General features: G+C 72.8%; 47 protein-coding genes (1 of these 47 running past the window's edge). 21 read left to right on the top strand and 26 right to left on the bottom strand.

The window, feature by feature from the left end:
• Positions 1-323: 323 nt before the first annotated feature.
• Positions 324-1,700 carry an FAD-dependent oxidoreductase gene (locus ACTMS2_RS25160; RefSeq protein ID WP_441177607.1) on the top strand — a complete coding sequence of 459 codons (1,377 nt, stop codon included), beginning with the start codon at positions 324-326 and terminating at the stop codon, positions 1,698-1,700.
• Positions 1,701-1,882: 182 nt separating this feature from the next.
• A complete protein-coding gene (locus tag ACTMS2_RS25165; RefSeq protein ID WP_441177608.1) occupies positions 1,883-2,278 on the top strand; it encodes a hypothetical protein in 396 nt (131 codons plus the stop codon).
• A gap of 144 nt (positions 2,279-2,422) precedes the next feature.
• Here the strand turns inward: ACTMS2_RS25165 and ACTMS2_RS25170 are convergent, their stop codons facing one another.
• The 4 genes from ACTMS2_RS25170 to ACTMS2_RS25185 form a co-directional block, all read right to left on the bottom strand.
• Positions 2,423-3,883, bottom strand: coding sequence for an FG-GAP-like repeat-containing protein (locus ACTMS2_RS25170; protein WP_441177707.1), 1,461 nt, complete (start codon positions 3,881-3,883; stop codon positions 2,423-2,425).
• A 241-nt stretch (positions 3,884-4,124) separates the two neighbouring features.
• Positions 4,125-5,117, bottom strand: coding sequence for an alpha/beta hydrolase (locus ACTMS2_RS25175; RefSeq protein ID WP_441177609.1), 993 nt, complete (start codon positions 5,115-5,117; stop codon positions 4,125-4,127).
• Between the two features lie 78 nt (positions 5,118-5,195).
• A complete protein-coding gene (locus ACTMS2_RS25180) occupies positions 5,196-7,253 on the bottom strand; it encodes an N-acetylmuramoyl-L-alanine amidase (protein WP_441177610.1) in 2,058 nt (685 codons plus the stop codon).
• 20 nt (positions 7,254-7,273) lie between these two features.
• Positions 7,274-8,725, bottom strand: a complete 1,452-nt coding sequence (locus ACTMS2_RS25185; protein WP_441177611.1) for an FG-GAP repeat domain-containing protein — start codon at positions 8,723-8,725, stop codon at positions 7,274-7,276.
• Between the two features lie 269 nt (positions 8,726-8,994).
• Here ACTMS2_RS25185 and ACTMS2_RS25190 point away from each other — a divergent pair, with 269 nt between their 5' ends.
• The 7 genes from ACTMS2_RS25190 to ACTMS2_RS25220 all read left to right on the top strand — a co-directional run bounded on the left by ACTMS2_RS25190 (position 8,995) and on the right by ACTMS2_RS25220 (position 21,388).
• The gene (locus tag ACTMS2_RS25190) at positions 8,995-12,270 is read left to right on the top strand and encodes a DUF2961 domain-containing protein (RefSeq protein WP_441177612.1); all 3,276 of its coding nucleotides are present in this window, start codon (positions 8,995-8,997) and stop codon (positions 12,268-12,270) included.
• On the top strand, positions 12,270-14,393 hold the full coding sequence (locus ACTMS2_RS25195; protein WP_441177613.1) for a family 43 glycosylhydrolase: 2,124 nt from the start codon (positions 12,270-12,272) through the stop codon (positions 14,391-14,393). The genes ACTMS2_RS25190 and ACTMS2_RS25195 overlap by 1 nt, the downstream gene beginning before the upstream one ends.
• Before the next feature lie 121 nt (positions 14,394-14,514).
• Positions 14,515-16,071, top strand: coding sequence for a sugar ABC transporter ATP-binding protein (locus tag ACTMS2_RS25200; RefSeq protein ID WP_441177614.1), 1,557 nt, complete (start codon positions 14,515-14,517; stop codon positions 16,069-16,071).
• A complete protein-coding gene (locus tag ACTMS2_RS25205) occupies positions 16,068-17,135 on the top strand; it encodes an ABC transporter permease (protein ID WP_441177615.1) in 1,068 nt (355 codons plus the stop codon). The genes ACTMS2_RS25200 and ACTMS2_RS25205 overlap by 4 nt, the downstream gene beginning before the upstream one ends.
• A gap of 26 nt (positions 17,136-17,161) precedes the next feature.
• Complete coding sequence (locus ACTMS2_RS25210) at positions 17,162-18,163, top strand: substrate-binding domain-containing protein (protein WP_441177616.1); 1,002 nt, start codon at positions 17,162-17,164, stop codon at positions 18,161-18,163.
• Positions 18,164-18,215: 52 nt separating this feature from the next.
• On the top strand, positions 18,216-19,757 hold the full coding sequence (locus ACTMS2_RS25215; RefSeq protein WP_441177617.1) for an FGGY-family carbohydrate kinase: 1,542 nt from the start codon (positions 18,216-18,218) through the stop codon (positions 19,755-19,757).
• Positions 19,754-21,388 (top strand): fucose isomerase, encoded by a 1,635-nt coding sequence (locus ACTMS2_RS25220; RefSeq protein WP_441177618.1) that lies wholly within the window; start codon positions 19,754-19,756, stop codon positions 21,386-21,388. Before ACTMS2_RS25215 ends, ACTMS2_RS25220 begins: the two co-directional genes overlap by 4 nt.
• A gap of 24 nt (positions 21,389-21,412) precedes the next feature.
• On the opposite strand, the gene ACTMS2_RS25225 is transcribed toward ACTMS2_RS25220, so the two are convergent.
• On the bottom strand, positions 21,413-22,468 hold the full coding sequence (locus ACTMS2_RS25225) for a LacI family DNA-binding transcriptional regulator (protein ID WP_441177620.1): 1,056 nt from the start codon (positions 22,466-22,468) through the stop codon (positions 21,413-21,415).
• 305 nt (positions 22,469-22,773) lie between these two features.
• Between ACTMS2_RS25225 and ACTMS2_RS25230 the strand changes: the two genes are divergently transcribed.
• Entirely contained in the window at positions 22,774-23,082 is a 309-nt protein-coding gene (locus tag ACTMS2_RS25230) for a hypothetical protein (RefSeq protein WP_441177621.1), read from the top strand.
• On the opposite strand, the gene ACTMS2_RS25235 is transcribed toward ACTMS2_RS25230, so the two are convergent.
• The 8 genes from ACTMS2_RS25235 to ACTMS2_RS25270 all read right to left on the bottom strand — a co-directional run bounded on the left by ACTMS2_RS25235 (position 23,069) and on the right by ACTMS2_RS25270 (position 30,095).
• The gene (locus ACTMS2_RS25235; protein WP_441177622.1) at positions 23,069-24,340 is read right to left on the bottom strand and encodes a glycoside hydrolase domain-containing protein; all 1,272 of its coding nucleotides are present in this window, start codon (positions 24,338-24,340) and stop codon (positions 23,069-23,071) included. The genes ACTMS2_RS25230 and ACTMS2_RS25235 overlap by 14 nt on opposite strands.
• A gap of 102 nt (positions 24,341-24,442) precedes the next feature.
• The gene (locus tag ACTMS2_RS25240) at positions 24,443-25,903 is read right to left on the bottom strand and encodes an SDR family NAD(P)-dependent oxidoreductase (protein WP_441177623.1); all 1,461 of its coding nucleotides are present in this window, start codon (positions 25,901-25,903) and stop codon (positions 24,443-24,445) included.
• Between the two features lie 139 nt (positions 25,904-26,042).
• A complete protein-coding gene (locus ACTMS2_RS25245; protein WP_441177624.1) occupies positions 26,043-27,086 on the bottom strand; it encodes a fatty acid desaturase family protein in 1,044 nt (347 codons plus the stop codon).
• The gene (locus ACTMS2_RS25250; RefSeq protein ID WP_441177625.1) at positions 27,083-27,466 is read right to left on the bottom strand and encodes a DUF3618 domain-containing protein; all 384 of its coding nucleotides are present in this window, start codon (positions 27,464-27,466) and stop codon (positions 27,083-27,085) included. The genes ACTMS2_RS25245 and ACTMS2_RS25250 overlap by 4 nt, the downstream gene beginning before the upstream one ends.
• Positions 27,463-27,903, bottom strand: a complete 441-nt coding sequence (locus ACTMS2_RS25255) for a phage holin family protein (protein WP_441177626.1) — start codon at positions 27,901-27,903, stop codon at positions 27,463-27,465. Before ACTMS2_RS25255 ends, ACTMS2_RS25250 begins: the two co-directional genes overlap by 4 nt.
• A 129-nt stretch (positions 27,904-28,032) precedes the next feature.
• Complete coding sequence (locus tag ACTMS2_RS25260; RefSeq protein ID WP_441177627.1) at positions 28,033-28,248, bottom strand: hypothetical protein; 216 nt, start codon at positions 28,246-28,248, stop codon at positions 28,033-28,035.
• Positions 28,249-28,417: 169 nt separating this feature from the next.
• Positions 28,418-29,251, bottom strand: a complete 834-nt coding sequence (locus ACTMS2_RS25265) for a SigB/SigF/SigG family RNA polymerase sigma factor (protein WP_441177628.1) — start codon at positions 29,249-29,251, stop codon at positions 28,418-28,420.
• A gap of 115 nt (positions 29,252-29,366) precedes the next feature.
• Positions 29,367-30,095 carry a GAF and ANTAR domain-containing protein gene (locus ACTMS2_RS25270; RefSeq protein ID WP_441177629.1) on the bottom strand — a complete coding sequence of 243 codons (729 nt, stop codon included), beginning with the start codon at positions 30,093-30,095 and terminating at the stop codon, positions 29,367-29,369.
• A gap of 206 nt (positions 30,096-30,301) precedes the next feature.
• On the opposite strand from ACTMS2_RS25270, the gene ACTMS2_RS25275 reads away from it, so the two are divergent.
• The gene (locus tag ACTMS2_RS25275; RefSeq protein ID WP_441177630.1) at positions 30,302-30,814 is read left to right on the top strand and encodes a LapA family protein; all 513 of its coding nucleotides are present in this window, start codon (positions 30,302-30,304) and stop codon (positions 30,812-30,814) included.
• A 93-nt stretch (positions 30,815-30,907) separates the two neighbouring features.
• On the opposite strand, the gene ACTMS2_RS25280 is transcribed toward ACTMS2_RS25275, so the two are convergent.
• A complete protein-coding gene (locus ACTMS2_RS25280) occupies positions 30,908-31,324 on the bottom strand; it encodes a hypothetical protein (protein ID WP_441177631.1) in 417 nt (138 codons plus the stop codon).
• Positions 31,325-31,745: 421 nt separating this feature from the next.
• On the opposite strand from ACTMS2_RS25280, the gene ACTMS2_RS25285 reads away from it, so the two are divergent.
• Positions 31,746-32,849, top strand: a complete 1,104-nt coding sequence (locus ACTMS2_RS25285; RefSeq protein ID WP_441177632.1) for an ice-binding family protein — start codon at positions 31,746-31,748, stop codon at positions 32,847-32,849.
• A 181-nt stretch (positions 32,850-33,030) separates the two neighbouring features.
• Here the strand turns inward: ACTMS2_RS25285 and ACTMS2_RS25290 are convergent, their stop codons facing one another.
• From ACTMS2_RS25290 to ACTMS2_RS25310, 5 genes are all read right to left on the bottom strand, one after another.
• The gene (locus tag ACTMS2_RS25290; protein ID WP_441177633.1) at positions 33,031-34,509 is read right to left on the bottom strand and encodes a glycoside hydrolase family 130 protein; all 1,479 of its coding nucleotides are present in this window, start codon (positions 34,507-34,509) and stop codon (positions 33,031-33,033) included.
• Positions 34,506-35,510 (bottom strand): glycosyltransferase, encoded by a 1,005-nt coding sequence (locus tag ACTMS2_RS25295; RefSeq protein ID WP_441177635.1) that lies wholly within the window; start codon positions 35,508-35,510, stop codon positions 34,506-34,508. Before ACTMS2_RS25295 ends, ACTMS2_RS25290 begins: the two co-directional genes overlap by 4 nt.
• Positions 35,511-35,539: 29 nt before the next feature.
• Positions 35,540-36,679, bottom strand: coding sequence for a glycosyltransferase (locus tag ACTMS2_RS25300; protein ID WP_441177636.1), 1,140 nt, complete (start codon positions 36,677-36,679; stop codon positions 35,540-35,542).
• Between the two features lie 196 nt (positions 36,680-36,875).
• Entirely contained in the window at positions 36,876-37,889 is a 1,014-nt protein-coding gene (locus ACTMS2_RS25305; RefSeq protein WP_441177637.1) for a glycosyltransferase family 4 protein, read from the bottom strand.
• Complete coding sequence (locus ACTMS2_RS25310) at positions 37,886-38,677, bottom strand: DUF5994 family protein (RefSeq protein WP_441177638.1); 792 nt, start codon at positions 38,675-38,677, stop codon at positions 37,886-37,888. The genes ACTMS2_RS25305 and ACTMS2_RS25310 overlap by 4 nt, the downstream gene beginning before the upstream one ends.
• Before the next feature lie 595 nt (positions 38,678-39,272).
• Here ACTMS2_RS25310 and ACTMS2_RS25315 point away from each other — a divergent pair.
• The 3 genes from ACTMS2_RS25315 (at position 39,273) to ACTMS2_RS25325 (ending at position 42,068) form a co-directional block, all read left to right on the top strand.
• The gene (locus tag ACTMS2_RS25315; RefSeq protein ID WP_441177639.1) at positions 39,273-40,016 is read left to right on the top strand and encodes a glyoxalase; all 744 of its coding nucleotides are present in this window, start codon (positions 39,273-39,275) and stop codon (positions 40,014-40,016) included.
• Positions 40,017-40,104: 88 nt separating this feature from the next.
• Positions 40,105-41,205: a calcium:proton antiporter gene (locus tag ACTMS2_RS25320; RefSeq protein WP_441177640.1), complete on the top strand. Its 1,101-nt coding sequence runs from the start codon at positions 40,105-40,107 to the stop codon at positions 41,203-41,205.
• A gap of 113 nt (positions 41,206-41,318) precedes the next feature.
• On the top strand, positions 41,319-42,068 hold the full coding sequence (locus ACTMS2_RS25325; protein WP_441177641.1) for a neutral zinc metallopeptidase: 750 nt from the start codon (positions 41,319-41,321) through the stop codon (positions 42,066-42,068).
• A 16-nt stretch (positions 42,069-42,084) separates the two neighbouring features.
• On the opposite strand, the gene ACTMS2_RS25330 is transcribed toward ACTMS2_RS25325, so the two are convergent.
• Entirely contained in the window at positions 42,085-42,633 is a 549-nt protein-coding gene (locus ACTMS2_RS25330; RefSeq protein ID WP_441177642.1) for a hypothetical protein, read from the bottom strand.
• A gap of 183 nt (positions 42,634-42,816) precedes the next feature.
• On the opposite strand from ACTMS2_RS25330, the gene ACTMS2_RS25335 reads away from it, so the two are divergent.
• Positions 42,817-43,470, top strand: coding sequence for an HAD family hydrolase (locus ACTMS2_RS25335; RefSeq protein WP_441177643.1), 654 nt, complete (start codon positions 42,817-42,819; stop codon positions 43,468-43,470).
• Between the two features lie 48 nt (positions 43,471-43,518).
• Here ACTMS2_RS25335 and ACTMS2_RS25340 read toward each other — a convergent pair whose 3' ends face one another.
• From ACTMS2_RS25340 to ACTMS2_RS25360, 5 genes are all read right to left on the bottom strand, one after another.
• A complete protein-coding gene (locus ACTMS2_RS25340; protein ID WP_441177644.1) occupies positions 43,519-46,068 on the bottom strand; it encodes an ABC transporter permease in 2,550 nt (849 codons plus the stop codon).
• Positions 46,068-46,835, bottom strand: coding sequence for an ABC transporter ATP-binding protein (locus ACTMS2_RS25345; RefSeq protein WP_441177645.1), 768 nt, complete (start codon positions 46,833-46,835; stop codon positions 46,068-46,070). The genes ACTMS2_RS25340 and ACTMS2_RS25345 overlap by 1 nt, the downstream gene beginning before the upstream one ends.
• A 340-nt stretch (positions 46,836-47,175) precedes the next feature.
• Complete coding sequence (locus ACTMS2_RS25350; RefSeq protein ID WP_441177646.1) at positions 47,176-47,862, bottom strand: response regulator; 687 nt, start codon at positions 47,860-47,862, stop codon at positions 47,176-47,178.
• A 26-nt stretch (positions 47,863-47,888) separates the two neighbouring features.
• Positions 47,889-49,085 carry a sensor histidine kinase gene (locus ACTMS2_RS25355; protein WP_441177647.1) on the bottom strand — a complete coding sequence of 399 codons (1,197 nt, stop codon included), beginning with the start codon at positions 49,083-49,085 and terminating at the stop codon, positions 47,889-47,891.
• A 118-nt stretch (positions 49,086-49,203) separates the two neighbouring features.
• Positions 49,204-50,127, bottom strand: coding sequence for a RecB family exonuclease (locus tag ACTMS2_RS25360; protein WP_441177648.1), 924 nt, complete (start codon positions 50,125-50,127; stop codon positions 49,204-49,206).
• A gap of 191 nt (positions 50,128-50,318) precedes the next feature.
• Here ACTMS2_RS25360 and ACTMS2_RS25365 point away from each other — a divergent pair, with 191 nt between their 5' ends.
• From ACTMS2_RS25365 to ACTMS2_RS25375, 3 genes are all read left to right on the top strand, one after another.
• Positions 50,319-51,410, top strand: coding sequence for a M50 family metallopeptidase (locus ACTMS2_RS25365; RefSeq protein WP_441177708.1), 1,092 nt, complete (start codon positions 50,319-50,321; stop codon positions 51,408-51,410).
• Positions 51,407-52,402 carry a tRNA (adenine-N1)-methyltransferase gene (locus ACTMS2_RS25370; protein WP_441177649.1) on the top strand — a complete coding sequence of 332 codons (996 nt, stop codon included), beginning with the start codon at positions 51,407-51,409 and terminating at the stop codon, positions 52,400-52,402. The genes ACTMS2_RS25365 and ACTMS2_RS25370 overlap by 4 nt, the downstream gene beginning before the upstream one ends.
• Before the next feature lie 81 nt (positions 52,403-52,483).
• Positions 52,484-53,056, top strand: coding sequence for a hypothetical protein (locus ACTMS2_RS25375; RefSeq protein WP_441177650.1), 573 nt, complete (start codon positions 52,484-52,486; stop codon positions 53,054-53,056).
• A gap of 84 nt (positions 53,057-53,140) precedes the next feature.
• On the opposite strand, the gene ACTMS2_RS25380 is transcribed toward ACTMS2_RS25375, so the two are convergent.
• Positions 53,141-53,437 carry a ferredoxin gene (locus ACTMS2_RS25380; protein WP_441177651.1) on the bottom strand — a complete coding sequence of 99 codons (297 nt, stop codon included), beginning with the start codon at positions 53,435-53,437 and terminating at the stop codon, positions 53,141-53,143.
• Between the two features lie 177 nt (positions 53,438-53,614).
• On the opposite strand from ACTMS2_RS25380, the gene arc reads away from it, so the two are divergent.
• Complete coding sequence (gene arc, locus ACTMS2_RS25385; RefSeq protein ID WP_089000441.1) at positions 53,615-55,396, top strand: proteasome ATPase; 1,782 nt, start codon at positions 53,615-53,617, stop codon at positions 55,394-55,396.
• A 165-nt stretch (positions 55,397-55,561) separates the two neighbouring features.
• Positions 55,562-57,032, top strand: the 5' portion of a protein-coding gene (gene dop, locus ACTMS2_RS25390) for a depupylase/deamidase Dop (protein ID WP_121398237.1). Its footprint extends 47 nt past the window's final position; 1,471 of the gene's 1,518 nt are visible here — the first part of the coding sequence; its start codon is at positions 55,562-55,564; its stop codon lies off the right edge, out of view.

The raw sequence follows: 57,032 nt of genomic DNA on the forward strand, positions 1-57,032 counted from the left end.
AAGACCATGCGCGAGACCGGCGCGGACATGAAGGTCAAGTACAAGGAGACGGCGCGCGGCGGACTGGCCGTCAACGTCATCGAGTGCTGATCCGCCCGGTACGCACCGCCACCCCGGGGTGCGACGCCGGCAACGTCTGCGCGACGCCGGGCCGAGGTCCGCGCCCTGCCGGCGTCGGCATCCCTCGGGTCCCCGCTCTCGGCCGACGCCTGTGCGACGATCGTCGGACGTCGCGCCGACCGGTGCTCCCGCCGGTCCGCCCCCGCGCCGGTCCCGGGCAGGCAGGCGGGAAGGCACACACCTCGTACCCCTTGGAGGGCGTCATGTCCCTGTCCCCGGCCCGGGTCCTCGCCGGGCTGAACGCGGTGCGACCACCCGACCAGGCGTCCCCCGTCGTCGGCAGGGCCGTCGTGGTCGGCGGCAGTGTCGCCGGGCTGCTGGCGGCCCGCGTGCTGTCCGACTACGCGGAGAGCGTCGTGATCATCGATCGCGACGACCCGCAGGGGACCGGCGGGCGACCGGGCGTGCCACAGGGGACGCAGCTGCACGCGCTGCTGCCCGGCGGCTTCCTCCTGCTCGAGCGCCTGTTCCCCGGCTTCCGCGAGCAGGCCCTGGCCCAGGGGGCGGTCGAGGCGCCACCCGCGGCCCGGCGCAGCTACCTCGACGGCCGCCTCAAGGTCGTCGTGCCCGACGACGCCGACAGCCTGGCCGGCACCCGGCCCCTGCTGGAAGGGCTGATCCGCCAGCGGGTGCTTCGACTGCCCAACGTCAAGACGGTCACCGCCCGCGCCACGGGTCTCGTCTGCGAGGGTGGCGCGGCCACCGGGGTCCGCTGCGAGGCCGGCGGGGTGACGGGCGTCGAGTCGGGCGACCTCGTGGTCGACGCCATGGGACGATCGAGCAGGCTCTCCGACTGGCTGGAGCAGGCCGGCTGGCAGCGGCCCGCCCTGCGGCGGATGACCGTGAACCTCAACTACGCGACCGCTCTGTTCCGGCGCCGGGAGACCGACCCGCGGGCCACGGTGGTCATGGCGTTGCACACCCCGGGGACGTCGTCGGACGTGGCTGGCGCCGCGTACTTCGCCGTCGAGGACGGGCGCTGGATGGCCATGATGGCCGGCTACGGCGACAACCGCCCAGGGCGCACCGCGGACGACTTCGTACGCCGGCTGCGGGAGCAGTTCCCGCCGGAGTTCGGCGAGATGGCCGGAAACGAGATGCTCGGCGACGTCCGGACCTACCGCCACGCCGACAGCCGGCGGCGTGACTTCCACGCGCTGCGGCGGCTCCCGGCCGGGCTGGTCAGCGTCGGTGACGCCGTCGCGTCGTTCAACCCGGTGTACGGACAGGGGATCACGGCGGCTGCCCTGCACGCGGCGTGCCTGTCGACCTACCTGCGGTCTCGTCCCGGTCCGGGAGTGCCCGCGCGCCGGTTCTTCGCCCTTCAGAAGGTGGTCGTCGACGTGGCGTGGTCGATGTCGACCTCCGCTGACCTGGCGCTGCCGCACGTCGACGGGCCCTATCCGCGCGGCTACCGGCTCTCCAGTTGGGTCAGCAGGCAGATCGTCCAGGCGACCGTCACGGACGTGCCGACGGCGCGACGCTTCAATGAGGTGGTCTCCCTTCGCGCCCACCCGAGAACGCTGGCCACGCCCGGCGTGCTCCTGGGCGCGCTGCGGGCCAACCGTCGCGCCCGCTGAGCAGGCCGCCGCGCCCGCTTCCGGGAGGGCGCGTCACGCGATGGACCCCGGCGGGATGCGACATCTTGCAGCCGACACCGCCGCGTGCAAGACGCCCGCCGGGAGGCCGCGTCGGCTCCTACCGTGAAGTGCGCGGCGGCCAGCAGGTCGACGCCTCCCTCCCGGACAGGACGGTAGAACGCATGCGCGCAACCAATCCGACCACCCGGAACCGCTGGCTCGCCTCGCTCGGTGTCGCCGCCGCCACCGTGGCTGGTCTCGCCGTACCCCAGCAGGCGCAGGCCGCCGCCGGCGACGTCAGCTACGTCCTGAACCACACCAACGTCCGCGTCTGCGGATCGGTGCGGCAGATCCAGTGCCCGGACGGGCTCGGCGCCAACGGCGTCAAGGGATCGGTCGTGGGCAACCAGTGGGACCAGACCTGGTGCTGGCGCGACGGCGAGTGGGCCGGCGAGCCCTCCACCAACCGCTGGTTCAAGATCACCGCGAACACCACCGCCGGCTGGAAGACCGGCTGGGTCAGCGCCGCCCAGGTGCCCATCCAGGCGTCCGTCCCGTGGTGCTCGAGCTGGAACTGATCTTCCGTCCACCGCCGGACCTCGACTCGGCACTGCTGAGACGGCTGCGGGCCCCGCTCTCCCCGGCAAGGGAGCGGGGCCCGCAGCTTCACGCGGCGCCCTTCGCCTCACGGCGCCCCCGGCGGGACGGCCGGGGCGCCTGACTCAGAGGGTGGTTTCGCCGTTGAGGCCGAAGTAGTCGTGCCATTTGGTGGCGGGGTTGAAGGTGGTGCCGGTGGAGAGTCCTACGTAGACGTCGTTGGTGGTGTTCTTGGTGAAGACGATGATGTCGTCTTTGCCGTCGCCGTTGGCGTCGGCGAGGTAGGGGAATTCGCCGGGGAGGCAGAAGAAGTCGTTCCATTTGATGGTGGTGCCGGCGAAGGTGGTGCCGGTGGAGGTGGCGGCGTAGACGTCGGCGTTGGTGTCGCAGGTGAAGGTGACGATGTCGTCTTTGCCGTCGCCGTTGATGTCGCCGACGCGGGGTTTTTCGTTGCCGACGGCGAAGAGGTCGTGCCATTTCTGTGGTGGGCCGAATCCGGTGCCGGTGGAGAGGGCGATGATGACGTCGGCGGCGGTGTTGGGGCCTTGGGTGAAGGTGATGATGTCGTCGCGTCCGTCGCCGTTGACGTCGCCGAGGGCGGGGTGTTCGCCGGGGATGGAGAAGTAGTCGTGCCATTTGATGGCGGTGCCGGTGAAGGATGTTCCGGTGGAGAGGGCGACGTAGACGTCGGCGTTGGTGTCGTGGGTGAAGGTGATGATGTCGTCTTTGCCGTCGCCGTTGACGTCGCCGATGGCGGCGACTTCGTTGTGGGGGGCGAACCAGTCGTGCCATTTGGTGGAGGGGTTGAAGCTGGTGCCGGTGGAGGTGGAGACGTGGACGTCGGCGAGGGTGCCGTGGGTGAAGGCGACGATGTCGTCGCGTCCGTCGCCGTTGAAGTCTCCGGTGAGGAGGGTTTCGCCGTTGAGGCCGAAGAAGTCGTTCCATTTGTTGGAGGTGCCGGCGAAGGTGGTGCCGGTGGAGGTGGAGACGTAGACGTCGTTGAGGTTGCCGTGGGTGAAGGTGACGATGTCGTCCTTGCCGTCGCCGGTGAAGTCCGTGGGCGAACCCGCCAGATACCGACCACCGGACGGGGACGGGCCGCAGTTGTCGCTGACCAGGTACTTCTGGTGGTACTGGCCGGGGTACGGCGCCAGTGACGTCCCGTTGATCACGATCGTCTGCCCGACGCCGTTGTAGAGCTGCTCGTAGTGGATGTGCGCGCCGGACGAGTTGCCGGTGCTGCCCGTGGTGCCGATCTGCTGGCCCTGCTGCACGTACGCCCCGTCGGGCACGGAGTAGGAGCTGAGGTGGAAGTAGTAGGTGGTCCACCCGCCGCCGTGGTCGATGACGATGTAGTTGCCGGCGCCGCTGGGCTGCGAGTACCGGCGGGCGACACCGGCCGCGGAGGCGAGCTGCGGCGTGCCGGCGGTGGCTCCGTCGGACCGTACGAAGTCCAGGGCCAGCCGGACCTCGGCGCTGTGGTGCCCGTACGTCCACCGCTGCCCGCACGGGAACGGGGCCTTGAAGTTAGGCGCGGCGAGTGCGGGGGACGAGGTGACCACCGCCCCGGTCAGTACGCCGACCACCAGGGTGAGCAGGGAGACCAGGATGCGACGCACCCTGCTCCTCGAATGCCGTGACATGGGTGACTCCGGTCAGGGAAGAGTCGGACGGGTGGGTCGCGCACCGCCAGGGCCCGGGCGGGGCTCGTCGCGCGCGGGAAAGGACCGGCTGCCGGGCCGGAACGCACCGACCCGACAGCGGTGGGGATGGCGGAGCCGACGACGCGCCGCCCTAATACGACGGCGGCGCGTCGTCAGCCGGGAATCAGCCGGCGCGGCGCAGGCGCGCGAGCATCCCGTTGAGGTCGTCGACGAAGACGTTCTGCCGGAAGACGTGACCGCCAGGCACCTCCCGCCCCTCGTGCGGGATGCCGGCCCGTGCCAGGGCAGCCCGGAACTCCCGCTGACCGGCGAGCACCTGCTCCTCGTTGATCCGGTCCCAGAAGTTGACAGGTTCCGGCGAGGTGCCGGCGACCAGGAAGACGCGCTTGTGGCGGTAGCTCTCGATACGCTGGATCGGGTTGTCGGCGCTGACCCGCGCCTCGTCCCACAGCGGCACGCCGTACACCGTGCCGCCGCCGAGGTCCATGGCGGCGGAGGTCGCGTTGGCCCAGTGCACGACGAGCCCGAAGTCCCGGCGCAGGCTGGCCGGGCCGGAGTGGGAGCTGACCGAGCAGAAGTGCCCGTAGTACTTGGCGGTGTACTTGAGGGCGCCGAACCCGCCCATCGAGAAGCCGGCCACGGCGCGGCCGTTGTACTCGGCGAACGTGCGGAAGTTCGAGTCGATCCACGGCAGCAGCTGTGCCATGTGGAACGTCTCCCAGTTGCGGGGCCCGGTGTTGCTGCTGACCGGGTTCGAGTACCACCCGGTGGAGGCGTCCGGCATGACGACGATGAGTTCCCTGCCGGCGGTCAGGTTGATGATGTTGTGGTGCAGGTGGAACTCCCGGAAGTCCGATCCGCCGCCGTGCAGCAGGTACAGCACCGGGTAGCGCTTGCCGCTGGTGTGGTAGCCGTCGGGGAGCAGGACGTTGACCGCCGGGTCCCACTCGATGGCGTCGGTGACGAACCGGTAGTACTGCAGCCGGCCGTAGTTCTCGTGCCGGAGGATGCGCAGGCCGTGGCCGTCGCGGGCGGCGGCGGCCGGCCCCTGGGCGGCGAAGGCGCCGCCCAGGGCGCCGGCCGCGGCGACGCCCGCGGCGCCGGTCAGGAGCCGCCGGCGGCTGACGGACTGACGGACGGCAGGGATGTTGTCCATGATTCCTCCATCGGGGTGGACCGCGCCGAAGGGACCACGCAGGCGGCGCGGAGCTTTCTTTCGTCTGTGCGGGACGCTTCAGAGGGTGGTTTCGCCGTTGAGGCCGAAGTAGTCGTGCCATTTGGTGGCGGGGTTGAAGGTGGTGCCGGTGGAGAGTCCTACGTAGACGTCGTTGGTGGTGTTCTTGGTGAAGACGATGATGTCGTCTTTGCCGTCGCCGTTGGCGTCGGCGAGGTAGGGGAATTCGCCGGGGAGGCAGAAGAAGTCGTTCCATTTGATGGTGGTGCCGGCGAAGGTGGTGCCGGTGGAGGTGGCGGCGTAGACGTCGGCGTTGGTGTCGCAGGTGAAGGTGACGATGTCGTCTTTGCCGTCGCCGTTGATGTCGCCGACGCGGGGTTTTTCGTTGCCGACGGCGAAGAGGTCGTGCCATTTCTGTGGTGGGCCGAATCCGGTGCCGGTGGAGAGGGCGATGATGACGTCGGCGGCGGTGTTGGGGCCTTGGGTGAAGGTGATGATGTCGTCGCGTCCGTCGCCGTTGACGTCGCCGAGGGCGGGGTGTTCGCCGGGGATGGAGAAGTAGTCGTGCCATTTGATGGCGGTGCCGGTGAAGGATGTTCCGGTGGAGAGGGCGACGTAGACGTCGGCGTTGGTGTCGTGGGTGAAGGTGATGATGTCGTCTTTGCCGTCGCCGTTGACGTCGCCGATGGCGGCGACTTCGTTGTGGGGGGCGAACCAGTCGTGCCATTTGGTGGAGGGGTTGAAGCTGGTGCCGGTGGAGGTGGAGACGTGGACGTCGGCGAGGGTGCCGTGGGTGAAGGCGACGATGTCGTCGCGTCCGTCGCCGTTGAAGTCTCCGGTGAGGAGGGTTTCGCCGTTGAGGCCGAAGAAGTCGTTCCATTTGTTGGAGGTGCCGGCGAAGGTGGTGCCGGTGGAGGTGGAGACGTAGACGTCGTTGAGGTTGCCGTGGGTGAAGGTGACGATGTCGTCGCGTCCGTCGCCGGTGAAGTCCGTGGGCGAACCCGCCAGATACCGACCACCGGATCCGCCGCCGGCGTTGACCAGCGAGATGTAGTGGTTCCAGTTCCAGTGGGGACCGGGGTCGGTGTGGTCGTTGCCCGGCAACTCGTGGTGGCCCTTGATGGCGGTACGGTTCTTCGGCAGGCCGTACTTGTCGCACAGGTAGCGGGTCAGCGCCGCCGACGAGCGGTACATGCTCTCGGTGAACCAACTCGGGTTGTCGACGAAGCCCTCGTGCTCGATGCCCACCGAGTACGGGTTGGCCGAGCGCGCGTGGTAGGCGGTGTCGCCCTCGCGCACCATCTGGGTGATCTCGCCGTTGCTCGACTTCACGACGTAGTGCGCGCTCACCCCCGCCGACGGGTTCTGGAACCAGCTGATCGTCCCCGCGTACGAGCCCTGGGTCACGTGCACCACCACGGTCGTGATCCGCGAGGAGCGGCCCGCCGCGTAGTTGCCGCCGTACGCCGAGACCCACCGGGCCGGCGCGTACTCGGGCACCGCCGCGGCGAGGGCGGCCGGTGGGGCCGCACCGGCGGGGGCGACGCTGGCGTACCGGCCGAGTTCCGGCTGCACCCGCTGGGGCGTCACCCGTACGGAGGCGGTGGTGATGCCGACGCGGAGCAGGTCGTAGACGTGGTCGGCGTACAGGCGGGCCGTGGCGTCGTCGGCGGCGTGCGCGTACCGCGCGACCACCGGGTACCAGGCCGATACGCGGTCCCGGTCGGCGGCCGTGAGCCGCTCGGCGTCGGCGATGTCTCGCAGCAGGGCGGCCCCGCCCCTGATGTTGGCTGAGGTCACCGCCTTCAGTGCGGCCACCGGCTGCCCGGTCAGCTCGGCCGCCCGTTCCAGCGTGCGCTGGCGGGGGTTGCTGACCAGGTGCATGACGCCGTAGCCGTTGGCCTGGCTGGGCTGCCCCTCGTGCCCGTCCAGCCGGGTCTCGCCGTAGCCGACGGCGACCAGCACGTCCCTGGGTACGTCGAACTCGCCGGCCGCCCGGGTGAAGGCCGCCTCCAGCGGGCTGGCCGGCGCGGCGGTGGCCGGCGCGGCCGGGCTCAGCAGCGTCGCCGCGAGGACGGCGGCGGCGCCCGCGCGCCAGGGGAGTCTGTCGGGTCTCATGGTGGTCTCCCGTCCGCGCGTCACAGGGTGGTCTCGCCGTTGAGGCCGAAGTAGTCGTGCCACTTGGCGCTGGGGCCGAAGGTGGTGCCGGTGGACAGGGCGACGTGGACGTCGTTGGTGGCGCCCTTGGTGAACACGACGATGTCGTCCTTGCCGTCGCCGTCGACGTCGGCCAGGTAGGGGAACTCGCCGCCCAGGCAGAAGAAGTCGTGCCACTTGACGGTGGTGCCGGCGAACGACGTGCCGGTGGAGGTGGCGGCGTAGACGTCGGCGTTGGCGTCGCAGGTGAAGGTGACGATGTCGTCTCTGCCGTCGCCGTTGATGTCGCCGACACGGGGCAGTTCGGCGCCGACGGCGAACAGGTCGTGCCACTTCTGCGGCGGGCCGAAGGAGGTGCCGGTGGAGAGGGCGACGATGACGTCGGCGGCGGTGTTGGGGCCCTGGGTGAAGGTGATGATGTCGTCGCGTCCGTCGCCGTTGACGTCGCCGAGGGCGGGGTACTCGCCGGTGATCGAGAAGTACTCGTGCCACTTCACCGCCGTCCCCGCGAACGACGACCCGGTGGAGAGCGCCACGTAGACGTCGCCGGCCGCGTTGTGGGTGAAGGCGACGATGTCGTCGCGGCCGTCGCCGTTGACGTCGCCGACCGCGGCGATCTCCGCGCCGGGGGCGAACCACTCGTGCCACTTCTGGCCGCCGCCGAAGCTGCTGCCGTTGGACAGCGCCACGTAGACGTCGCCGGTGGTGCCGTGCGCGAAGGTGACGACGTCGTCCCTGCCGTCGCCGTCGACGTCGCCGGTCGAGGCCGTCTCGCCGCCGATGGAGAAGAAGTCGTTCCACTTCACCGAGGTCCCGGCGAAGCCGGCGCCCGTTGAGGTGCTCACGTAGACGTCGGCGAGGGCGTTCTGGGTGAAGGTGATGATGTCGTCGCGGCCGTCGCCGCTGACGTCGGTGGCGGAGCCACCGGCGATGGCGTGGGTACGCGCCGCCTCGTTGAGCAGGGCCCGTGCCTTGGCCGCCACCTGGTCGTAGCGGTCGGGGAAGCCGGAGCGCTGCACGCACTGGGCGACCTGGCCGGCGCTGTAGCGGGGGTTGTTCCGGTCGCAGACGATCGCGCGGGTGATGTACTGCGTGCTGGCGTAGACCGGGTCCATGATCTGCTCCGGCGTTCCCCAGCCGTAGTCCCAGCGCTGTTGGAACACCCCGAGCGAGGACTTGTCGCCGCACGGCAGGTTGTTCATGTGCGACTCGACCCAGCCGGCCTCGAACGCCGAGAGCATGACCTTGTCGTTGACGTTGTGGGCGCGGGCGACCCGGTAGACGATCACGCTGATCGCGGGATCGTGGTTGGCGGGGATGGAGGAACAGGCCAGCGTGCCGATCGGAGCCTCGGCCTGCGCCGGCGCGGTCGCCACGACTGACGCCAGCGCGGTGCACAGGCCGACCAGCAGGGCGAGGGGAGTGCGTCTCACGATGCTCCTCTGGGGGTGTCAGCGGTTCCGTCGCGGAGGCGCGTTGCCGCCGGTCAGCCGCCGGGGGTTCGCCGCGGCACCTGGTCGCCGGCGTGGGAAATCGATTGCTGGGAGTATCGCCAGGACGTCTACGGCTGTCAATGCGTTCTGGAATCTTCCTTCGGCAACTGAGCGGTGCCGGTAAAGTATTGACATCCCGCGATGTCCCCCGGTTAACTGCCGAGCAATCGATTTCCCGCCGCTCCGCCGGTCATCCTGGAGGGACATCCATGAAGCCCCACGTACGCCGCTGGCTGGCTCTCGCCGCGGCCGCGGCGACCATGATCCCCCCGGCGGCGGCGCACGCCGCCGAGCCCGCCCCCACCCCGCGCGGCGCCGGCACCCTCGCCGTGGCCGACGACAAGGGCCCGGTCGGCTGGGACGTGTACCGCCGCCTCGACCGGCTCCCCGAGCTGGCCGCCGGCAGCCGCACCCGGCAGTTCTCCAGCTTCGCCCGCGACGGCTCCAACGACGACGGCTTCGTCGGCACCTACTCGTGCCTGCGCCAGTCGGGCGGCTGCGTCATCGCCGAGGACCGCGGACCGGGCGAGGTGCAGTCGATCTGGTTCACCCGCGACGACGGCAACGTCAGCGCCACCGGCTGGATCCGCATCGAGCTCGACGGCGTGACGGTGGTGGACACCAACCTCCAGCGCCTCGTCGACGGCGGCCTCGGCCACCCGTTCGTGTGGCCGCTCGTGACCAACGCCGACCAGACCTCCGGCGGGGTCACGGTCAAGGTGCCCATGCCGTACCGGGAGTCCATGCGGATCACCACCCAGTTCAACCCGCTGTTCCACCACGTCACCTACCGCACGTTCGCCGACGCGGTCGGGGTGTCCAGGTTCGACCCCGCCGACCCCGCCACCGACGTGGTCGAGAGGCTGCGCGCCGCCGGCCAGCGCGACCCGAAGCCGAGCCAGCCCGGCGCGAGCACCAGGACCGCCCGCGTCGACGTCCCCGCGGGCGGGCAGGCGACGCTCGCCGCGTTCACCGGCCCCGCCGCCGTCACGGCGTTGCGGCTGCGGCTGCCCGACGCGGCGGCCACCGCGTCGACGCTGTCGGGCCTGCGGCTGCGGATCACCTTCGACGGTCGCGCCACCGTCGACAGCCCGGTGGGCGAGTTCTTCGGCGCCGGGCTCGGCGAGCGCTCCGTGCGCTCGCTGATGTTCGCCATGGACTCCGCGCCGGGCGGCTGGTACAGCGCCTGGTGGCCGATGCCGTTCCGGTCCACGGCGACGCTCTCCGTCGCCAACACCACCGGCGCCGCCGTCGCCGGCGTCCAGGCGGAGGTGACCACCGCGCCGGGCGCCGCCTGGGCCGCAGCGCTCGCCGCCGACGGCGCCGCCGGCTACTTCACCACCCAGTCGCGCCGCGCCGAGACCGTGGGGGGCAGCGACTGGATCGTGGCCGACCAGCCGGGCCGGGGGCGCTTCGTCGGGGTGTCGCAGACCGCCCGTGGACACATCATCGGCGGCAACACCCGCAACTACCTGGAGGGTGACGAGCGCATCCACGTCGACGGCTCGCCCACGCCGCAGATCTACGGCACCGGCACCGAGGACTTCTACGAGTCCGGGTGGTACTTCAACCGGGGGGAGTACAGCGGCGTCTTCACCGGCAACACCGCCCACCTGTTCCGCTCCGGCGGCTGCGTCGACGAGTGCGACGCCATGTACCGGCTGATGATCGGCGACGCGGTCCCCTACGCCACGGCGCTGCGCTTCGGCATCGAGCACGGCCCGACCAACGACATGCCGGCCGACTACGCCTCGACGGCCTTCCTCTACACCCAGCCGACGGTCGCCCTGCGCCGTACCGACACGCTGGTCACCGGCGACGCCGCCAGCCGCGCCGGGCACGCGTACACCGACTCCGGCACCCAGCATTCGCTGACGGCGCCGTACGAGGGCGACGACGACAACGTCCCCGTCACCGGCCAGGTGCGCGCCAGCGGCGGCGCCGTCAGCTTCCGGCTCGCCGTCGACCCCGGCAACCAGGGCGTACGGCTGCGCCGGCACGGCGACCAGGCCGCCGCGTACCAGCAGGCCGCCGTCTCGGTCGACGGCAGGCCGGCCGGGGTGTGGCGGCAACCGCTGGGCAACGACCGGCAGCGCTGGCTGGCCGACGAGCTCGTCCTCCCGGCCGCGCTGACCGCCGGCCGGTCGACGGTCACAGTCACCCTGACCCCGGCCGCCGGCGCCCCGGCGTGGACGGCGGCCCGCTACGAGGCCGACAGCATGGTCGCCCCGTTCCTCGACATCACCAGGCCGGGTGCGGTCGCCGGTCTCGCCCTGGCCGGCGGGCGGGTGCACGCCATCGGCCTGTCCTGGTCGCCCTCGCCCGACGACGTGGGAGTCGCCGGCTACCGGGTCTACGCCTCGCGCAACCCCGGCGTCGCGATCACCCCGGCCAACCTGGTCGGCACGACCCGCGCGACCACCTTCCGGCACGGCCCGCTGCCGGCCGGGCAGACCCGCCACTACCGGGTCGTCGCGGTCGACGGCGCCGGCAACGCCTCCGCGCCGTCGGCCGAGGTGTCGGCCACCACCCGTACGCGCAACACCAGCGACGCCAACGGCGACCGCCGCGACGACGCCGTCGCGTTCACCCGGGGCGCCACCGCCGACGTGACGACCTCCCTGTCGGACGGCGCCAGGTTCGTGCCGGACAGCCGCGTCTGGAACGACTTCTTCGCCGTCGGCGAGGAGATCCCGCTCACCGGCGACGTCGACGGCGATGGGCGGGCCGACATCATCACCTTCACCCGGGGCGACAGCGCGGACGTCTACGTGGGGTTGTCGACCGGCACGACGTACGCCGCCGGGGTCAGGTGGCACGACTTCTTCGCCACCGGCACGGAGATCCCCGCGGTCGGCGACGTCAACGGCGACGGGCGCGCGGACATCATCACCTTCACCCGGGGCGCCACCGCCGACGTGTACGTGGCGCTGTCGACCGGCAGCGGCTTCGGCCCGGGCGTCAAGTGGCACGACCACTTCGCCCTCGGCGACGAGCTGCCGGCGGTGGGCGACGTCGACGGCGACGGTCGCGACGACGTGGTGACGTTCACCCGGGGCGTCACCGGCGACGTGTTCGTCTCCCTCTCCGACGGGACCCGGTTCGTCGAGGACGGCTGGAAGTGGCACGACTCGGTGGCGCTCGGCGATCAGCTGCCGGCGCTGGGCGACGTCGACGGCGACGGTCGCGACGACGTGGTGACGTTCACCCGCGGCGCCACCGGCGACGTGTTCGTGGCGCTGTCCGACGGGACGCGGTTCGTCCCGCAGGTCGCCAGGTGGCACGACTGGTTCTCGGTGGACGACGAACTTCCCGGCATCGGCGACTTCAACGGCGACGGAAGGGCGGACCTCGTGACGTACACCCGGGGGACCAGAGCGGACACGTACGTGGCGCTGTCGACCGGCGGCGGGTTCGGCGCCGGGGTCAGGTGGCACGACCAGTTCGCGCCCGGCACCGACCTGCCCCGCCCGAGCGTGTCGTGATGCGCGCGCCCCGGATGCTCGCGGTGCTCCTGCTCGGCGCCGCGCTGCTGACCGTCCCGGCCGCGCCGGCCGCCGCCGAGGACGTCGTACGGGCCGAGGCGGAGTCGCTGGCGGTGGTGTCGGCCACCGCCCCGGTCGAGGCGCAGTCGAACTGCTGCGGGGTCGCCTGGTCGGCCGGCCGCCAGCTGTGGCTGCGGGGCGCCCGGGCGGGGGACTCGGTCACCGTGTCGCTGCCGTCGGTGCCGGCCGGGCAGTACGACATCGGCGCGGTGCTCACCCGCGCCGCCGACTACGGCACCCTGCGCTTCGCCGTCGACGGGGTGGCCGTCGGTCAGCTCTTCGACGGCTACGCCCCCACCGTGCGGCGCGTCGAGGCGGTGCCGCTGGGGTCGGCCTCGCTCGCCGCCGGCAGCCACCGGCTGACGGTGACGGTGACCGGCCGCTCCGCCTCCTCGACCGGGTTCTTCGCGGGCCTGGACACGCTCACCCTGCGCCGCGTCGGCCCGCTGGCGGCGGTCACCACGACGGCGTACGAGACGGTGGGCGAGACGCCGGCGCGCGGGCCGCTGACCCGGGTCTACGACCCGGGCGTGGGGGAGCCGACAGCGTGGTACTACAACGACCACACGATCGTGCGCGACCAGCGGACCGGGGTGTGGCACGCCTTCGCCATCGCCCACGCCGAGCCCGGCGCGCCGCAGGACGAGAAGAGCTTCGGCCACGCCACGGCGCCGACGCCCACCGGGCCGTGGACGAAGCAACGACCGGCGTTGACGGCCGACCCGGCGAGGGGCGAACAGTGGATCTGGGCGCCCCACGTCGTCTACGACCAGGGCGTCTACCACATGTTCTACGCCGCCGGCAGCCCCGACTACGCCAACTACCGCATGCACCTGGCCACCTCGACCGACCTGTTCACCTGGACCCGCAGCCCCGCCAACCCGCTGTTCACCGACGGCTGGGAGGCCCGCGACCCGATGGTGACCCGCGTCGGCCACCGGTGGGTCATGTACTACACGGCGACCTCGAACCCGCAGGGCGGCAACCACGTGGTCGCGTACCGCACCAGCACCGACCTGCGCACGTGGAGCGGCCGGGGCGTGGCGTACGCGTCGCCGCACACCGGCCGGGCGGCCGGGCAGACGGAGTCGCCGTTCGTGGTGCGCCGGGGGGACTGGTGGTACCTCTTCGTCTGCTGCGACGGCACCGACTACGGCGCGGCGTACCGGCGCACCGCGGTCTACCGCAGCCGGGACCCCCTGCGCTTCGAGGGGGCGGAGAAGGTGACCGTGCTCGACGCGCACGCCGCCGAGGTCGTGGTGGACGGCGACAACTGGTACCTCAGCCACGCCGGCTGGGGCCAGGGCGGGCTGTGGCTCGCCCCGCTGACCTGGTCCAGTCAGGTGGTCGCCCGGGGCTACCAGGTGAGCACCGGCTTCCTGCGCGCCGACGTACGCACCTGGCCGCACACGCGCCTCGCGTCGCTGGCGGTCGACCCGGCCGGCGGCGGGGCGTACCGGCCGGCGCTGGACTCCTCGCACCGGGGCACCGGTCCCTACCTGGCGGTCGGGCGCTTCGACGTCACCGACCGGGCGGGCCCGCCGGCCCGGGTGGACGTCTCCGCCGACGGCTCCCGGATCCACCTGGTCGGCATGCGCATGGGCGACGAGCCGGTCACCGCCGACTGGCTGCTCACGGTGGCGCCCAGGTGGACCGGTTCGGGTCTGCAGAGCGACGTCACCTGGTCGGTGACCGGCCCGACGACGGCGCCGGTGTGGGAGGTCGCGTTCAACGTCGACGGCGCCCTGCCGTCGGTGGGCGACCCCGCCGTGGCGGCCCGCTCGACCGGCGACGTGACCGGGATGCCGACGTGGTCGATGACCTCCGGGGCGAACCTGTCCCTGGTGGCGGCGCACCGCTGGGCCTCCGCGTGGCGCGGCGACAACACCTGGTACGACGCCGGTCACGCGATGGCGGCCTGGCAGCCGCTGTGGCGAAACGGGGGCGTGGCGTGGCCGCCGGGGGTGTACGCGGGCGGCACATGGCGGTTCGCCGCCAGCGGGGCGGGGCGGGACACCGCGTTCGCCGAGACCGTGCACGCGGCGGTCAACGCGGTGCCCTGAGGGGGCCGCCGGTGCGGGTCGGGCGGCGGGGCGGCAGCCCGGCCCGTACCGGGGCGTTGACACGACTTCGACGCTCCTCTATGTTGCCAGAAATCGATTTCCGATCTCTCCGGAGGCCCGCATGAGCGACCAGGTCGTCGTCGCCATGTCCGGCATCGCGAAGCGCTTCGGCGGCGTGCGCGCCCTGCGCGGCGTGGACCTCGTCCTGCGGGCCGGCGAGGTGCACGCCCTGCTGGGGGAGAACGGGGCCGGCAAGTCGACCCTGATCAACATCCTGTCCGGCGTCGTCACCGACCACGACGGGCAGATCTCGGTCGGCGGCGAGCCCGTACGCTTCGCCGGTCCGGCCGCCGCCCAGGCCGCCGGCATCGCCACCATCCACCAGGAACTCGACCTCGTGCCGGCGCTCTCCGTCGCCGAGAACCTCGTGCTCGGCCGGGAGCCGCGCACCCGGCTGCGGACGCTCGACCGGCGCGCCATGACCCGCACCGCCCGCGACTGGCTGGGCCCCCTCGGCGCGCAGATCGACCCACGCCGGCCCGTCGGTTCGCTGCGCGTCGGCGAGCAGCAGCTCGTCGAGATCGCCAAGGCGCTCTCCCTCGACGCCCGCGTGCTCATCATGGACGAGCCGACCGCCGCGCTCGCCGACGCCGAGGTGCGGCGGCTGATGTCCACCATCCGGGCGCTGCGCGAGCGCGGCGTGGCCGTCGTCTACATCTCGCACCGGCTCGAGGAGATCGAGCAGATCGCCGACCGGGCCACCGTCCTGCGCAACGGCGAGGTGGCCGGCACGCTGCGCCCCACGCGCGCCGACCGGCAGCGGATCATCACGCTGATGGTGGGCCGTCCGGCGGAGGCGCTGTTCAGCGAGGGATCCACCGGGCCCGCGCGCCCCGCGGGGGACCCGGTGCTGGAGATCGACGACCTGACCGTACGGCCCCGGGGCACCCGCCCCGGGCGCTGCGAGCCCGCCGGCGTCAGCCTGAGCGTCCGCGCCGGGGAGATCGTCGGCCTGGCCGGCCTGATGGGGGCGGGCCGCACCGAGCTGCTGGAGACCCTGTACGGCGCCGGCCCGCCCGGCCGCCGCAGCGGCCAGGTCCGGTTGGCCGGCCGCCCGTACGCCCCGCGCGGCCCCCGCGCGGCCCTGCGCGCCGGCGTCGGCTTCGTGCCGGAGGACCGCCGCCGCTCCGCCCTGGTCCTCGAGCACCCCGTGGGTCGCAGCATCGTGCTGGCCGCCCTGAGCCGGCTCACCACCGCCGGATTCGTCCGCGGCGGGCGCGAGCGCGACGCGGTACGCCAGCAGGTCGCCGCCCTGGCGATCAGGACGTCGTCGGCCGCCGCGCCGGTCGGCTCCCTCTCCGGCGGCAACCAGCAGAAGGTCGTCTTCGCCCGGCACCTGCTCACCCATCCCCGCCTGCTGCTGCTCGACGAGCCGACCCGGGGCGTCGACGTCGGCGCCAAGGCGGAGATCTACCGGCTGCTGCGCCGGCTCGCCGACGACGGCATGGGCATCCTGCTCGCCTCGTCGGAGCTGCCCGAGCTGACCGGCGTCTGCGACCGGATCGTGGTCCTGCGGCGCGGGCGGGCCGTCGCCGAACTGCCGGCCGACGGGTGCACCGGCGAGGACATCCTGACCGCGGCGATGGGCGGCACGTCCGCCGGAGGAGACGACCGATGACCCACCTGCGCGCACCGGAGAAGGGGTCCGGCACGCCGGTGCCGGGCGGCGGCGGCGACCGGTGGTGGCACCGCCCCGGCGGCCGGGGCGAGCTCGTCGAGCGGCTCTTCGCCGTGCAGAGCCTCTTCGCGCTGCTGGTGGTGTTCGTGCTGGCCATCGCCGTCTCGCCCCGCCGCGACGGCGAGATCCTGTTCCTGTCCACCGAGAACCTCGGCAACATCGTCCGCGCGGTCTCCGAGATCGGGATCATCGCGGTCGGCATGACGTTCGTCGTGCTGCTCGGCGGCATCGACCTCTCCGTCGGCGCCATCCTCGGCCTGTCCGCCGTCGGCACCGCGACGCTGATGGTCGACTCGGGGCTCGGCATCCTTCCGGCGGTCACCGTCGTCCTGCTGATCGGCGCCCTCTTCGGCGCGTTGCAGGGCTACGCGACGGCCCGGCTCGGCATCCAGTCGTTCATCGTCACCCTCGCCGGACTCCAGGTCGCGCGTGGCCTCGCCCGGATCTGGTCGGGCGGGCTCGGCATCCCGATCGCGTACGGCGACGGCCCGCAGGAGGCGCCCCCGGCGTTCGAGATCCTCAACGGCACCATCAACGGCGTGGTGCCCGTCCCCGCGGTGCTGTTCATCGGCATCGGCGTGGCCGCGATCGTCGTGCTGCGCAAGACCGCGTTCGCCCGCCACGTCTACGCCATCGGCGGCAACGAGAAGGCCGCCCGCCTCTCCGGCGTGCCCGTGCTGCGCGTCAAGGTCGCGGTCTTCGCCATCGCGGGCCTGCTCGCCGCCGTCGCCGGCATCGTCCACGCCGGACAGCTCAACCAGGGCAGCCCCAACGACGGCGCCGGTTACGAACTCGACGCCATCGCCGCCGTGGTCATCGGCGGCACCAGCCTCGCCGGGGGCACCGGCTCGATGGGCGGCACGCTCGCCGGGGCGCTGCTGCTCGGCATCCTCAACAACATCCTCGCGCTCAACAACATCGACGCCAACGTGCAGCTACTGATCAAGGGACTGGTGATCGTGGCCGCCGCCGGGCTGCAGAAGCTCCGCCGCAGCATCGTCTGAACCGCCACCGAACAAGGAGCGTCATCATGCGCACCCGTACCGTCCTTCTCGCCCTGCTGTGCACCGGCGCGCTCGCCGCCTCCAGCGCGTGCAGCGTGGAGAAGCCGTCCGACGGCCGCGACGCCGCCGCCAGGAACTGCGGCACCGGCAAGGACTTCCTGATCGGCATGTCGCAGGCCAACAACGCCGAGCCCTACCGGCAGGTCATGAACAACGACGTGCAGACGGCGGCGAAGTCCGTCCCCGGGTTCAGCGTGGTGGTCTCCGACGCCGCGCAGGACAACAGCAAACAGGTCGCCGACGTGGAGAACTTCCTCACCCAGAAGATCGACCTGCTGATCATCTCGCCGAACGAGGCCAAGCCGCTGACCGCCGTGGTGCGCAAGGCGTACGACCGGGGGGTCCCGGTGATCGTGCTCGACCGCAAGGTGGAGGGTGAGGCGTACACGGCCTTCGTCGGCGGGGACAACGTCGCGATCGGCAGGGCCGCCGGCGAGTTCTACGCCACGACGCTGCTGCCCGACGGCGGCAAGGTCATCGAGATCGCCGGGCTGCCCGGCTCCACGCCGGCGGCCGAACGCGCCCAGGGCTTCCGGGAGGGCATCGCGGCCAACCCGAAGATCGAGGTCGTCGCCTCCCAGCCGGGGGACTGGCTGCGCGAGAAGGGCCAGTCGGTGGCCGACGCGCTGCTCAAGGCCCACCCCGATGCCGCCGCCGTCTACGCCCACAACGACCCGATGGCCGAGGGCGCGTACCTGGCCGCGAAGGCGGCCGGGCTGCACACGAAGGTGAAGTTCACCGGCATCGACGCCCTACCGGTGCCGTCGGGCGGCATCAAGGCCGTCGAGCAGGGCCGGCTCGCGGCGACCTTCCAGTACGCCACGGGTGGCCGGGAGGCCGTCGACCTGGCCCGCAGGATCCTCGTCGACTGCGCCGGGGACGTCCCGCGTATCACGACCCTCGACACGATGCGCGTCACGAAGGAGAACGCGACCGAGACGTACGCGAAGCTCGGCGGCGTCGCCTGAGCACCGACCCGTCACGGCCCGACGGCCGCGACCCGCACCTGAAGATCGGGGGATGGCTGGCATGACGGTGGCCGCGGTGCTCGGCGTCGACATCGGCACGTCCAGCAGCAAGGGCGTCCTGGTGGACCTGTCCGGGCGCGTGCTGCGCTCCCGCGTCCGGGAGCACCGGGTGGACCGGCCGCGACCCGGCTGGGTGGAGATGGACGGCCGCATCTGGTGGGACGAGTTCGTCGCCCTCACCCGTGAGCTGCTCGCCCCCGGCGACGCCCACGTGGTGTCGGTCGGGGTCAGCGGGATGGGGCCGTGCGTGCTGCTCACCGACGCCGCCGGCACGCCCCTGCGCCCGGCCGTCCTCTACGGCGTCGACACCCGGTCCACGCCGCAGATCGCCCGGCTGACCGAGCGCTTCGGCGCGGACGAGATCCTCCGCCGGTGCGGCTCGACGCTGTCGACCCAGGCGGCGGGGGCGAAGGTCGCCTGGGTCGCCGACGCCGAGCCGGAGCTCTTCGCCCGGGCCCGGCGGCTGTTCATGCCGAGTTCCTGGCTGGTGCACCAGCTGACCGGTGGCTACCTGCTCGACCAGCACTCGGCCAGCCAGTGCACGCCGCTGTACGACAGCGCGGCGCAGACCTGGTACCGCCCCTGGGCCGACGAGATCGCCCCGGGGCTGGAGCTGCCCGAGCTGCGGTGGCCCGGCGACGTGGCGGGGACGGTCACCGCCGGGGCCGCCGCGACCACCGGGCTGGCGCCGGGCACCCCGGTCGTGACCGGAACGATCGACGCCTGGTCGGAGGCGGTCAGCGTGGGCGCCCAGGGCGTCGGCGACCTGATGCTCATGTACGGCACCACGATGTTCCTCGTGCACACGGTGCCGCACGGGCTCACCAGCCCGTCGCTGTGGGGCACCGTCGGCGCGCTGCCGGGCACCCGCAACCTGGCCGGCGGCATGGCGACCTCCGGGGCGATCACCGGATGGCTGCGGGAGCTGTTCGACGCCGCCGACTACCCCGAGCTGCTCCGCCTGGCCGAGCGGTCCGGGCCGGGCGCGCGGGGGCTGCTCATGCTGCCGTACTTCGCCGGGGAGCGGACCCCCATCCTCGACCCCGACGCCCGTGGCGTGATCGCCGGCCTGACGCTCTCGCACGGGCGCGGCGACATCTACCGCGCGGCGCTGGAGGCGACCGGGCTGGCGGTGCGCCACAACATCGAGACCATCGAGGCGGCCGGCGGCGACATCCGGCGCGTCGTGGCGGTGGGCGGCGGCACCCGGGGCGAGCTCTGGACGCAGATCGTCTCGGACGTCACCGGCCGGGCGCAGCACGTCCCGTCGATCACCATCGGCGCCAGCTACGGCGCCGCGTACCTCGCCGCCGGGGCGGTGCAGCCGGTCGACATCCACCGCTGGAACCCGATCCGGGAGGTCCGCGAGCCGCGCGCCGCGCTCGCCGCCGACTACGACGAGCTGTACGGGCTGTACCGGCAGCTGTACGCCGGCTCGAAGTCCGTGGCCCACGCGTTGGCGGCCCGCCAGGCGCGCCTCGCGACCCCGCCCCAGCCAGGAACCGACGAGCCGATGGAGGAAGTCAACCCGTGAGCAACTACACCATTCCGGTGCTGGTCGAGCCGCCGGCCGCCGTCCCCCGGACGGTCTACACGGTCGCCAGCGGCGACCTGCGGCCCGCCGCGAACGTCACCGGTTGGCCGACCCAGCAACGCCTCGAGTCGGACCTCGCGGCCGCGGTCACCGCCCTGGGCTGGCAGACCCGGCGGACCCACCCGGTCGACGACCGCGCCGGTCACGGCTTCATCGACAGCCAGCGCGCCGGCATCGAGGTCTTCCAGCAGATCCCCCTCGACGCCCCGCTCGTCGTCGTGGAGGCGGTGTGGCAGTACAGCCACCACGTGCTGGCCGGGCTGCGCGCCCACCGGGGCCCGATCCTGCTCGTGGCGAACTGGAGCGGCGAGTTTCCGGGCCTGGTGGGCCTGCTGAACCTCGCCGGCAGCCTCACCAAGGCGGGCGTGCGGTACTCGGCGTTGTGGAGCGAGGACTTCACCGACGAGTGGGCCCGCAACGGGCTGAAGGCCTGGCTGGAGACCGGCGAGGTGGTCCACGACGAGAGCCACGTTCGGGATCTGCCGCCGCTGCCGTCCGACCCCGAGGTCGCGCTCGGCGTGGCGCTGGCCCGGCAGCTCCGGCGCCGGCCGGCCGTCATCGGCGTCTTCGACGAGGGCTGCATGGGCATGTACAACGCGATCATCGACGACGAGCTGCTCAACCCGCTCGGCGTCTACAAGGAGCGGCTGTCGCAGAGCGCGCTGGTGGCGGAGATGTCGGGGGTGTCCGACGAGGAGGCGCACGCGGTGCGGGCGTGGCTCGACGCGGCCGGCATGACCTTCCACACCGGCACGGACGAGGCCACCGAACTGACCGACGCCCAACTGCACAGCCAGTTCAAGATGTACGTCGCCGCGCTGCGCATCGCTGACGACTTCGGCCTGGACGCGGTCGGCATCCAGTACCAGCAGGGGCTCAAGGACACGGTGCCGGCGAGCGACCTGGCCGAGGGGCTGCTCAACGACGTGTCCCGGCCGCCGGTGAGAAGCCGGGACGGCTCGCGCGAGCTGTACGCGGGACGGGCCCTGCCGCACTTCAACGAGGTCGACGAGGGCGTCGCGGTGGATTCGCTGGTCACGAACCGGATCTGGACCGCGATGGGGATGGACCCGGCCACCACCCTGCACGACATCCGCTGGGGCGAGTCGTACGGGCCGGACTTCGTCTGGGTGTTCGAGATCTCCGGCTCGGTGCCCGCCTCGCACAACGGCGGCTACGACCGGTCGTACAGCATGCGGCAGCCGCCGATGTACTTCCCGCTGGGCGGCGGCACCCTGAGCGGTGTCTCCCGACCGGGCGAGATCGTCTGGTCGCGGATCTTCATCATGGACGGCGTGCTGCACGCCGACCTGGGCCGGGGCACCGTGGTGGAGCTGCCGGCCGCCGAGACGCAGCGTCGGCTGCGGGCCACCACCCCGCAGTGGCCGATCATGCACGCCGTCCTGCACGGCGTGGGCCGCGACCAGCTGATGGCCCGGCACAGGGCCAACCACGTCAACGTGGTCTACGCCGATGACGCCGACGCCGCCGACCGCGCCCTGCGGGTCAAGGCCGCGATGCTCGACGCGCTCGGGGTGCGGGTGCACCTGTGCGGCGACGTGTCGCTGTGATCCCGGGCGCGCTGCGGCGCGGGTTCAGCGGGCCTGGGCGGGCAGCCCGCCCCGCCCGGCGGTGGGCTGCCCGCCCGGCCCACCCGGCGAGCGGACCGAGCTTTCGCGTATCCGCAGGGTGGTCCGCAGGGTGACGGTCGAGGAGGCCTTCGCGGGGTTGGCGATCCGCTCGGTGAGCAGCGACGCCGCGGCCCGCCCCAGGTCGTACGTGGGCTGTGCGACCGTGCTCAGCGAGGGGCGCACCAGGTGGGCCCAGGGGATGTCGTCGAACCCCACCACGCCGCACCGGGCGGGCACGGTGACACCCCTGTCGACCAGGCACTCCATCGCGCCCACGGTCATCAGGTTGTTGGTGACGAAGACCGCGTCCGGCGGCTCGGCCGCGCCCAGCAGGGACGCCATGGCCCGGTAACCGCCGTCCTCGCGGAAGTCGGCGTGGCGGACCATGTCCTCCGGCACGCTCCGGCCGGCCGCGCGCAGGGCCTGCTGGTAGCCGCGCAGCCGCTGCACCGCGGTGGAGATCCGGCGCGGTCCCGTGATGCAGGCGATCCGGCGGTAGCCGCCGTCGACCAGGTGGGCGGTGGCCGTCTCGGCGCCGTGGACGTTGTCGACGAGCACGGTGTCCACGGCCACCCCGTGGGGCTGCCGGTCGATGGCCACGACCGGCATCCCGGCCTCGGTGAGCCGGTTGATCAGGGCCGGTCGCCCCGACGGCGAGATGATCACCCCGGCCATGCGTTCGGCCAGGGCCGCCGTCACGTAGCGGGTCTCCTTGTCGGGATCCTCGTCGCCGTTGCAGAGCACCACGGAGAAGCCGGCCTCCTGCGCCACGTCCTCGATGCCGCGTACCAGCGAGGTGAAGAACGGGTTGCCGATGTCGGAGATGATGACCGCCCAGAGGCTGGTGCGCTGCCGGCGCAGGCTGCGGGCCACCGCGTTGGGTCGGTAGTCCAGGTCGAGCATCGCCTGGCGTACCCGCGCCGCCAGGTCCGGATCCACCGACGAGTGGCCGTTGAGCACCCTCGACACCGTCGACGCCGAGACCTCGGCCACCCGAGCCACGTCGTAGATGGTCGTCATGTGGCCGCCCCTGTCGGTGTCGTACGCTCGGTCCCGCGTCGGCCCCGGAGGCAGCCGTACGCGCGAGCGCCACCGTGCGTCGCGACCCGCCGTCCGAGAGTGTCCGCCTGAGATCCTATAGGGCAGGCAATCGATTTCTCCCCACCGTCCCAGCCCCGCCCGCCGACGGCGGATCCGGGCCCCGCCAGCGGCACCCCGCCGCACGCCGGGACGGTGGCGCGAGCCGTGCAGAGTGGGGATGCCCGCACCGGCGTGGACGTCCGGCAGCGGTCGGGAGCGCGCGGTGGTGTGGGGAGGAGCGGGGCGTGACGTCAGACGGGGCGAGTGATCTGTCGCGGGACACCGCCCGGACCATCGGGCTGGCGAGCCGGATCCTGCTGGCCTACTTCGACGACGACATGGCCCAGGTGGCGGTCCTGGTCAACCCCCGCCCGCAGGAGGCCGTCGAGGCGCTGATCGTCCTGGCCCAGTCGGCGATGGTGCAGGCCACCGGCGGGCCGGACGAGGCGATGACGAAGCTGCGCGAGTTCGCCGTACGGGCCGAGATCGAGCTGGGTGAGTGCTACCCGGACCGACGCGTCGACCCGGGTAGCACTCCGTTCAGGCGCGGGTGAGGCGTACGGCGTCGGCGACCACGTAGCCGCTGCCACTGGTCCAGCGGCTCACCCCGACCTTGTTGGCGTCGCCGGCCGCGAGGGTGAACACGCCGATCGACACCCACCGGCCGCCGTTGACGCGCTGGTCGACCGGCACCGTCCGGTTGCCCGAGGCGGTGGCGACGATGTACGGCGTCTGGCCGTTGTACCCGGGATCGGCCGGGTACCAGACCGAGATCTCGTACGTCCCCGTCTCCGGGATGTTCGCCCGGTACCAGGCGACGTCGCTGGCCGACGCCGGGTTCGCGAAGCGGTAGTCCGTGCCGAACCGGCTGCCGGAGTACGCCGACGTGCTCCAGTTGGTGCTCGCCGTGAACCGGCCGGACGTGGTGTTGTCGACGGTGGTGCTCCACTGCTGCGGGGGCGGCTGCTGGGACGTGCTGACGTCCAGGTAGTTGCGGTCGATCTTCATCGTCACGCCGCCCCAGGTCTCCGTCACGTCGCCGGCGTACTGGTGCAGCCGTTGGTGGTTGGCGTAGTACGCGTCGGAGCAGTAGGCGCCGGCGTCGGTGTCGGCCACGCCGTTCCACCAGGCGATCCAGATCTGGTCCAGCCTGGTGTAGCTCGCGTTGTCGTACTCCAGGCAGACGTCCCGGATCCCGGAGGATCCGCTGGAGTACATGCCGGCCAGGTAACCCCGGGTGTGCAACCGGTCGACCCAGCCGGACAGGAACGACAGCACCGCGGCGCGGCACGCCGTGGTGGTCGGGTAGTGCTCGATGTCGTTGTAGATGGTGCTGCCGGCGCCGATGCCCAGCGCCTGCGCGGCGTTGGCGGCGCTGTCGGCGGCGGTGCGGCCCTGCGAGCGCGCGGTGGCGGGGTCGGCGGACATCTTCGGCGCGCGGGTGCCGCAGGGCGCCTGGTAGCCGAGTTCGATGGGGATGAGCCGCCAACCGTTGGCGGTCTGGTTGCTGACCCAGGTCGCCGTCAGGTTGGGCTGCGCACAGGTGCGGCTGGCGCCGCTGATGTAGATGCCCACCGCGCGGTACGGCGAGCTGGCCCGCCAGGCGTTCATCGCCGACTGCGACGGGGCGGCGCAGGTGTCGAAGCCCTTACCGACGAAGGTGCCGGGCTGCGGACCGACGGCCGACACCGCCACGGACTGCGGCTGCGGCGGTGGGGCCGGCGTGGACTCCGCCGCGGCCGCCGATCCGAGCGCGGTGGTGAGCGCCGCCGTGGTGGCGAGGCTCATCAGCCAGGTGGTGGTCCTCTTCATCCGGTCTCCCTCGAAGAATTTTTACACGAGGATGAAATCAGTGAAGAACTTTTACACAGCTGATCGACGGTTGGCAATAGCTTCGATCGATGGACGTGCCGGTCACCAGGCGCAGGGCGCGTAGTCCTTCAGGAAGCAGCCGTACAGGTCCTCGCCCTGCTCGCCACGGACGATCGGGTCGTACACCCGGGCCGCGCCGTCGACCAGGTCCAGCGGGGCGTGGAAGCCGGCGTCCGCCAGCCGCATCTTCGTCGGGTGCGGACGCTCGTCGGTGATCCAGCCGGTGTCGACGCTGGTCATCAGGATGCCGTCGGTCAGCATCTCCTGGGCGCTGGTGCGGGTCAGCATGTTCAGCGCGGCCTTGGCCATGTTGGTGTGCGGGTGCCCCGGGCCCTTGTAGCCGCGGCCGAACTGGCCCTCCATGGCCGAGACGTTCACCACGTACTTGCGGCGGGCCGGTGCCGCGGCCATCGCCGCCCGCAGACGGCTGACCAGCACGAACGGGGCCGTCACGTTGCACAGCTGCACTTCCAGCAGCTCCACCGGGTCCACCTCCTGCACCCGCTGCACCCAGCTGTTGACCGGGTCGAGGTCCGGCACCAGGCCGCCGGCGTCGATGGCGGTGGCCGCCGCGATCCGTTCCGGCGAGGCGGAGCCACTGGTCAGCGCGAGCGCCGTGAGCGCGTGCGGGGTGAGCGGAGTCGACTGCGGCGCGGCGGTCAGGCTGCCCGCCGGGTCGCTCCCGCCGGCAGGCTTGGCGAACGTGACGATCTCCGGCAGGGGACCGTCCGGCAGGGCCGCGGCCTCCGCGGCGACGAGCTGAGCGTACGCCCCGGGGCTGCGCCGTACGGTCTGCGCCGCGTTGTTGATCAGGATGTCGAGCGGACCCTGGCTGCTGACCGAGTCGGCGAGCGCGATCACCTGGGCGGGGTCGCGCAGGTCGATTCCGACGACCCGCAGCCGGTGCAGCCACTCCGCGCTGTCGGGCATCGCCGCGAACCGGCGCACCGCGTCGTGCGGGAACCGGGTGGTGACCGTGGTGTGCGCGCCGTCGCGCAGCAGCCGCAGCGCGATGTACATGCCGATCTTCGCCCGGCCGCCGGTGAGCAGCGCCCGCCGGCCGGTCAGGTCGGTGCGGGCGTCGCGGCGCTCCCGGTTGAGCGCCGCGCAGGTCGGGCAGAGCTGGTGGTAGAAGGCGTCCACCTCGCGGTAGCGCTGCTTGCAGACGTAGCAGCCGCGCGGGTTGTGCAGGAAGCCGGCCGTGGTGCCCTCGGTGGGGGAGGCGAGCGGGATCCCCTGGGTCTCGTCGTCGATCCGGCCCGGGGCGCCGGTGGCGGTGGCCGCCGTCACCGCGCGGTCCGCCGCCGCGATCGCGTCGCGCCGCTCCTCGCGCCGGCGCTGCTTGATCACCTTGTAGAGCCTCGCCGTGGCCCGCTGCACGCGCACCACGTCGGGGTGATCGGGAGGAAGGTCCTCCAACGCCTCGAAGACGCTGAGACAGATCTCCAGTCGGCCCTGGTCGATGCCGTCTTGACCGGTTTCCGTAATTTTGTCCGCCGCCATGCCGTCGCTGTCTCGTCCCGTTTCCCGCGCCGGGTCTTCCCGGCCCACGCCAAGTCCGACCCGGAACTGTACGCACCACGCCGGCACCAGCGCATCCCGCGCCCGTCGACCGGCCCGGGAACCGCCTCCCGGCCGTGTCTCAGCGGGGGCCGACGTCGTCGGCCGGCCGACTCGATCCGACCTCGTGCAGGTGCCCCAGCACCTGGGCCCACGAACGCGTCAGGCTGGTCTCGTGGTAGGGGATGGCGTGGTCGGCGCAGAACTGGCGGACCAGTGGCCGGGCGCGCCGGAGGTTGGGTCGCGGCATGCTGGGGAAGAGGTGGTGCTCGATCTGGTAGTTCAGGCCGCCGAGCAGGGCGTCGATGAACCAGTTGCCGCGCACGTTGCGGGAGGTGAGCACCTGGCGTCGGAGGTAGTCGAGCCGGTCGTCGGCGGCGAGGATCGGCATGCCCTTGTGGTTGGGGGCGAAGGCGCTGCCGAGATAGAGCCCGAGCAGGCCCTGGTTGACGAGGACGAACGCGACGGCCTGCGCCGGGCTCAGCACGAGCAGCACGGCCCCGAGGTATCCGACGACGTGCAGGGCCAGCAGCGCGGCCTCCGCGGGGCGTCGCCTGAGCCGACCCGGGCCGACGACCGCCTTGACGCTGTTGGCGTGCAGGTGCAGGCCCTCCAGCAGCAGCAGCGGAAAGAACAGGTACGCCTGGTACCGGACCACGACCGCGCCCGCCCCGCGCTGCCCCCGCGCCTGCTCCCGGGTGAACGACAACGGCCGGACGACGATGTCCGGGTCGTGGCCCTCGGTGTTGGGGTGCGCGTGATGGCGGTTGTGCTTGTCGATCCACCAGCCGTAACTGAGGCCGATCAGGAGATTGCCGTGCACCAGGCCGACCAGGTCGTTGGCGCGGCGGGTACGGAAGATCTGGCGGTGACCGGCGTCGTGACCGATGAACCCGGCCTGCGCGAAGACCACCGCCAGGACGGCTGCGACGCCCAGTTGCCACCACGACTCACCGAGCCACCCGAACAGCGCCCACGTGCCGACGTAGCACCCGCCGAGGGCGCCGATGCGCAGCGCGTAGTAACGACGCCGACGATCGAGCAGGCCCGCGCGCCGGATCACGCGCGACAGCTCCGCGTACTGACTGCCACCGTGGCGTTGGGTGTCGAGGGTGGCGTCGCTCATGGTCGACGCTCGTACTGACGCATCGTCACGACGAGACCAACGGTGGTGGCTACGACCACGACCAGGAGGGGGTGTCGGCGGGCGGCCGATCCGATCCCGCCCAGCCGGTCGCGAAGCGCACGGGCTGCTCCGTCGAGCCCCGCGCCGTCGGTCTTCGGCCGGGCGGTCTGAACCGCCTTCGCCGCCCTGTCGCGCAGCACCTGAGCCGAGTCGGTCAGGCGCCGCCGGGCCCGGCCCCCGATCTCGAGGGCACTGTCCCGACCCCGGGCCCGCACGTTGGTCCTGGCCGCCAGAGCCTGCACGGTGGCACCGAGTTCGGCGCGGGTCGCCTCGATGTCCGCACGGGTGCGATCCGGGTCGCTGCTCGCGTTCGGGGTCATCGTCCTCGTCCCTCCCTGGCCGCCTGCCGCACCGACTCCGCGTCCGCGCGTACGCTGTGCAGCGTCGCCTCCGGCTTGACGGGCATCGTCTGCTTCACCTGCTTCTTTCCGAACAGCGCCAGCAACCCGGCCATCGCGAAGAGAGCCACCGCGACGACCAGCGCGGCCACCCACGCCGGCATGAACTCGGCGAGGACCAGGACGAGCGCGGCGACGAGCGTTCCCGTCCCGAACAGCGCCAATCCGCCGGCGCCGCCGACCATCGCGGCGCCGGAGCCGGCGTGTCTACCCTTGGCGGTCAACTCCGCCCGGGCCAGCGCCAGTTCCTCCCGTACCAGGCGGGTGATCTGGTCCGTCGCACGCTGTACGAGTTCGGCGACCGTGACGTCCTCGCGTGGCCCGTCGGCCGCCCGGGCGCCGCTGGGCGGGTCACTCATCCGCCGTCACCTCCACAGGCAGTTGGGCACGCGCCGGGGCGCGTTCGTCCAGGGCCGTCGGGCGGGCGCCGCCTGGTCACGCCGGGCCGGCGTGGTGCCTGCCTGGTCGTGGGGCGGCGCTCCCCGTCCTCACCGCGCTGCGGCTGCCGATGACGCAGTCTGCTTGTCCCGGCCGGCCGCGCCGCCGGAGACCGGCATCCCGACCGTGCTCGCGTCGGCGAACGCGCCGTCGCGCAGGGCGGGAAGATCGCCGCCCATCGTGTCGCCCACGGCGCGACGGCGCCGAGCCCGTACGACGGCTGCCGCCGCCACCACCGCTGCCAGGGACATCGCCGCCGCCTGCATCAGCGGGACCCTCCTGCTACGTCGACGCCTCATGCCGCACTACCCCTCTCGGTTGCGAATCCGACCTTGTTCTCATCGTGGAGACAGCGCAGGGGCAGTGGGTGGCGATTCGGCGCATTCGACCCGGTCGGGGCATTCGGGCCGGTGATACGCCGCGGGCCGGGGACGGTCAGCGCGGCATGCCGGCACGGAGCCGGGCAAGGGACTGCTTCAGCAGCCGTGACACGTGCATCTGCGACAGCCCGCATCGCTCGGCGATCAGCTTCTGGGTCAGCTGGCCGTGGAACCGCAGCGTGAGGATCCGACGCTCCCGCGGGGGAAGGTCTGCCAGGAGCGACCGCAGTACGAGGTGATCGTCCACCCGGGCGAAGGCGGGATCGACGGCACCGATGAGCGCGAGCGTCCCGAGGTCGTCGGTGTCGTGACGCGGCGCGTCGAGCGACATCAGCCGGTAGGCCTGCGCCGCGAGGGCGGTGGCCTGGATCTCCTCGACGCGCACCTCAAGGTGCTCGGCAAGTTCCGCGGCACTCGGGTGGTGGCCCCGCGACTGCGTCAACTCCGCCGTGCCGGCGCGCATCCTGCCGTTCAGCTCCTGGGCCCGGCGCGGTACCCGCATCGCCCACGTGGTGTCGCGGAAGTGCCGACGGAGGGCACCGAGAATGCTCGGGACCGCGTAGCCGGAGAAGGGCACACCTCGCTCGACGTCGAACCCGTCGACCGCTCTGACCAGGGCCAGCGCCGCAACCTGCGCCAGGTCGTCGTACGGCTCGCCGCGTCCGGCGTACCGGCGGGCCAGCCGGTCGGCCATCGGCAGGCCGTTCTCGATGATCCGGACACGGAGCCTCGCGCGACCGGGATCGTCGCAGTCCAACGCGGCGAGGTGGCGCAGCGACTGCTCGCGGCTGTCCGGCACGTCGAACAGTCGAGGACGGCGAACGGCCGGGGTGGAGTCGAGCATCGTTGGACGCCCCTTCGGGTAGGTGGCGGCGATCTCGGCGGCCACCGGGGACCCGGGCGACAGCCTCACCGTACGCGCTGTCAGGGGTCCGTGCACCACGGGACGGAGCCCTGGCGGAACCCGGCGAGGAAGAGGACGCCGCCGGCGGCTGAGCCGATGCTCAGGTGGGCCGCCGAGCCGGCTGCACCGGTGGGAGCTGCTCGGAACCGTCGACGATCGCCCGGGCCAGATCGGACAGTGGCCGGTTGCGGCTGCGGGCGCTGTCGCGCAACAACGAGAACGCCTCTCCCACATCCAGCCGGAGACGCTCGGCGAGGACGCCCTTGGCCTGTTCGATCAGGACGCGGCTGTGCAGCGCGGTCTGCAACTGCTCGGCGAGGATGTCGCGTCGATGGATGGCGCGCTGCTGGAGCAGCCCGATGGTGGCCACGTCGGCCAGGGCCTGTCCGAGGCGGAGCCTGCCGTCGTCGAGCGCGCCCGGTCGGATGTCGAAGAGGTTCAGCGTTCCGATCACCTCGGAGCGCAGGCGCATGGGCAGGGCGTGGACCGCGGCGAACCCCACCTCGGCCGCGGCAGCCGCGAACCGGGGCCACCGGCCGGCGGTGGACAGTTCGACCACCGACACGGGGCGGCCCGTACGGAAGCAGTCCACGCAGGGACCCTGATCGGTCTGCAACTGGAACAACTCCAGCAGTCGGGTGCGTTCGGAGGAGGCGGCCACCACCTGGAGGGTGTCCCGCTGGTCTGTCAACAGCAGACCGGCCGCCGAGACGCCCAGCAACTGGACGCATCGTTCGGTCAGGGAGTGCAGGAACTCCAGCACGTCGAAATCGTCGACGAGCGTGTCGGCCATTTCCACGAACACATCGGACAACCGGATCTCGGTCATGTCGCTCACCCTCGTCGTACGGCTGTCCGCCGGCTCCGATCGTGGTCCGCGCCGTCGCTTTTCGGCCCCGGCGGACGGACGATCCGGGCGGCGCCCACACCGTACTCGCGAACCGGCTCCCGCGCGCGGCCTCGGGGGTGCCGGCGGCCCGGGCGCGGCGGGCCGCCGGCACGACCGCCGGGGCATCGAGGCGCGTACGATGGCAGTTGCCGCTCGAGACCCTGGTGGCCGACTGGTCCGCCGCCGGCGGACGCCCCTCCACCGCCCATGCCTGCGGTGGCTCATCCGGCTTCCAGGCATGTCGACCGTTCCTCGGAAGGTGGCGGTTCGTGATGACCGCACCGCAGAACCATCCCCACCCGACTCCTCCGGTCAACGGAGACCCACGACCCGAATCCGCTGCCCGGCTGGTGAACCGGATGCCGAGGGTGCAGCGCTCGCGGATGGGCGGCCTGTGGGTCGCCAGCGTCCTGTTCGCGGTCGTGCTCCTGTTGCTCCTGATCTTCGTGCTGCAGAACGGTCAACGCGCCGAGGTGTCGTTCCTCGGCGCGCACGGGACGTTGCCCATCGGTGTCGCCCTGCTGTTGGCCGCGGTCTTCGGCGTCCTGCTCGTCGCCCTCCCGGGCACCGCGCGCATCATGCAACTCCGGCTGCGTCAACGTCGCGCGACCGGGCGCCCCGACGCGGGACCCCCGCCTGGTCCGCAATCCACCCGGTGACCCGTACGTCCGCGTCACGTCAGGCACCGGTCTCCAGAACCGGTGCCTGACGCTCCCTGATTCCGCCGTCTCCACCCCGCCGGTGGACGGGCATCAGGCCGACGCCAGGCCCGCCTCCGGGTCACCGTGCGGCGGCTCTCCTTCCAGGATGGCGGCCAACTCGCGGCGGACGAGACCGTCGTAGCCCGTGGCGACGCGGGGCGCCGGTCCGTTGATCTCACGGAGCCGGTCCGCCGTCCGGCGGACGACGATCGCGGTCACCCAGGCGAGGCCGTCGAGCTGGCGGGATCCTGGCAGTGGCGCGAGCCGCCACACCTCGACGAAGACCGCCCGGGTCACCGCGACCGCGGGCGCCGGGCCGCCGAGGCTCTCCCGGACCCGGGCGAAGACGGCCGGGGCGAGACGGCGGTAGAAGCGACCGAAGGCGGCCGGGTCCCGATCGGCGATCCGCTTGACGAGATCGTCGACGGACTCGGGACCCGGGACGACGTAGCGGGTTGGGACAGGCATCCGATACTCCCGGTGGTGTGCCTGCGGGGAAGGGGCACCACCAGGGGCCGGGGCGGCTGCTGCGTGCCTCAGCCTACGGCACGACCCTGCCGCCCGACGGATCGCGCCGCCACCGTTCTTGTCGGCTTCCAAGTCTGGTGCCGGTCCACGAAGCGCCGTTCTGAATGGAGTGGCGGCCGGCTGCGAGATCGGGCCCTCAGGAGAGGGCGCGTCCGGTCGACGTGAGGATCGTTCCGGGTCTGCCGCTCACCGGTCGGCCTGGCGCCCCGCCGGTCGATGTGCGGCGACGATTTCGGGAGTTATTGGAGCGTTGTGGCCATGAATGTGCAAAAGTCCGATCTACCTATATTTGCACTTGTGTGGCTCCCGGCCCGCTGTCCCGACAGTGCCGGCCGGAGACGCACCATGAGAGGGCCTCATCGTGACAGTCACCCGAATCCGTCATCTCCGGCGCGCGGCAATGCCGGCGCTCGCGGCCGTCGCCGCCGCCAGCGCGGCCGTCGCCGTGCTGATCGTCAGTGGCACCGGCGCCAGCGCCGCCGAGGCGCCGGTCGGCCTGGGCACAGCGGCGAACTTCTCCGTACTGGCCGGCTCCACCGTGACCAACACCGGTCCGAGCTTCCTGGCGCAGAGCCTCGGCGTCCACCCCGGCAACACCGCGCCCGGCTTCCCGCCCGGCGTCGTCGGCGGCGAGATCCACCTCGGCGACGCCGTCGCCCTGCAGGCCAAGGACGACCTGACCACCGCGTACAACGACGCCGCCGGTCGGACTCCCTTCACCAACCTGCCGGCGGAACTCGGCGGCGCCACGCTCACCCCGGGGGTGTACCGCATCGGCGCCGCGCAACTGACCGGCCAGCTGACGCTCAACAGCCAGGGTGACCCGGCGGCGGTGTTCATCTTCCAGATCGCCTCCACCCTCATCACCGCCTCCAACAGCAGCGTCGTGTTCATCAACGGCGCCTCGCCCTGCAACGTCTACTGGCAGGTGGGCAGCTCGGCGACGCTCGGCACCGGCACCCGGTTCATGGGCAACATCCTGGCCCAGACCTCGATCAGCATGAACACCGGCGCGACCCTGCAGGGCCGGGCCCTGGCCCGGACCGGCGCCGTCACCCTCGACACCAACACCATCAACGCCCCCGTCTGTCTCCAGCCGACAGGAAGCCCGACCACCACCCCCACGGGCACTCCGACGGGCCAGCCCACCGGCACTCCGACGGGCACGCCGACCGGTACCCCCACCGGCACTCCGACGGGCACGCCGACCGGTACCCCCACGGGCACCCCCACGGGCACGCCGACCGGTACCCCCACGGGCACGCCGACCGGTACCCCCACGGGCACGCCGACCGGACAGCCCACGGGTACCCCGACCGGGTTCCCGACCCCGAGCCGCACGCAGCTGCCGGTGACCGGTGGTAGCGGCGGTGGCGCGCTGGTCCCCGTGCTGACGGGCCTCGGCAGCCTCGCCGTCGCCACCGGCGCGAGCCTGCTCTTCCTCTACCGCCGCAGGACCTCCTAGGCCTGACGGGGTGGGCCCCGGCGGCCGGTCACCGGCAGCCGGGGCCCGCACCGCTAGGGCACGAGTTTCCATCACCCGACGGCACCTTCCACAAAGGTGCCGTCGGGTGACGGCTTCGTGCGATCGACCGGCCCGAGGTCGATGAGGTTCCCGGCCGGTAGGTCCGCCGGGCGGTCTGCGCTCAGCCGGAGCGGTGGTCGACCATCGCCTCGACCAGCGCGTCGAGGGGTACGGTGGCGAAGCCGACCCGGGCGTCGCTGGCCCCGTACGGCAGCCAGAGCAGCCCGTCGTGGAGCAGGCCGCCGCAGGAGTAGACGACGTTCGGCACGTATCCTTCGCGCTCGGTGTCGTCGGGGGCCAGCAGCGGCCCGGGCAGTTCCGCGAGCACCCGCTCCGGCCGGTGCAGGTCGAGCAGCAGGGCCCCGATGGCGTAGCGGCGCATCGGACCGACGCCGTGGGTGAGCACCAGCCAGCCCGCCGCCGTCTCGACGGGCGATCCGCAGTTGCCGACCTGGATGAGCTCCCAGCCGCGGCGCGGCCCGTGCAGCGGCACCGGCGCCTGCCAGGACCCGTCGTCGGCCAGGACGGTCAGGCCGATGGTCTCGCCGTCGGAGCGGCAGAGCGCCAGGTGCCGGCCGTCGACGGTCCGGGGAAAGAGCGCCATCCCCTTGTTCCGGGCGCCCGGTCCGCGCATCGGGTCGATCCGGAACCGGGTCAGATCGTCGCTGGCCAACCTCCGGGCGGCGATGTGGCGACCGTCGTACGCGGTGTACGTCGCCTGGTACGTCGGGGTGCCGGCGTCGTCGACGAACCTGACGAACCGGGCGTCCTCCATGCCGTTGCTCTCCGCCGCGGTGGCCGGCCAGAGCACCCGCTCGTGCAGGAGGGTGTCGGCCGGGAAGGCGACGGCGTAGCTGGCCGCGGAGAGCCGGCGCAGCTGCTCCAGGGTGTCCGTGGTGGTATGGCGGTACAGCAGGTCGGGTGGCAGCGCGGCCAGTGTCCGTTCCAGGCCGGCCTCGTCGTACCGCTCCGGCAGGGCGGCCAGCACGGTCGCGCAGACCTCGTTGTCCCAACCCTCCTCGCGTAGCCCGGCGGCGAGCAGGTCCCGTCGGTGATGGACGTGGCTGCGTCGGCCGCTCACCAGCGGTCCCGAGCGCCTTCGCACGGCGAGGCGGCTCCCGGGCCCCAGCACGGCGCTGGCGAACCCGATGGAGGAGAGGTGACCCTCTCCGATCTGGCGCAGGCTGACCGCCACCCGCAGCTGCCCCGGGTGCAGCCCGGACTGGTCGGGATGGGCCACCATGGACGGATTGCACAGGGCCGCGGCCTCGACGGCGTACTCGTGGCTGAAGTAGGCGCCGACCAGCAGCCGCGCGGTGGGGGAGAGCTGCCGGCTGCGTTCGACCCGGTGCCGGACGAGCTCGTAGTGGTGCCGGAAGGTGCCCTCCAGGTCGCGGTGCCGGTCGCCGAAGTCGCGCAGGGTCCGCCGGAGCAGGAGCCGCGTCTCGTCCGGGTCGAGGCTCGCGATCCGGTCGACGAGGTCGTGCGCGCGGGTGCGCGCCACCGCGGCGTCCTCTCCCGGGACGAAGAGCTTGACGACGACCCGTCGGGGATCGGGAGCGAGCGTGTGGCTCTGGCGGGTGGCCAGGATCCCGGTCACGACCACTGCCGGGCGTGCTGGAGGGTGGAGATCAGCGCCAGGGTCGACTCGGCGCCCTGGTTGAAGTTGGGGCCGTGCGGGGTGAGCCCGTCGTAGCCGCCGCCGGTCGCCGGGTCCCACATGGCCATGCCGAGGTCGTTGTGACCCAGGAACCATCCGACGGCCCGCCCGAGCGCGATCCTCCAGGCCGGGTCGCCGGTGATCGCGGCGGCGGTCGCGCACGCGTCGGCGAGGGCGGCGACCTCGATGGGCTGCTGGTCGTGCCGCGGACGAGCGCCGTCGCGCCGCCAGCCGCCGACGGGTACGACCGAGAGCCGCCCGTCGCGCACCTGCACCTCGCACAGCCAGGTCAACATCCGCAGCCCGTCGGCGAGCAGTGCGGCGTTCCCGCGCAGGTGGCCGGCGGCGATGACGACCTCCGCGAGGGCGGCGCTGGCGTAGCTGAGCCGCTGCTGCGGCCACGGCCAGCGCGGGTCGGGATCGCCGGCACCGACCGCCCCGGCGGCGTCGTCGAGCAGCGCCCCCGCCACGGCGTGCCCGGGATGGCGGCGCAGCACCTCGGCGGCGCCCAGCCCGGCGAAGGCCATGGCGTGCGGCGCGGCCGACCGCCGGGCCGCACCGCGGCTGAAGGCCACGAGCGCCTCGGTGCGGATCCAGTCGGCGGGGTTGCGGGCGGCGGCCGTCCCCAGCCCCCACAGCGCCCGCCCCCACCAGTCACCGAGACCGGGCTGGTCGGTCCAGCGCCGGTCGTGGCCGAGGCGGTTGTGGAAGGCGCCGCGACCGTCCTGGGCGTGGGTGAGGAAGGCCAGGTAGCACTCGGCCAGCCCGAGCACCTGCGCCGACGGTTCCGGCTCCCGGCTGGCGACCAGCAGACCCCGGGCGACGTCGTCGGTGCAGTAGCCGTGTTCCCGACGGACGATGGCGTGCCGGGCGTGCTCGAAGAGGCCGGTGTCGTCACTGAGCCGGGCCAGGTGGGTGAAACTCGGCGCGGGTACCGGCATGCCGGCGCCGGACCGGTCGCCCGACGTGGTCACGCCGCTGCCGGGGTGACGGTGGGCGACCGGCCGGCGACGAGCCGCCCGGCGAGGGCCTCGTACCGCGCCGCCACCGACGGCCAGCGCAGGTCCGCCGCGATCGGTCGGGAGCGCCCGGCGAGGTTCGCGGACAGGCCGGGTTCGGTGAGGATCCGCCGGATCGCGTCCGCCAGTGCCGCCGGGTCCCGATGGGGTACGACCAGCCCGGGGCCGCCGGTGAGCAACTCGACGGCGTGCGGGAAGGGCGTGGCGACGACGGGGACGCCGGCGGCCACCGCTTCGGTCAGGACGCCGGAGGTCACCTGTTCGGTCGAGTCGTAGGGCAGCACGACCACGTCGGCGGAGCGGATCAGCGCGCCGAGCGTGGCCTGGTCCTGGTACGCGGCCTGGTAGTCCACGCAGTGCGCGACGCCGAGTTCGGCGCCGAGGCGGTGCAGGCCGGCCCGGTACGCCTCGCCCTGGTGCTCGATCACCTTCGGATGGGTCCGGCCGGCGACGGTGTACGTGGGGGTCGGGTCCAGGTCCTGCAACCGGGCCAGCGCCCGCAACGCCCACTCGATTCCCTTGCCCGGCCCGAGCAGTCCCCAGGTGAGCAGGTGCGGGCGGGTGCGCCGCAGGGTGGGCGCGCCCACCGGATCGGCGGCCCCGTGCGGGATCACCGACACCTTCGCGGGGTCGACGGCGTAGCCGACGAGCAGCCGGTCGTGGGCGGTGCCGGTCATCGTGACGACCGCGCCGGCGGCGGCCACGATCTGCTCCAGCAGCGTCTTCTGCCGGGCCGAGGGCTGACGGAGCACGGTGTGCAGGACCACGATGCTCGGCACGGTGAGCCGGCGCAGCACCGGCAGGACGTCCTCGCCGTCGGTTCCCGGGTAGATGCCGTACTCGTGCTGCACGACGGCCACGTCGAAGGCGTTGAGCGCCGCGGCGGCGCCCCGCCAGCCGACCGCGTTCCGCGTGGACCAGGTGTGCACGACGCCCGGTTCCGGGCGCGGGGAGTCGCCGGGGGCGGTGACCCGCACGGCGCCGCCGGGCGGTCCGCCGGCGGTGAGATGGGCGGCGAGGGCCGCGTTGAAGGTGGCCAGCCCGCACCGGGTCGGCGGGTGGGTGCTCAGGAAGCCATAACGGGTGGACATCGGGTGCCGTGCCTTCCGGTTGTCGGCCGCCACCGAGGGACGGGGCGGGCCTCACGAGGTAACGGCGCGCGTCGGCCGAGTGGACGGCCGACGGACGGGTTCACCGGCGACCGCCGCGTCAACGGGGTGGGGCCGGCGGCGAACCGGGGTCGAGTGGGAGCCGGACTTGTGGTGGGACCTGGGCGCGTGGAGGACGTCAGCGTTCGGGGCGACGGGTGAGGTCGTCGTAGACGGCGAGGTAGTCGGTGACCATCCGGTCGGCGCCGAAGCGCTGCCGGGCCCGGGCCCGGCAGGCGGCGCGGTCGATCGACGTCACCCGACCGACCGCCTCGACGGCCTGCTCGGCGGTCCGCACGAGCAGCCCCGTCACCCCCTCGTCGACCACCTCGGGCATCGACCCACGGGCGTACGCCACGACCGGTGTGCCGCAGGCCATCGACTCCACCACCGACAGGCCGAACGGTTCGTCGAAGGCGACGGGGTGCAGCAGGGCGGCGGCGCCGCCCAGGACCTCGCCGCGGCTGCGTGGGCCCACGGCGCCGAGGAAGGTGACCCGCTCGCCGTCGACGTGCGGCGCCACCTGCTCGCTGAAGTACCGCTCGTCCTGCACGATGCCGCAGATGGTCAGCGGCCGGCCGGCCCGCCGGGCGATCTCGATGGCGGTGTGGGTGCCCTTGTCGGGATGGATCCGGCCGAAGGCCACCAGGCCGGGGCCGGGGTCCGGGGTGAACGGCAGCCCGTCCAGGTCGACCCCGTGGTACACGGTGGCGAGGTAGTCGAGCCCCCGGACCCGGTCGGCGTCGGAGATGGAGACGTATGCCGAGCGGCCCTTCTCGTACGCCGGCAGGATCCCCACCCCGGAGAAGCCGTGCACGGTGGTCAGCAGCGGGGCGTCGCAGTGCGCGGCGAAGGCCAGCGGCAGCCAGTCCAGGTGACTGTGCACGAGGTCGAACTCGGCGGAGCGGGCCAACGCGTGGGAGACGTGCATCGCCTCCCAGACCCGCCCGTCCATGCCCTGATCCTCGGCGTAGCCGCGTGGGCACACCCCGTCCAGGGCGGCGGAGGTGATCGAGTCCAACGTGGCGAAGAGCGTCACGTCCACACCCCGCGCGACGAGGCCTTCGGCCAGGAGGCCGGTCACCTGTTCCCACGGACCGTAGTGGCGCGGCGGCGTCCGCCAGGCCACCGGGCCCAGCAGGGCCACTCTCACCGTGTCGTCGACCCGTCCAGTTCGGCGAGGTCGAGACGCAGGGTCGCGAGCAGCCCGGCGTGCCGGGTGGTGTCGACCTGCGCCGGCAGTTCCCGTTCGACCCAGTCGGCCCTGGTGTGCTGGCCGCGCCGACGCAGTGCGGCGACGATCGTGTGCCGGGAAACTGTCATGGTCTGCTCCTTGGTGGTGATGGTGAGAAGGTCGCCGGTGCGCCGCTGCCTGGGGGGCGCTGTCGGGGCGGGCATCCCGGCCGGTCCAACGTCGGCCGGGCGGGAAGGGGCGTCGGGGTCGGTGCGGAGACGGCCGCCCTCGCCCTCCCAGGTGTGCCTGTCGGCGCTGCCGGTCCGCGCGGCGGACGTCGTGCCCGCGGCGGCGAGCAGGTTCGGTGAACGCACCAGGTTGCCGGCGGTGACGGCGAGCGCCATCGCCGCCTCGGCCAGGCCGACGGGGGTCTGCGGCGGGACGACCAGCAGGTCGACCCGGTCGTCGTTGAGGCAGATCGCGGTCAGCAGGGTGGCGGGCTGGCTGGCGAAGTAGCCCACCCGCACCACCCTGCCGTCGACGGCCAGGCGGCGCGGGTTGCCGTCCCAGACGTCGGCGTTGAGGACCAGCCGGACGATCGGCCCGTGCAGCAGGTCGATGGCGAGGACGAGGCCGGGCAGCTCGGCGAGCGGATCCGTCGAGCGGGGCCACCAGCCGCCGTCGAGCAGCGTACGCGTGGTGCGCGTCGGTTCGATCCGCAGGCGCGGCGGCGATGGGGGAGCGAGTGCGTGGGTCGTTGGCGTCATGTCGGATTCCTCATCGCCGTGACCGCGGCGTAGCGGTGGGGTCGTGCGTCAGCGTCGCGTCCTGCGCCGGGCGGACGCCCGGTGCGCCGACCCGCCCGGTCGGATCGTCGGTTGCCCCGCTCGGGGGTGCGGTACGGGCGGTGCCGGTCACCGTGGTGTCGACCGCGAGCGTCGCGCGGGTCAACGGCACCCTCGGCCGCTGGCAGGTGAGAAGGACTTCCCGGAGCTGGTGCGTCGTGCCACCGCGAAGGACGCGGTGATCGAGGCGGGCCGGATGACCGTCGGATCGGGTCGGACGTCGCGTGCCCTCGGGCGGAGCCGGCGTGGCGGGCACCCTCAGGAGTGGGATGCCGTCGTTTCCGGGATGCCCCCAGCCTACGCCTGCCCGGGCCGGTCCGCGCGGCACCGACGTCCCGTCAACGCACTGAACCCACACCCCGCCCCCCGATGCACGCGGCCGACGGCGAGCTCGCGCGCCGCTGCGCCCTCCCGGCCGGCCGCGCTCTGACCGGTCGAGCACCGCCCGAGGGGCACACGTCACGCCCGGCGCGCTGGCACAATGGCCGGGCCGTCGACGGGGGATTGGGGCGCAGCGATGACCGAGCACCGCATCCAGCCGAACGAGACCACGGTGCCGTTGCTGCACTGCGTGTCGGCGGAGGAGACCCTGGCGTTCTGGCGCGCGCTCGGCTTCGAGGTCACCTACGAGCAGACGAAGCCGTACCTCTACCTGGCGTTCCGCTGGAGCGGGTTCGAGCTGCACTACGGCGGCGCGCCGAGCGGCGTGGACCCGTCGGCCGAGAGCACCGGCGGCTGCCTGGTGATGGTCGACGCGGTCGCGCCCTACCACGCGGCGTTCAGCGAGGCGATGCGCCGCACCCACGGCAAGGTGCTCGCCAAGGGGCGCCCCCGGATGACCCGCTACCGCCCCGGCGCGTCCCGGTTCAGCGTCGTCGATCCGTCGGGAAACACCATCGTCTTCATCCAGCGCGACGAGCCGGCGGAGCTGGAGTACGGCGGCGCGAAGTGGTTGCCGGGCCTGGCCCGGGTCCTCGACAACGCGCGGATCCTGCGGGAGTTCAAGAGCGACGACCTGGCCGCCTTCCGGGCGCTCAACTCGGGGCTGCGCCGGCACGGCGACGCCGCGCCGGCGGTGGAGCAGGCGTTGGCGCTGGCCGGGTTGATCGAGCTGTCGCTCGCGCTGGAGAAGCCGGAGCTGGTGCCCGACTGGGGCGCCCGGCTCGCGGCGCTGCCGCTGACCGCGCCGGAGCGGACGCAGGTGCGGCAGGCGGTCGCCGAGCCCGCCGTACTCGAGGCGTGGCTGCCGGACGCGACCTGAGGTCCCTGGCCGGGGACGGTGGCCCCGAGTCGCAACCCGAGGCGTCGGTACGCGTTCAGCCGGCCGTCTGCTCTGCGAAGGTTGGGGCATGGCCGCGCCGTTTCGCTCACGTCTGACCGACTGGACCGTGTTCGTCCCGCTGCTGGCGATCCTGGTGTTGATCCTGACCTGGGGGCGTGACCTCTCCGGTCCCGTCGTGGTGGTCGTGGCCCTGCTGCTGGCGGGCGCGGTGCTGGCCGCCGTGCACCACGCCGAGGTGGTGGCCCACAAGGTGGGGGAGCCGTACGGCTCGCTCGTGCTCGCCGTGGCCGTCACCGTCATCGAGGTGGCCCTGATCGTCACGCTCATGATCAGCGGCGGCGAGAAGACGCAGTCCCTCGCGCGCGACACCGTCTTCGCCGCCGTGATGATCACCTGCAACGGCATCCTCGGGCTGTCGCTGCTGATCGGGGCGCTGCGCCGACGGGTGGCGGTGTTCAACTCCGAGGGCACCGGCGGGGCGCTGGCCACCGTGACCACCCTCGCCGCGCTGAGCCTCGTGGTGCCGACCTTCACCACCAGCCGGCCGGGACCGCAGTTCACCCCGGCGCAGCTCGCCTTCGCCGCCGTGGTCTCGCTCGCCCTCTACGGCCTGTTCGTCATGCTGCAGACCGGCCGCCACCGCGACTACTTCCTGCCCGTCGACAACCAGGGGCGGGTGCTCGACACCGAGGGGCACGCCGAGCCGCCGTCCGGCCGGGCCGCCCTGCTCAGCCTGGGACTGCTGCTGGTGGCGCTGGTCGCCGTGGTGGGCGACGCCAAGTCGGTCTCCCCGGCGATCGAGTCGGCCGTGGCCGTGGCGAACCTGCCCCCGTCCTTCGTGGGGGTGGTCATCGCGCTGCTGGTGCTGCTGCCCGAGACGCTCGCCGCCGCCCGGGCCGCCCGCCGCGACCGGGTGCAGATCAGTCTGAACCTGGCCCTGGGCTCGGCCATGGCCAGCATCGGGCTGACCATCCCGGCGATAGCGCTCGCGTCGATCTGGTTGGAGGGCCCGCTGCTGCTCGGTCTCGGCGGCACCCAGGTGACCCTGCTCGCCCTCACCGTCGTCACAAGCGTGCTGACCGTGGTGCCGGGGCGGGCCACCGTGCTCCAGGGCGGCGTGCACCTGGTGCTGCTCGCCGCCTTCGTCTTCCTCGCCGCGAGCCCCTGACCGTCCCCGGGCCGGTGAACCGGCGGCCCCGCCGCCGTGTGCGTCCGTGTCCGGGCATGAGGGACCCACCACGGGGGTACTGCACGCCGCGACGCCGACGCCGGGAGGGCACAGTGACGACGCGCCTGGGACGCCGACCGCGAAGCTCGCTGGCCGGCCTGCTGGTGGCCCTCGTCGCGGCGGCCGGGTGCGTGGTCGGCGGGGTGTCCGAACCCGAGGGACAGCAGCCCGCGCCACGGCGACCCGGCGGCGCCACCTCGCCGGGCGACGAGCAGACCCGGGCCGACGGCACCACCAGCGTCGCGGAGTTCCGGCAGGACGTCGCCGACGCGCAGAGCATCGCCGAGCGGTACTGGGCTGCCCAGTTCCGGGCCTCGGGACAGCGGTTCCGCCCGATCCGCCGGATCATCCCGTACCAGCGGGCGGGGGAGGTCTCCTGCGGCGGGCAGCCGCTGCCGCGCAACAACGCCGTCTACTGCTCGGCGGGCGACTTCATCGCCTACGACGTGAACTGGTCGGTGGCCGCGTTCCGCCAGGTCGGCGACGCCTTCGTGTTCTACCTGCTCGGCCACGAGTACGCGCACGGCATCCAGGCCCGGCTCGGCATCCGCTACTCCTACACCATCCAGCAGGAGTTGCAGGCCGACTGCATGGCCGGGGCCTACCTCGGCGACTCGGTACGCGCGAAGGCGCTGCGGCTCGCCGACGGCGACCTGGAGGAGTTCCGGGAGGGGCTGCTGGCCGTCGGTGACGCCCCCGACCAACCCTGGTTCGCCGAGGGCGCCCACGGCACCGCCGAGCAGCGCACCGAAGCGTTCTTCCGCGGCTACGAGCAGTCCCTGGACGCCTGCGGCCTGAGCTGAACCCGCCGCGGCGGCGCTAGTTCCACCACTGCCGCACCCACACCTGCGCGCCGCCACCGTTGTCGCCGAGATTCGGGTCGTTGAAGGAGAAGACCAGCCGCGACGGCGCACCGCCGTTGGAGTAGAGCATGCAGCCGCTGTCGGCGCCGACCGGGAACCACCGGCCCGAGGTGTAGGTGAGCCCGTTGCGCAGCACCAGCATGGATCCGGAGGTCACCTTCGCGATCAGCGCGTACCGGGGGGCGTCGGGCGCGGGCCAGCCGCTGCCGGCCAGCGGCAGCTCGCCGGAGATGGACTTCCGGGTGCCCCAGTGGTCGATGCGGATCGTGCCTATGGCCGACGCCCGGAACACGTCCCGGTCGACCATGCCCACCGGCGAGGGCCACGTGGTGTGCACGTTGCCCGGCGCGAACCAGTCCCGCTCATCCTCGTGCTGGGGGGTCTCCAGGTCGTAGCAGCGTTCCAACGGCAGGCTCGCCGCGGCGGCCGGCCCCGCCGGCCAGATCGCGACGGCTGCGGCGAGCAGGACCACGGTGCACCGGGAGACCAGGGATCGGACGCGCATGGCGACCTCCGCGCGAGGGCCGCCGTGGCGGCGGCCGGTTGTCCCCGAGTCTCGCGTGCGGGCGCAACCCGTCGGCCACGTCACCCCGCGACACCTGGGCGCGCGCCGGCGCCGTGCCGGCTGAGAGGATCCCCGGGTAGCCACCCGAGGGAGGACCCGCTGAACAGCCACCACCTGGCCGCCGTGCTCTTCGACATGGACGGCACCCTGGTCGACAGCGAGAAGCTGTGGGACGTCGCGCTGCACGAGCTGGCGGCCGAGTACGGCGGCACCCTCTCCGACCCCGCCCGCAAGGCGATGATCGGCTCCAGCATGGCCGCGTCGATGCGCCTCCTGCACGACGACCTGGACCAGCCGGGGCGCGATCCCGAGGCCAGCGCGGCGTGGATCAACGCCCGCATCCTGGAGCTGTTCCGCACCGGGCTGCGCTGGCGTCCCGGCGCGCTGAACCTGCTGCGGGCCGTCCGGGCGGCGGGCATCCCGACCGCGCTGGTGACCTCCAGCGGCCGGCCGCTGGTGGAGGTGGCGTTGGACACCCTCGGGCGCGACAGCTTCGACGCCATCGTCTGCGGCGACGAGGTCGAGGCGGCCAAGCCGCACCCGGAGCCGTACCTGACCGCCGCCCGGCTGCTCGGCGTGCCGATCGCCCGCTGCGTGGCGATCGAGGACTCGCCGACGGGGGTGGCGAGCGCGCTCGCCGCCGGCGCGGCGGTGCTGGCCGTACCGGCGGAGGTGCCGATCGGGCCGCTGGACGGCGTACACCAGTTGGAGAGCCTGACCGGCGCGGACCTGGAGCTGCTGGCGGCCCTGCTCGGCGCGCCGCCGCCCGTCGGCTGAGACGACGAGGGCCCCGCCGACCGGCGGGGCCCTCGTCGCGCGTCGGGATCAGTCGTGGGCGATGGCGCCCAGCACGTTGATCCGGGCGGCCCGCACCGCCGGCAGCGCCGCCGCAACCACCCCCACGATCGCGGCGAGGCCCAGGAAGATCCCCATCTGCGTCCAGGGCAGCACCAGGTCGGTGATCCCCTCGTCGCGCAGCGCCTCGACCACGGCCGCGCCGAGGCCGGCGCCGACGACCACGCCGAGCAGCGCGCCGAACACCGAGATCACCACCGCCTCCACGGTGATCATCCGCATGGTCTGCGCCCGCCGCAGGCCGATGGCCCGCAGCAGCCCCAGCTCCCGGGTGCGCTCCAGCACCGACAGCGCCAGGGTGTTGATGATGCCGAGCACGGCGATCACGATGGCCAGCGCCAGCAGGATCTGGATCATCGTGAGCAGCCCGTCCAGCTGGCCGGTCTGCTGCTCGATGAACGCCTCCCGGTCGGCCACCGACACCTCGGGGGAGTCGGCGAGCAGCGCCTCGATCTGCGGCTGCACGTCGGCCACCCGGGTGCCCGGCGCCAGCTGGATGAAGCCCTGGATCGGCTGCGGGATGGTGAAGTCGCGTGCCGCCTCCGCCGGCAGCACCACCGGGTTCGTCAGCTGGGAGCTGGCGTAGATGCCGGTCACGGTGTAGGTGCGTGCCTCGCCCCGTGACGTCTGCACCGGCACCTTCGAACCGACCGAGAGGCCGCGGGCCGTCGCCGTGTCCGAGCTGACCAGCATCGCGTCCGGCGCCAGCCGGTCGATGTCGCCGGCGGTGGGCTCGGCCCCGAAGATCTGCCGCAGCGCGGCGACGTCACTGCTCGCCGCCACCCAGGTGCGCTCGCCGCCGACGATCGCCAGGTCGCCGTACTCGCCGTCGACCAGGCGCACCCCGGGGATCGCGGCGGCCTTCTCCAGCACCGCCGGGTCGAAGCTCGGCGGGCGGGGGCCGCTCTGCGCCCCGGCGATCACCAGTTCCGCCTTCAGGCTGTCCTGGGCGAGCCCGCCGATGCTGCTCTTCGCCGAGTCCAGGATCACCGTCACCCCGGTGACCAGGGCGATGCCGACCATCAGCGCGGCGGCGGTGATGGCGGTGCGGCGCGGGTTGCGCCCCGAGTTGAGCCGCCCCAGCTTGCCCGGCACCGACCAGGCGAAGATCGCGCCGAGCAGGCTCACCACCGGCCGGCTGATCAGCGGCGTCAGCAGGGCCACGCCGATGAAGGTGAACAGCACCCCGCCGAGGATGGTGGCCAGGGTGTTGCCCCCGGCGTTGCCGGTGAGCCCGAGGGCCAGCAGCGCGCCGCCCACGGCCGTGACGATCGCCCCGGCCACGGTGACCTTGGTCAGCGGGCGGTCGGGGGTGGCCACGTCCTGCATCGCCGCGATCGGCGGGATCCGCGACGCCCGCAGCGCCGGCAGCAGCGCCGCCACCACGGTGATCACGAGGCCGACGGCGAACGCGCCGACCACGGCGGAGAGGGGTACGCCGATCCCCGCCAGGGTCAGCCCGCCGGCGAAGGTGCTGAACAGGTACGCCAGCAGCGCGCCGATGCCGATGCCCGCGCCGAGGCCCAGCACCGAGGCGACCAGCCCCACCGCGACGGCCTCCAGCACCACCGAGCCGATGATCTGGCGTCCGCTCGCCCCGACGGCGCGCATCAGCGCCAACTCCCGGGTGCGCTGCGCCACGATGATCGAGAAGGTGTTGAGGATCAGGAAGGTGCCCACCAGCAGCGCCACCGCCGCGAAGCCGAGCAGGATCCGGTTGAAGAAGGACAGCGCCTCCTTCATGCCGGCCGCCGCGTCCTCCGACAGTTGCGCACCGGTCTTGACCTCGAAGTCGGTGCCCACCGCGGCGGCCACGGCGTCGCGCAGCGCCTCGTCCGACACCCCGTCGGCGGCGGTGATCGAGATGTTGCTGAAGGTGTCGGGCGCGCCGAGCATCAGCTTCTGCGCGACCGGCGTCGTGAACATGATCTCGTTGGCGCCGCCGATGGAGTCCCGGTCGCCGCTGTAGCCGAACACGCCGACGATGGTGAACTCCTGCTTCGGCTGGAGGGTCAGCACGCCGACCCGGTCGCCGACCTTCACCTTGCCGGCCGTCGCGAGCGCCCTGTTGATGACGATCTCGTCGTCGGCCTGCGGGGCCCGCCCCTCGCGCAGTCGCACCAGGTCGCTCTCGCCGGTCCAGTTCTCGCCGAGCTGCGGTGGACCGAACGAGGCCACCACCTTGCCGTTGCTGCCGATCAGCCGTGCCCCGTCGACGCCGACCACGCCGGTGGCCTCGGCCACGCCCGGCACCGCCCGCACCCTGTCCAGGGTGGCCGCCGGCACCGGCGCCGGCACCGGGATGCCCTCCGTCTCGCCGACGTCGATCTTCGGCTTGGCGGCGACGTTGACGTCCACCCCCTCGTACGCGTCGGCGAAGATCGCGTCGAAGGAGCGGCCGAGGGTGTCGGTGAGCACGAACGCGCCGGAGACGAACATGACGCCCAGCACCACGGCCAGGCCGGAGAGGATCAGCCGGACCTTGCGGGCCAGCAGGCTCTTGAGGGTCGCGCGGAACATCAGCGCCCCACCTCGGCGGGGGTGTCCAGCTTCTTCATGGTGTCCAGCACCGTGTCGGCGGTCGGCTCGATCAACTCCGAGACGATCTGCCCGTCGGCGAGGAAGACCACCCGGTCGGCGTACGCGGCGGCGGTCGGGTCGTGGGTGACCATGACGATGGTCTGCCCATGCTCGCGTACGGAGTTGCGCAGGAAGTTGAGCACCTCCGCGCCGGCCCGCGAGTCCAGGTTGCCCGTCGGCTCGTCGGCGAAGATCACTTCGGGGCGGGCGACCAGCGCGCGGGCGCACGCCACCCGCTGCTGCTGGCCGCCGGAGAGCTGCGCCGGCCGGTGGTCCAGGCGGTCCCGCAGCCCGACCGTGGCGATCACGGTGTCGTACCAGGCCGGGTCCGGCTTGCGCCCGGCGATCGACAACGGCAGCAGGATGTTCTCCTTGGCCGTCAACGTCGGCAGCAGGTTGAACTGCTGGAAGATGAAGCCGACCTTGTCGCGGCGCAGCTTCGTCAGGCCCGCGTCGCCCAGGCCGGTGACCTTCGTGTCGCCGATCGACACCGTGCCACGCGTCACCGAGTCCAGGCCCGCGAGGCAGTGCATCAACGTCGACTTGCCCGAGCCCGAAGGCCCCATGATCGCCGTGAACCGGCCGCGCTCGAACTCCGTGCTGACCCCCCGCAGCGCGACGACCTGTGCCTCGCCGCTGCCGTACACCTTCCACACGTCGCTCGCCCGGGCCGCGGCCTGCGCCTGCTGGCCTACCGTCGCGGTCACGTCATCTACCTCTTCCGTCTGTCTTCGGTCCGCGCCGCCCCCGCTGGTCCGGCACGGCAGTCCCATCATCTGTGCTCGCCCGCCGCGATCCGTCCGACTCCGGTCGGAGCCGGGGCGGATTTCGCGCTGCGGGTGCCCCCCACCGCCGACTCAGGGTTGCCCCTGAGTCGGCGGCCGGTCGAGGGCCTTCCCACCGGCCCGGACCGATCCTGCACAGTGACGCCGCGTCAGGGTCAACCACGCGACGACCCCCGCGGTCACGGTAGGTGACGGCGGCAACCGTGCCGTCGTGCCGCGGCGCGCTCGGCGGTACGCCCCACACGCCGTCGGCGACGAGGCGCTACGCGCGCGGGCGCACCAGACCCGACTCGTACGCCAGCACCACGGCCTGCACCCGGTCGCGCAGCCCGAGCTTCGTCAGCACGTGCCCGACGTGGGTCTTGATGGTGGTCTCGCTGACCGACAACGCCCGGGCGATCTCGGCGTTGGACAGCCCCCGGGCCACGTGCACGAGCACCTCCCGCTCCCGCTCGGTCAACGCGTTCAGCGCGCGCGGCGGCGCGGCCGCGGGATCGGGCAGCGCGTCGGCGAAACGGTCCAGCAGACGCCGCAGGATCCGCGGCGCCACCACCGCGTCCCCGGCGGCCACCGTGCGGATCGCGGCCACCAGGTCGTCGGCCGGCACGTCCTTGGCCAGGAAGCCGCTCGCCCCGGCCCGCAGCGCCCCCACCACGTACTCGTCCAGGTCGAAGGTGGTCAGGATCAGCACCCGCACCGGCAGGCGGGCGTCGACGATCGCCCGGGTCGCGGCGACCCCGTCCATCCGCGGCATCCGGATGTCCATCAGCACCACGTCGGGCAGCAGCCGACGGGACAACTCCACCGCCTCCAGGCCGTCGGCGGCCTCGGCCACGATGTCCAGGTCGTCCTCCGTGCCCAGCACCATCCGGAAGCCCGTACGCAGCAGCGGCTGGTCGTCGGCGAGCAGGATGCGTACCGGCCGTGCCGGCACCGTCGTGTCGGTCATCCGATTCCCCCGTCCCGATTCCCCGGTCACGCCGCCGCACCCCGCGGCTCCACCGGGATCCGCGCCGACACCCGGAAGCCCCCGCCCGGGCGGGCCCCGGTGCGCAGGACACCACCGTAGAGGGCGACCCGCTCCCGCATGCCGACCAGGCCGTGCCCGATGCGGTCGCCGTCCGGCCCGGGCCCGCGCCCGGTGTCGGTGATCTCCACGTCGACCGTGCCCCCGTCGAAGCTCAGCAGCACCTGGGCGGTGGCCGCGCCCGCGTGCTTGAGCGTGTTCGTCAGCGCCTCCTGGGTGATCCGGTACAGGGTCAGCGCCACCCCCTCCTCCAGCACCGCCGGCGTGCCCTCCACCCGCAGCGCCACCGGCAGGCCGGCCTCACGCACCTGCTCCACCAGCGCCTCGATGCCGGCGAGGCCCGGCTGGGGAGCCAGGTCGGCGGCCGGCTCGGCGTCGGTTCGCAGCACGTCGAGCAGTCGGCGCATCTCCCGCAGTGTCTCCCGGCTGGTCTGCTCGATGGTGGCGATCGCCCCGTCGGCCGCGTCCGGGTCCTTCGGCAGTACGCGGCGCGCGCCCGTGGCCAGCACCCCCATCACGCTGACGTGGTGGGCGACGACGTCGTGCAGTTCCCGGGCGATGCGCCGGCGTTCGTCGGCGACCGCCCGTTCGGCCAGCGAGCGCTGGTTCTCCTCGGCCGCCCGGGCCCGCTCCCGCAGCGCCTCCGTCGAGGCCCGGCGGGCGTGCACGGCACGCCCCACCGAGTACGACACGACGCCGACCAGCAGGTTGTTCAGCACCAGGTAGGTGGGACTGACGTTGGCCAGCAACTCGTCGGGCGGCGGGGCGAGGACGCTGGTGACGCAGACCGGCACCCACAGCGCCAGTGCCGCCACGGCCGCCGTACGCGGTGGTCCGACGGTGGCCGCCGTGTAGGTGAGCACCATGAAGGTCATGCCCTGGGTGGCCGGCGCGGGGCCGAGCAGCAGGGGCACCGCCAGCGTCGCCACCGCCAGCGCGACCGCCGCCCACGGGGCCACCCGCCGCCACGCCACCGGCACGGCGCACACCACGCTCCAGCCCAGCGCCGCCAGCAGCCGCCCCGGCCAGAACTCGCGGGGAGTCAGCGCGGTGAGCACCACCTCCGCCACGACGAGCCCCCCGGCGAGGAGCGCGTCCGCGGCGAGGGGGTGCCGGCGCAGCCACGCCCGGGGGGCCGAAGTCATACCGCGACGCTATCCGCCGGCCCGCCCGATTGATCGTCGCCGGCGGTGAGCTCGGCCTCCTCCCTCAGGAGGAGAGCCCCTCATCCCCGTCGGCGCCGGTCGGGTGAGGGCCTCGGGGTCACTCGTCGGCGCCCGGGGGCGTCGGGTGCGACCGGGCGTCGCGCAGCGGGTCCGGCGCCGCCAGGGTCGGAAACGGTGGCGGCGTGCCCCCGTAGGTCGGGCAGAGCGCCTGGTGGCTGCACCAGTCGCACAGCCGGCTCGGCCGGGGGCGGAAGTCCTGCTGCGCGGTCGCCTGCTCGATGGCCCGCCACAACGCCACCACCGTGCGCTCGAATCGCAGCAGCTCGTCGGCGTCGGGGGCGTAGTCGCAGACCTCCGCGTCCTTGAGGTAGAGCAGCCGCAGCACCCGGGGAACCACACCCCGGGTGCGCCAGAGCACCAGCGCGTAGAACTTGAGCTGGAACAACGCCCGGGCCTCGAACGCCTCCCGCGGTGCGCCGCCGGTCTTGTAGTCGACCACCCGCAGCGCCCCGTCGGGCGCCACGTCGAGCCGGTCGACGTAGCCCCGGATCAGCAGCTCCTCGTCGACCACCGCCGAGATCAGGCTCTCCCGCTCGGCCGGCTCCAGCCGGCGCGGATCCTCCACCGCGAAGTAGCCCTCAAGCAGCGCGGCGGCGGAGCGGAGGAACTCGGCCGCGGCGGGGGAGTCGCCGTCGGCGAACAGCGCCGCCAGCTCCGGCTGCTCGGTGACCAACCGGTCCCACTGCGGGCCGACCAGGTCGCCGGCCGCCGTCGGGGTGCGCCCGGTGGCCGGCAGGTCGAACAGCCGCTCCAGCACCGCGTGCACCAGCGTGCCCCGGGCCTGCTCGACGGTCGGCCGCTCGGGCAGCCGGTCGATGCTGCGGAACCGGTAGAGCAGCGGGCAGGTCTTGAAATCCGCCGCCCGCGACGGGGACAGCGAGGCCCGCACGGTCGCCGGGACGTCGGCCGGGACGTCGGCCGGGGTCGAGGACTGCTGCGTGGTCACCGGTTGCGCCGTCATGCCCGAAGGTTAGGGCACCGGTGTGACACCACCGCCGTCGCCGCACCGGCGCATGATCGCCTCGCCGCGCCGGCGCGTGGTCCCGTCGCCGCGACGGCGCATGATCTCCGCCGCGTAGCATCGAGCCGATGGAGCAGACGAGGCGACCGCGCCGCCGGCCCGACGCGCGGGGCGGCCTGAGCGTGGGCCGGGTGTTCGGGGTGCCGCTGCACCTCAACGGCTCGATGGTGCTGCTCACCCTGCTGGTCACCGTGCTGTACGCCGAGTTCGCCCGCCGGCAGCTCGACCTGTCCCAGCTCGCCGGCTACCTCATCGGCTTCGGCTTCGTGGTCTCCCTGCTCGGCTCGGTGCTGCTGCACGAGCTCGGCCACGCCCTCACCGCCCGCCGCTACGGCATCGGTGTGCGCGGGATCACCCTGGAGCTGCTCGGCGGCTACACCGAGATGGACCGCGACGCCCCGACACCCCGGATCGACCTGCTGGTGTCGCTCGCCGGCCCGGCCGTCTCCGCCGTCCTCGGCGCCCTCGCGGTCGCCGCCACCCTCGCCCTGCCCGACCGCACCCTGGCCAACCAGCTCGCCTTCCAGTTGGCCGTGAGCAACGTCATCGTCGCGCTGTTCAACAGCCTGCCCGGGCTGCCGCTCGACGGCGGCCGGGCGCTGCGGGCCGCGGTCTGGGCGGCGACCGGCGACCGGCACCGTGGCACCGAGGTCGCCGGCTGGGTGGGGCGCGCCGTCGCCGCCGGCACCGCCGCGCTGGTCGTCCTGCTCACCCTCACCCGTGACCTGGCCCCACTGGCGCTGCCGCTGATGCTGCTCGTCGCGTTCACGCTGTGGCGCGGCGCCGGCCAGTCGATCCGGATGGCCCGGATCAGCCGCCGCTTCCCGCTGATCGACCTGTCCCGGCTGGCCCGGCCCGTGTTCGCCGTGCCGACCGGCACGCCGTTGGCCGAGGCGCACCGCCGCCGCGCCGAGGGCGGCACCCCGGGCGCGGCCCTCGTGGTCGCCGACACCGCCGGGCGGCCGGTCGCCCTGGTCGACCCGGCCGCCGCGCAGGCCGTACCCGCGGAACGCCGCCCGTGGCTGGCCGTCGACGCGGTCGCCCGCTCCCTGGCCAACCTGCCGACGATGCCGGTCGGGCTCGACGGGGAGCGCGTCATGGAGACCGTGCAGACCCACCCGGGCGCGCAGTACGTGGTGACCTCAGGCGAAGATGTCGTGGGCGTTCTGCACATCGCGGATCTGGCTCAGCTCCTCGAACCTCAACGGAAGATGAACACGTGACCGCAACTCCCCCCGCCGCCCCGGCCGACCCGGGCGTCCCGGTGCCCGCCGCCACCCCGGCGCTGCCCCCCGTGCACCGTGGCCCGTTCCGGCCCGGCGACCGGGTGCAGCTGACCGACCCCAAGGGGCGGATGCACACGGTCACCCTGGAGCCCGGCAAGGCGTTCCACACCCACCGCGGCATCCTGGAGCACGACGCGCTCATCGGCCTGCCCGACGGCAGCGTGGTCACCACCACCGGCGGTGGCACCGCCTTCCTGGCCCTGCGTCCGCTGCTGTCGGACTACGTGCTCTCCATGCCGCGCGGCGCCCAGGTGATCTACCCGAAGGACTCCGCCCAGATCGTCGCCATGGGCGACATCTTCCCCGGGGCCAAGGTCCTGGAGGCCGGCGCCGGCTCCGGCGCGCTGTCCTGCTCGCTGCTGCGCGCGGTCGGCACCGGGGGCGAGCTGCACTCGTTCGAGGTGCGCGACGACTTCGCCCAGATCGCCCGGCGCAACGTCGAGGCGTTCTTCAACGGGCCGCACCCCGCGTGGCACCTGCACGTCGGCGACGTCGCCGGCTGCGCCGAGACCGGCTTCGACCGGATCATCCTCGACATGCTCACCCCGTGGGAGACCCTCGACATGGTCGAGCGGGCCCTCGTGCCCGGCGGCGTGTTCATCGGCTACGTCGCCACCACCCCGCAGCTCTCCGAGCTGGTCGAGGCGCTGCGCGAGCGCGGCGGCTGGACCGAGCCGCGGGCCTGGGAGTCGCTGGTGCGCGACTGGCACGCCGAGGGCCTGGCCGTGCGACCGGACCACCGCATGATCGCGCACACCGCGTTCCTGGTCTCCGCGCGTAAGCTCGCCCCCGGCGTCACCGCGCCGCCGCGGCGCCGCAAGCCCAGCAAGGGCGCCGAGGCGTACGCCGAACGCCGCCAGGCGCTGCGCGAGGCGGAGGCCGCCCGGCAGGCCCGGCAGGCGGCCACCGAGGACGCGGAACGGCCGTGACGGCGCGGCGGGGCGACGAGGAGTGAACGGACGGATCCCGCCCGTCGGCGCGTGCCGGCGGGCCGGGCACGGGGAGGTGGAATGAGCCGGCCCGGCTTCGGCGGGGGCGACCTGCCGGCGGTGTTCCCGGACTGGTCGCCCTACCAGGACCTCGAATCGGCGGCCCGGGCGTACCTGCGGGATCCCGACGTCGCGCTGGAGGCGCTCGGCGGGGTGCTGGGCGGCGCGTCGGTGCTCGGCTTCACGCTGGAACGCTTCGTCAACGAGGTCAACGGGGTGTGGCAGGAGGTCGTGGTCTGCGACGGCAGCCGGCTCGTCCTCTGGCACGGTGAGGACGTGCCGCCGGGGGAGGGGCCACCGGGGTCGATGACCTCGTCGCTGCGGGTGGTGCCGATCTCCACGGTGACCGAGGTCGGCTGCCGGCGCCGGCTGACCCGCGCCGACGACGGCGGGATCCGGGTCGACAGCATCGACGTCTACCTGCTGCTCACCTCGCTGGACGAGGCCCCGCCCAGCGACGAGGCGGTGGGCGGGCCCCGGCACGACGCGTTGCGCTTCGGCAAGACCCTCGACGACGGCGGCGCGGGGCAGATCGCCCGGCTGGAGGAGTTCGCCCGCCTGGTCGCCTCGGTGGTCGGCCGCCCGATGCTCTGAGCCGTACGCCCGGGCGTCGCCCCCCGGGGGCGGCACACGGTCCGGTCGTCCTCCCGTGCCCGGCGGCGCGGGAGGACGCCGCCGTCAGTCCTCCTCGGCCTCCGGGCCGGCCACCTCGACGCCGTCGCTGCCGCGCAGCACGTGGATGCACTCGCCCGGGCACTCCTTCGCCGAGTCGATGACCTCGAGGCGCAGGTGCTCCGGCACGTCGACCCGGCTGCCCGGCGCCGTCCGCAGCTCACCGTCGGAGCCCTTGACGTAGGCGAGCCCGTCGACGTCGAACTCGAAGACCTCGGGCGCGTACTGCACGCAGAGCCCGTCGCCCGTGCAGAGATCCTGGTCAACCCAGACCTGCAGCTGATCCGTCACGACCTCCGCCACGGCGCACCCCCCATGTTCTCCCGACCCACGCACCGACGGTACCCGAACGCCCGGACCGGCCCCCGGGGCCACCCTTCGCGATCAAGGTTCGGTGACGAGGGCGTTGCGTGGGACCGAATCGGCCTCATAGCGGCTAGTGTTAGGGCAGAACGTTCAAGCCCCCCGGGGAGGTGGGACGTGGCACGCAGCGACGACGCGGACTCGCGCGCCGCACGGTGGGAGAAGGAGGCCCACGATCTCTCCACGCAGGTCGCGTTCCTTCAAGAGGAACTCGCTCTGGTGCGGCGCAAGTTGACCGAAAGCCCCCGACACGTCCGGCAGCTCGAAGAGCGGCTGGCGGCCACCCAGGCACAGTTGGCGCGGCTGACCGAGAACAACGACCGGCTCGTGAGCACCCTCAAGGAGGCTCGCGCGCAGATCGTGACGCTCAAGGAGGAGATCGACCGCCTCGCGCAACCGCCGAGTGGTTACGGCGTCTTCCTCGCGCGGCACGATGACGGCACGGTGGATGTCTTCACCGGCGGACGCAAGCTCCGCGTCGCCGTCTCACCCTCGCTGGACGTCGCCGAGCTGCGGCGAGGCCAGGAGGTCCTGCTCAACGACGCACTCAACATCGTCGACGCGTTCGGTTTCGAGCGGGTCGGCGAGGTGGCGATGCTCAAGGAGATCCTCGCGGGTCCCGACGGCGCTCCGGGCGACCGGGCCCTGGTGGTCTCGCACTCCGACGAGGAGCGCATCGTGCACCTCGCCGACACCCTGATCGGCTCGCCGATCAGGGCCGGCGACTCGCTCATGATCGAGCCCCGCTCGGCGTACGCGTACGAGCGGATCCCGAAGAGCGAGGTCGAGGAACTGGTCCTGGAGGAGGTGCCCGACGTCGACTACACCGACATCGGTGGCCTCCACTCGCAGATCGAGCAGATCCGCGACGCGGTGGAACTGCCCTTCCTGCACGCCGACCTGTTCCGCGAGCACCAGCTCCGCCCGCCGAAGGGCATCCTGCTCTACGGTCCGCCCGGCTGCGGCAAGACGCTGATCGCCAAGGCGGTGGCCAACTCGCTGGCGAAGAAGATCGCCGAGCGGGAGGGCAAGGAGAAGCACACCAGCTTCTTCCTCAACATCAAGGGCCCGGAGCTGCTCAACAAGTACGTCGGCGAGACCGAGCGGCACATCCGGCTGATCTTCCAGCGGGCCCGCGAGAAGGCCGGCGAGGGCACCCCGGTGATCGTGTTCTTCGACGAGATGGACTCGATCTTCCGGACCCGCGGCTCCGGCGTCTCCTCCGACGTGGAGAACACCATCGTCCCGCAGCTGCTCAGCGAGATCGACGGTGTCGAGGGGCTCGAGAACGTCATCGTCATCGGCGCCTCCAACCGGGAAGACATGATCGACCCGGCGATCCTGCGCCCCGGCCGACTCGACGTGAAGATCAAGATCGAGCGGCCGGACGCCGAGGCGGCCAAGGACATCTTCTCCAAGTACATCCTCTCCGGGCTGCCACTGCACCCGGACGACCTGGCCGAGCACGGCGGCGACCCCCAGGCCACCGTCGCGGCGATGATCGACGCGGTCGTGCTGCGGATGTACTCGGAGACCGAGGAGAACCGCTTCCTCGAGGTCACCTACGCCAACGGCGACAAGGAAGTCCTCTACTTCAAGGACTTCAACTCCGGCGCGATGATCCAGAACATCGTCGACCGGGGCAAGAAGATGGCCATCAAGGAGTTCCTCACCTCCGGACGCAAGGGCCTGCGCCTCCAGCACCTCCTCGACGCCTGCGTCGACGAGTTCCGGGAGAACGAGGACCTGCCCAACACCACCAACCCCGACGACTGGGCCCGCATCTCCGGCAAGAAGGGCGAGCGGATCGTCTACATCCGCACGCTCGTCTCCGGCGGCAAGGGCACCGAGGCCGGGCGGTCCATCGAGACCGCCAGCAACACCGGCCAGTACCTCTGACGGACGCCCGCACGGGGCCCGTGGCGCGACGCGTCACGGGCCCCGTGCCGTCCGTGCCCGCCTCCGTACCCCGTCGCCCCGGTCCGCCGCGCCCCCTTCCGCCGCGCGGCCGACTACGCTCGACGTGACGGGGGACCGGGTCGGGCGAGCGAAGCGGGTAGGTCGATGAGCGTAAGACGGATCATGGGCACCGAGGTCGAGTACGGCATCTCCGTTCCCGGCCAGGCCGGGGCCAACCCCATGGTCACCTCCTCGCAGGTGGTCAATGCCTACGGGGCGCGCCCGGAACTCAACCGGGGCGGCCGCGCCCGCTGGGACTACGAGGAGGAGTCGCCGCTGCGGGACGCGCGCGGCTTCACCTACTCGGGCGCCGCCTACGACCCGGCCGAGGCACTCGCCGACGAGGACCTCGGGCTGGCCAACGTGATACTCACCAACGGGGCGCGGCTCTATGTCGACCACGCCCACCCGGAATACTCCACGCCCGAGGTGACCAACCCGCTGGACGTGGTGCGCTGGGACAAGGCGGGGGAGCGGGTGATGGCCGAGGCGGCCCGCCGCGCCGCCACCATCCCCGGCACCCAGCCGATCCACCTCTACAAGAACAACACCGACAACAAGGGCGCCAGCTACGGCTCGCACGAGAACTACCTGATGCGCCGGCAGACGCCGTTCGCCGACATCGTCGCGTACCTGACGCCGTTCTTCGTGACCCGGCAGATCGTCTGCGGCGCCGGGCGGGTCGGCATCGGCCAGGACGGCGGCCAGAGCGGCTTCCAGATCTCCCAGCGTGCGGACTTCTTCGAGGTCGAGGTCGGCCTGGAGACCACCCTCAAGCGGCCGATCATCAACACCCGAGACGAGCCGCACGCCGACGCCGACAAGTACCGCCGGCTGCACGTCATCATCGGCGACGCGAACCTGTCGGAGATCTCCACGTACCTCAAGGTCGGCACCACGGCGCTGATCCTCACGATGATCGAGGAGAAGGCGCTCGGGCCCGACCTCGGCATCGCCGACCCGGTCAGCGAGTTGCGCGCCGTCAGCCACGACCCGTCCCTGACGCACCGGATGCGGCTGCGCGACGGGCGGCGGCTCACCGCCCTGGACGTGCAGTGGGCCTACTACGAGCGGGTCCGGTCCTTCGTGGACGACCGCTACGGCACCGACGCCGACGAGCAGACCCTCGACGTGCTCGCCCGCTGGGAGCGCGTGCTGGACAGGCTGGGCCGCGACGTGATGCTCTGCGCCGACGAGCTGGACTGGGTGGCCAAGCTGCGGCTGCTGGAGGGCTACCGGGAGCGCGAGCAGCTCGGCTGGGGCTCGCACAAGCTCCAGCTGGTCGACCTCCAGTACTCCGACGTCCGCCCGGAGAAGGGCCTCTACCACCGGCTGGTCTCCCGGGGCGCGATGAAGACGCTGCTCGACGACGAGCAGACGCGTACGGCGATGACCGAACCGCCGGAGGACACCCGGGCCTACTTCCGCGGCCGTTGCCTGGCCCAGTACGCCTCGGAGGTCGTCGCGGCGAGTTGGGACTCGGTGATCTTCGACGTCGGCCGGGAGTCGCTCGTGCGGGTGCCGATGATGGAGCCGGAGCGCGGCACCCGCAAGCACGTGGGCGCGCTCTTCGACC

Source organism: Micromonospora sp. SD12 (assembly GCF_052068495.1).
Classification (GTDB): domain Bacteria; phylum Actinomycetota; class Actinomycetes; order Mycobacteriales; family Micromonosporaceae; genus Micromonospora; species Micromonospora echinofusca.

Bases quoted from the DNA above. Each gene is read 5' to 3' on its own strand.
- ACTMS2_RS25210 (WP_441177616.1), top strand. From the start codon at position 17,162: ATGCGCACCCGTACCGTCCTTCTCGCCCTGCTGTGCACCGGCGCGCTC.
- ACTMS2_RS25235 (WP_441177622.1), bottom strand. From the start codon at position 24,340: ATGAAGAGGACCACCACCTGGCTGATGAGCCTCGCCACCACGGCGGCG.
- ACTMS2_RS25205 (WP_441177615.1), top strand. From the start codon at position 16,068: ATGACCCACCTGCGCGCACCGGAGAAGGGGTCCGGCACGCCGGTGCCG.
- ACTMS2_RS25295 (WP_441177635.1), bottom strand. From the start codon at position 35,510: ATGCCGGTACCCGCGCCGAGTTTCACCCACCTGGCCCGGCTCAGTGAC.
- ACTMS2_RS25360 (WP_441177648.1), bottom strand. From the start codon at position 50,127: ATGACGGCGCAACCGGTGACCACGCAGCAGTCCTCGACCCCGGCCGAC.
- ACTMS2_RS25245 (WP_441177624.1), bottom strand. From the start codon at position 27,086: ATGAGCGACGCCACCCTCGACACCCAACGCCACGGTGGCAGTCAGTAC.
- ACTMS2_RS25260 (WP_441177627.1), bottom strand. From the start codon at position 28,248: ATGCAGGCGGCGGCGATGTCCCTGGCAGCGGTGGTGGCGGCGGCAGCC.
- ACTMS2_RS25250 (WP_441177625.1), bottom strand. From the start codon at position 27,466: ATGACCCCGAACGCGAGCAGCGACCCGGATCGCACCCGTGCGGACATC.
- ACTMS2_RS25280 (WP_441177631.1), bottom strand. From the start codon at position 31,324: ATGCCTGTCCCAACCCGCTACGTCGTCCCGGGTCCCGAGTCCGTCGAC.
- ACTMS2_RS25350 (WP_441177646.1), bottom strand. From the start codon at position 47,862: ATGACCGACACGACGGTGCCGGCACGGCCGGTACGCATCCTGCTCGCC.
- ACTMS2_RS25355 (WP_441177647.1), bottom strand. From the start codon at position 49,085: ATGACTTCGGCCCCCCGGGCGTGGCTGCGCCGGCACCCCCTCGCCGCG.
- ACTMS2_RS25315 (WP_441177639.1), top strand. From the start codon at position 39,273: ATGACCGAGCACCGCATCCAGCCGAACGAGACCACGGTGCCGTTGCTG.
- ACTMS2_RS25165 (WP_441177608.1), top strand. From the start codon at position 1,883: ATGCGCGCAACCAATCCGACCACCCGGAACCGCTGGCTCGCCTCGCTC.
- ACTMS2_RS25225 (WP_441177620.1), bottom strand. From the start codon at position 22,468: ATGACGACCATCTACGACGTGGCTCGGGTGGCCGAGGTCTCGGCGTCG.
- ACTMS2_RS25375 (WP_441177650.1), top strand. From the start codon at position 52,484: ATGAGCCGGCCCGGCTTCGGCGGGGGCGACCTGCCGGCGGTGTTCCCG.
- ACTMS2_RS25160 (WP_441177607.1), top strand. From the start codon at position 324: ATGTCCCTGTCCCCGGCCCGGGTCCTCGCCGGGCTGAACGCGGTGCGA.
- ACTMS2_RS25180 (WP_441177610.1), bottom strand. From the start codon at position 7,253: ATGAGACCCGACAGACTCCCCTGGCGCGCGGGCGCCGCCGCCGTCCTC.
- ACTMS2_RS25175 (WP_441177609.1), bottom strand. From the start codon at position 5,117: ATGGACAACATCCCTGCCGTCCGTCAGTCCGTCAGCCGCCGGCGGCTC.
- ACTMS2_RS25255 (WP_441177626.1), bottom strand. From the start codon at position 27,903: ATGAGTGACCCGCCCAGCGGCGCCCGGGCGGCCGACGGGCCACGCGAG.
- ACTMS2_RS25300 (WP_441177636.1), bottom strand. From the start codon at position 36,679: ATGTCCACCCGTTATGGCTTCCTGAGCACCCACCCGCCGACCCGGTGC.
- ACTMS2_RS25240 (WP_441177623.1), bottom strand. From the start codon at position 25,903: ATGGCGGCGGACAAAATTACGGAAACCGGTCAAGACGGCATCGACCAG.
- ACTMS2_RS25190 (WP_441177612.1), top strand. From the start codon at position 8,995: ATGAAGCCCCACGTACGCCGCTGGCTGGCTCTCGCCGCGGCCGCGGCG.
- ACTMS2_RS25310 (WP_441177638.1), bottom strand. From the start codon at position 38,677: ATGACGCCAACGACCCACGCACTCGCTCCCCCATCGCCGCCGCGCCTG.
- ACTMS2_RS25200 (WP_441177614.1), top strand. From the start codon at position 14,515: ATGAGCGACCAGGTCGTCGTCGCCATGTCCGGCATCGCGAAGCGCTTC.
- ACTMS2_RS25215 (WP_441177617.1), top strand. From the start codon at position 18,216: ATGGCTGGCATGACGGTGGCCGCGGTGCTCGGCGTCGACATCGGCACG.
- ACTMS2_RS25320 (WP_441177640.1), top strand. From the start codon at position 40,105: ATGGCCGCGCCGTTTCGCTCACGTCTGACCGACTGGACCGTGTTCGTC.
- ACTMS2_RS25270 (WP_441177629.1), bottom strand. From the start codon at position 30,095: ATGACCGAGATCCGGTTGTCCGATGTGTTCGTGGAAATGGCCGACACG.
- ACTMS2_RS25330 (WP_441177642.1), bottom strand. From the start codon at position 42,633: ATGCGCGTCCGATCCCTGGTCTCCCGGTGCACCGTGGTCCTGCTCGCC.
- ACTMS2_RS25340 (WP_441177644.1), bottom strand. From the start codon at position 46,068: ATGTTCCGCGCGACCCTCAAGAGCCTGCTGGCCCGCAAGGTCCGGCTG.
- ACTMS2_RS25195 (WP_441177613.1), top strand. From the start codon at position 12,270: ATGCGCGCGCCCCGGATGCTCGCGGTGCTCCTGCTCGGCGCCGCGCTG.